Source organism: Streptomyces sp. NPDC058758 (assembly GCF_042746075.1).
In the GTDB taxonomy this organism is placed as follows: domain Bacteria; phylum Actinomycetota; class Actinomycetes; order Streptomycetales; family Streptomycetaceae; genus Streptomyces.
In genome coordinates, this window is the sequence record NZ_JBHYPS010000026.1 from 1 (window position 1) to 54,928 (window position 54,928).

Annotated in this window: 57 protein-coding genes and 1 riboswitch (1 of these 58 cut by a window edge); of the genes, 28 read left to right on the plus strand and 29 right to left on the minus strand. The window is 73.3% G+C overall.

All coding sequences use genetic code 11. The features are described 5' to 3' along the window. Window positions 1-306 precede the first annotated feature (306 nt). A complete protein-coding gene (locus ACFW6A_RS26090; protein ID WP_386487033.1) occupies window positions 307-1,047 on the plus strand; it encodes a GntR family transcriptional regulator in 741 nt (246 codons plus the stop codon). 220 nt (window positions 1,048-1,267) lie between these two features. On the opposite strand, the gene ACFW6A_RS26095 is transcribed toward ACFW6A_RS26090, so the two are convergent. The 4 genes from ACFW6A_RS26095 to ACFW6A_RS26110 form a co-directional block, all read right to left on the minus strand. Beyond that, window positions 1,268-2,425 (minus strand): ROK family transcriptional regulator, encoded by a 1,158-nt coding sequence (locus tag ACFW6A_RS26095; protein ID WP_351851784.1) that lies wholly within the window; start codon window positions 2,423-2,425, stop codon window positions 1,268-1,270. A gap of 128 nt (window positions 2,426-2,553) precedes the next feature. Continuing rightward, window positions 2,554-3,102 (minus strand): G/U mismatch-specific DNA glycosylase, encoded by a 549-nt coding sequence (gene mug, locus ACFW6A_RS26100; protein ID WP_386643327.1) that lies wholly within the window; start codon window positions 3,100-3,102, stop codon window positions 2,554-2,556. A 62-nt stretch (window positions 3,103-3,164) separates the two neighbouring features. After that, on the minus strand, window positions 3,165-4,607 hold the full coding sequence (gene purB, locus ACFW6A_RS26105) for an adenylosuccinate lyase (protein ID WP_351851780.1): 1,443 nt from the start codon (window positions 4,605-4,607) through the stop codon (window positions 3,165-3,167). Window positions 4,608-4,718: 111 nt separating this feature from the next. Then, window positions 4,719-5,501 (minus strand): SGNH/GDSL hydrolase family protein, encoded by a 783-nt coding sequence (locus ACFW6A_RS26110; RefSeq protein WP_386480913.1) that lies wholly within the window; start codon window positions 5,499-5,501, stop codon window positions 4,719-4,721. 64 nt (window positions 5,502-5,565) lie between these two features. Between ACFW6A_RS26110 and ACFW6A_RS26115 the strand changes: the two genes are divergently transcribed. Beyond that, a complete protein-coding gene (locus ACFW6A_RS26115; protein ID WP_386643331.1) occupies window positions 5,566-6,666 on the plus strand; it encodes a maleylpyruvate isomerase N-terminal domain-containing protein in 1,101 nt (366 codons plus the stop codon). A 199-nt stretch (window positions 6,667-6,865) separates the two neighbouring features. On the opposite strand, the gene ACFW6A_RS26120 is transcribed toward ACFW6A_RS26115, so the two are convergent. From ACFW6A_RS26120 to bioB, 7 genes are all read right to left on the minus strand, one after another. After that, window positions 6,866-7,885, minus strand: a complete 1,020-nt coding sequence (locus tag ACFW6A_RS26120; protein WP_351851774.1) for a hemolysin family protein — start codon at window positions 7,883-7,885, stop codon at window positions 6,866-6,868. After that, entirely contained in the window at window positions 7,882-9,222 is a 1,341-nt protein-coding gene (locus ACFW6A_RS26125) for a hemolysin family protein (RefSeq protein WP_351851772.1), read from the minus strand. Before ACFW6A_RS26125 ends, ACFW6A_RS26120 begins: the two co-directional genes overlap by 4 nt. Window positions 9,223-9,422: 200 nt before the next feature. Next, on the minus strand, window positions 9,423-9,848 hold the full coding sequence (locus ACFW6A_RS26130) for a GNAT family N-acetyltransferase (protein ID WP_351851770.1): 426 nt from the start codon (window positions 9,846-9,848) through the stop codon (window positions 9,423-9,425). A 233-nt stretch (window positions 9,849-10,081) separates the two neighbouring features. Further along, window positions 10,082-10,426, minus strand: coding sequence for a VOC family protein (locus ACFW6A_RS26135; RefSeq protein WP_386643335.1), 345 nt, complete (start codon window positions 10,424-10,426; stop codon window positions 10,082-10,084). Window positions 10,427-10,505: 79 nt separating this feature from the next. Further along, window positions 10,506-11,222, minus strand: coding sequence for a dethiobiotin synthase (gene bioD, locus ACFW6A_RS26140; protein ID WP_386643338.1), 717 nt, complete (start codon window positions 11,220-11,222; stop codon window positions 10,506-10,508). A 79-nt stretch (window positions 11,223-11,301) separates the two neighbouring features. Continuing rightward, complete coding sequence (locus ACFW6A_RS26145) at window positions 11,302-12,582, minus strand: adenosylmethionine--8-amino-7-oxononanoate transaminase (RefSeq protein WP_386643439.1); 1,281 nt, start codon at window positions 12,580-12,582, stop codon at window positions 11,302-11,304. A gap of 9 nt (window positions 12,583-12,591) precedes the next feature. Further along, window positions 12,592-13,845 (minus strand): biotin synthase BioB, encoded by a 1,254-nt coding sequence (gene bioB / locus ACFW6A_RS26150; protein ID WP_386643341.1) that lies wholly within the window; start codon window positions 13,843-13,845, stop codon window positions 12,592-12,594. 156 nt (window positions 13,846-14,001) lie between these two features. On the opposite strand from bioB, the gene ACFW6A_RS26155 reads away from it, so the two are divergent. Next, the gene (locus tag ACFW6A_RS26155) at window positions 14,002-15,180 is read left to right on the plus strand and encodes an 8-amino-7-oxononanoate synthase (protein ID WP_351851762.1); all 1,179 of its coding nucleotides are present in this window, start codon (window positions 14,002-14,004) and stop codon (window positions 15,178-15,180) included. 187 nt (window positions 15,181-15,367) lie between these two features. Further along, entirely contained in the window at window positions 15,368-15,814 is a 447-nt protein-coding gene (locus ACFW6A_RS26160) for an ATP-binding protein (RefSeq protein WP_351851760.1), read from the plus strand. Window positions 15,815-15,832: 18 nt separating this feature from the next. Here the strand turns inward: ACFW6A_RS26160 and ACFW6A_RS26165 are convergent, their stop codons facing one another. From ACFW6A_RS26165 to ACFW6A_RS26180, 4 genes are all read right to left on the minus strand, one after another. Beyond that, window positions 15,833-16,276, minus strand: coding sequence for a cytidine deaminase (locus ACFW6A_RS26165; protein ID WP_351851758.1), 444 nt, complete (start codon window positions 16,274-16,276; stop codon window positions 15,833-15,835). Between the two features lie 131 nt (window positions 16,277-16,407). Next, on the minus strand, window positions 16,408-16,884 hold the full coding sequence (locus ACFW6A_RS26170; protein WP_351851756.1) for a C40 family peptidase: 477 nt from the start codon (window positions 16,882-16,884) through the stop codon (window positions 16,408-16,410). 3 nt (window positions 16,885-16,887) lie between these two features. Then, window positions 16,888-17,094, minus strand: a riboswitch (cyclic di-AMP (ydaO/yuaA leader). Between the two features lie 314 nt (window positions 17,095-17,408). Next, complete coding sequence (locus ACFW6A_RS26175; RefSeq protein ID WP_351851754.1) at window positions 17,409-17,714, minus strand: hypothetical protein; 306 nt, start codon at window positions 17,712-17,714, stop codon at window positions 17,409-17,411. A 7-nt stretch (window positions 17,715-17,721) separates the two neighbouring features. Beyond that, window positions 17,722-18,345: an ATP-dependent Clp protease proteolytic subunit gene (locus tag ACFW6A_RS26180; RefSeq protein ID WP_386487053.1), complete on the minus strand. Its 624-nt coding sequence runs from the start codon at window positions 18,343-18,345 to the stop codon at window positions 17,722-17,724. A gap of 58 nt (window positions 18,346-18,403) precedes the next feature. Between ACFW6A_RS26180 and ACFW6A_RS26185 the strand changes: the two genes are divergently transcribed. Continuing rightward, on the plus strand, window positions 18,404-18,703 hold the full coding sequence (locus tag ACFW6A_RS26185) for a type II toxin-antitoxin system Phd/YefM family antitoxin (protein ID WP_386487056.1): 300 nt from the start codon (window positions 18,404-18,406) through the stop codon (window positions 18,701-18,703). 147 nt (window positions 18,704-18,850) lie between these two features. Here the strand turns inward: ACFW6A_RS26185 and ACFW6A_RS26190 are convergent, their stop codons facing one another. Then, window positions 18,851-19,885, minus strand: a complete 1,035-nt coding sequence (locus ACFW6A_RS26190) for an ABC transporter permease (protein ID WP_386643346.1) — start codon at window positions 19,883-19,885, stop codon at window positions 18,851-18,853. Between the two features lie 136 nt (window positions 19,886-20,021). On the opposite strand from ACFW6A_RS26190, the gene ACFW6A_RS26195 reads away from it, so the two are divergent. The 8 genes from ACFW6A_RS26195 (at window position 20,022) to ACFW6A_RS26230 (ending at window position 27,104) form a co-directional block, all read left to right on the plus strand. After that, complete coding sequence (locus ACFW6A_RS26195; RefSeq protein WP_386643349.1) at window positions 20,022-20,660, plus strand: TetR/AcrR family transcriptional regulator; 639 nt, start codon at window positions 20,022-20,024, stop codon at window positions 20,658-20,660. Between the two features lie 165 nt (window positions 20,661-20,825). Further along, the gene (locus ACFW6A_RS26200; RefSeq protein WP_030492293.1) at window positions 20,826-21,128 is read left to right on the plus strand and encodes an urease subunit gamma; all 303 of its coding nucleotides are present in this window, start codon (window positions 20,826-20,828) and stop codon (window positions 21,126-21,128) included. Window positions 21,129-21,143: 15 nt separating this feature from the next. Continuing rightward, on the plus strand, window positions 21,144-21,536 hold the full coding sequence (locus ACFW6A_RS26205) for an urease subunit beta (RefSeq protein WP_351851742.1): 393 nt from the start codon (window positions 21,144-21,146) through the stop codon (window positions 21,534-21,536). Next, a complete protein-coding gene (locus ACFW6A_RS26210; RefSeq protein WP_386643352.1) occupies window positions 21,529-23,250 on the plus strand; it encodes an urease subunit alpha in 1,722 nt (573 codons plus the stop codon). Before ACFW6A_RS26205 ends, ACFW6A_RS26210 begins: the two co-directional genes overlap by 8 nt. Next, the gene (locus tag ACFW6A_RS26215) at window positions 23,250-23,912 is read left to right on the plus strand and encodes an urease accessory protein UreF (protein ID WP_386480637.1); all 663 of its coding nucleotides are present in this window, start codon (window positions 23,250-23,252) and stop codon (window positions 23,910-23,912) included. Before ACFW6A_RS26210 ends, ACFW6A_RS26215 begins: the two co-directional genes overlap by 1 nt. Before the next feature lie 24 nt (window positions 23,913-23,936). Further along, entirely contained in the window at window positions 23,937-24,632 is a 696-nt protein-coding gene (gene ureG / locus ACFW6A_RS26220) for an urease accessory protein UreG (protein ID WP_386480635.1), read from the plus strand. Then, window positions 24,629-25,375 (plus strand): urease accessory protein UreD, encoded by a 747-nt coding sequence (locus ACFW6A_RS26225; protein ID WP_351851733.1) that lies wholly within the window; start codon window positions 24,629-24,631, stop codon window positions 25,373-25,375. Before ureG ends, ACFW6A_RS26225 begins: the two co-directional genes overlap by 4 nt. 139 nt (window positions 25,376-25,514) lie before the next feature. Next, the gene (locus ACFW6A_RS26230) at window positions 25,515-27,104 is read left to right on the plus strand and encodes an alpha/beta hydrolase (protein ID WP_351851730.1); all 1,590 of its coding nucleotides are present in this window, start codon (window positions 25,515-25,517) and stop codon (window positions 27,102-27,104) included. 74 nt (window positions 27,105-27,178) lie between these two features. Here ACFW6A_RS26230 and ACFW6A_RS26235 read toward each other — a convergent pair whose 3' ends face one another. After that, window positions 27,179-27,862 carry a lysophospholipid acyltransferase family protein gene (locus ACFW6A_RS26235; RefSeq protein ID WP_351851789.1) on the minus strand — a complete coding sequence of 228 codons (684 nt, stop codon included), beginning with the start codon at window positions 27,860-27,862 and terminating at the stop codon, window positions 27,179-27,181. Between the two features lie 97 nt (window positions 27,863-27,959). Here ACFW6A_RS26235 and ACFW6A_RS26240 point away from each other — a divergent pair, with 97 nt between their 5' ends. Both ACFW6A_RS26240 and ACFW6A_RS26245 read left to right on the plus strand, forming a co-directional pair. Next, a complete protein-coding gene (locus ACFW6A_RS26240; RefSeq protein WP_351851728.1) occupies window positions 27,960-28,952 on the plus strand; it encodes a DUF3048 domain-containing protein in 993 nt (330 codons plus the stop codon). Between the two features lie 83 nt (window positions 28,953-29,035). Beyond that, complete coding sequence (locus tag ACFW6A_RS26245) at window positions 29,036-29,386, plus strand: PRC-barrel domain containing protein (RefSeq protein ID WP_351851726.1); 351 nt, start codon at window positions 29,036-29,038, stop codon at window positions 29,384-29,386. A gap of 87 nt (window positions 29,387-29,473) precedes the next feature. On the opposite strand, the gene ACFW6A_RS26250 is transcribed toward ACFW6A_RS26245, so the two are convergent. The 5 genes from ACFW6A_RS26250 to ACFW6A_RS26270 form a co-directional block, all read right to left on the minus strand. Then, window positions 29,474-29,689 carry a hypothetical protein gene (locus tag ACFW6A_RS26250; RefSeq protein WP_351851794.1) on the minus strand — a complete coding sequence of 72 codons (216 nt, stop codon included), beginning with the start codon at window positions 29,687-29,689 and terminating at the stop codon, window positions 29,474-29,476. A 180-nt stretch (window positions 29,690-29,869) separates the two neighbouring features. Further along, window positions 29,870-30,820 carry a cytochrome c oxidase assembly protein gene (locus ACFW6A_RS26255; protein WP_351851723.1) on the minus strand — a complete coding sequence of 317 codons (951 nt, stop codon included), beginning with the start codon at window positions 30,818-30,820 and terminating at the stop codon, window positions 29,870-29,872. A 128-nt stretch (window positions 30,821-30,948) separates the two neighbouring features. After that, window positions 30,949-31,977: a 6-phosphofructokinase gene (locus tag ACFW6A_RS26260; protein WP_351851720.1), complete on the minus strand. Its 1,029-nt coding sequence runs from the start codon at window positions 31,975-31,977 to the stop codon at window positions 30,949-30,951. A gap of 188 nt (window positions 31,978-32,165) precedes the next feature. After that, the gene (locus ACFW6A_RS26265) at window positions 32,166-32,894 is read right to left on the minus strand and encodes a type 1 glutamine amidotransferase (RefSeq protein ID WP_200427004.1); all 729 of its coding nucleotides are present in this window, start codon (window positions 32,892-32,894) and stop codon (window positions 32,166-32,168) included. A 31-nt stretch (window positions 32,895-32,925) separates the two neighbouring features. Further along, window positions 32,926-34,173: a MurT ligase domain-containing protein gene (locus ACFW6A_RS26270; RefSeq protein ID WP_351851717.1), complete on the minus strand. Its 1,248-nt coding sequence runs from the start codon at window positions 34,171-34,173 to the stop codon at window positions 32,926-32,928. Between the two features lie 124 nt (window positions 34,174-34,297). Here ACFW6A_RS26270 and def point away from each other — a divergent pair, with 124 nt between their 5' ends. Beyond that, window positions 34,298-34,858 carry a peptide deformylase gene (gene def / locus ACFW6A_RS26275; protein ID WP_386480622.1) on the plus strand — a complete coding sequence of 187 codons (561 nt, stop codon included), beginning with the start codon at window positions 34,298-34,300 and terminating at the stop codon, window positions 34,856-34,858. A 126-nt stretch (window positions 34,859-34,984) separates the two neighbouring features. On the opposite strand, the gene ACFW6A_RS26280 is transcribed toward def, so the two are convergent. Beyond that, window positions 34,985-35,632, minus strand: coding sequence for a TetR family transcriptional regulator (locus tag ACFW6A_RS26280; protein ID WP_351851713.1), 648 nt, complete (start codon window positions 35,630-35,632; stop codon window positions 34,985-34,987). Between the two features lie 173 nt (window positions 35,633-35,805). On the opposite strand from ACFW6A_RS26280, the gene ACFW6A_RS26285 reads away from it, so the two are divergent. Next, window positions 35,806-37,023, plus strand: a complete 1,218-nt coding sequence (locus ACFW6A_RS26285; RefSeq protein ID WP_386643357.1) for an acyl-CoA dehydrogenase family protein — start codon at window positions 35,806-35,808, stop codon at window positions 37,021-37,023. 20 nt (window positions 37,024-37,043) lie between these two features. On the opposite strand, the gene ACFW6A_RS26290 is transcribed toward ACFW6A_RS26285, so the two are convergent. After that, complete coding sequence (locus ACFW6A_RS26290; RefSeq protein WP_386480618.1) at window positions 37,044-37,640, minus strand: hypothetical protein; 597 nt, start codon at window positions 37,638-37,640, stop codon at window positions 37,044-37,046. Between the two features lie 81 nt (window positions 37,641-37,721). Further along, window positions 37,722-38,216 carry a VOC family protein gene (locus ACFW6A_RS26295; RefSeq protein WP_386643360.1) on the minus strand — a complete coding sequence of 165 codons (495 nt, stop codon included), beginning with the start codon at window positions 38,214-38,216 and terminating at the stop codon, window positions 37,722-37,724. A 141-nt stretch (window positions 38,217-38,357) separates the two neighbouring features. On the opposite strand from ACFW6A_RS26295, the gene ACFW6A_RS26300 reads away from it, so the two are divergent. Next, a complete protein-coding gene (locus ACFW6A_RS26300) occupies window positions 38,358-39,731 on the plus strand; it encodes a cytochrome P450 (protein ID WP_386480612.1) in 1,374 nt (457 codons plus the stop codon). A gap of 28 nt (window positions 39,732-39,759) precedes the next feature. On the opposite strand, the gene ACFW6A_RS26305 is transcribed toward ACFW6A_RS26300, so the two are convergent. The 4 genes from ACFW6A_RS26305 to ACFW6A_RS26320 form a co-directional block, all read right to left on the minus strand. Continuing rightward, entirely contained in the window at window positions 39,760-40,971 is a 1,212-nt protein-coding gene (locus ACFW6A_RS26305; protein WP_351851701.1) for a helix-turn-helix domain-containing protein, read from the minus strand. Window positions 40,972-41,188: 217 nt separating this feature from the next. After that, window positions 41,189-42,133 (minus strand): hypothetical protein, encoded by a 945-nt coding sequence (locus ACFW6A_RS26310; RefSeq protein WP_351851699.1) that lies wholly within the window; start codon window positions 42,131-42,133, stop codon window positions 41,189-41,191. 97 nt (window positions 42,134-42,230) lie between these two features. After that, window positions 42,231-43,802: a DUF6801 domain-containing protein gene (locus tag ACFW6A_RS26315; protein WP_386643362.1), complete on the minus strand. Its 1,572-nt coding sequence runs from the start codon at window positions 43,800-43,802 to the stop codon at window positions 42,231-42,233. A gap of 161 nt (window positions 43,803-43,963) precedes the next feature. After that, window positions 43,964-44,599 carry a hypothetical protein gene (locus tag ACFW6A_RS26320; protein WP_351856558.1) on the minus strand — a complete coding sequence of 212 codons (636 nt, stop codon included), beginning with the start codon at window positions 44,597-44,599 and terminating at the stop codon, window positions 43,964-43,966. A 617-nt stretch (window positions 44,600-45,216) separates the two neighbouring features. On the opposite strand from ACFW6A_RS26320, the gene ACFW6A_RS26325 reads away from it, so the two are divergent. The 10 genes in view from ACFW6A_RS26325 to ACFW6A_RS26370 are tightly spaced (at most 4 nt apart) and all read left to right on the plus strand, a layout consistent with a single transcriptional unit that may run on beyond the window. Further along, on the plus strand, window positions 45,217-46,230 hold the full coding sequence (locus ACFW6A_RS26325) for an ATP-binding cassette domain-containing protein (RefSeq protein WP_351856560.1): 1,014 nt from the start codon (window positions 45,217-45,219) through the stop codon (window positions 46,228-46,230). Then, the gene (locus ACFW6A_RS26330) at window positions 46,227-46,991 is read left to right on the plus strand and encodes an ABC transporter permease (protein ID WP_351856562.1); all 765 of its coding nucleotides are present in this window, start codon (window positions 46,227-46,229) and stop codon (window positions 46,989-46,991) included. The genes ACFW6A_RS26325 and ACFW6A_RS26330 overlap by 4 nt, the downstream gene beginning before the upstream one ends. 4 nt (window positions 46,992-46,995) lie before the next feature. Then, complete coding sequence (locus ACFW6A_RS26335; RefSeq protein WP_351856564.1) at window positions 46,996-47,802, plus strand: ABC transporter permease; 807 nt, start codon at window positions 46,996-46,998, stop codon at window positions 47,800-47,802. 1 nt (window position 47,803) lies between these two features. Then, window positions 47,804-49,057, plus strand: a complete 1,254-nt coding sequence (locus ACFW6A_RS26340; RefSeq protein WP_351856566.1) for an MCE family protein — start codon at window positions 47,804-47,806, stop codon at window positions 49,055-49,057. Further along, complete coding sequence (locus ACFW6A_RS26345) at window positions 49,054-50,124, plus strand: MCE family protein (RefSeq protein ID WP_386643367.1); 1,071 nt, start codon at window positions 49,054-49,056, stop codon at window positions 50,122-50,124. Before ACFW6A_RS26340 ends, ACFW6A_RS26345 begins: the two co-directional genes overlap by 4 nt. After that, window positions 50,121-51,170 (plus strand): MCE family protein, encoded by a 1,050-nt coding sequence (locus tag ACFW6A_RS26350; RefSeq protein WP_351856570.1) that lies wholly within the window; start codon window positions 50,121-50,123, stop codon window positions 51,168-51,170. The genes ACFW6A_RS26345 and ACFW6A_RS26350 overlap by 4 nt, the downstream gene beginning before the upstream one ends. Further along, window positions 51,167-52,222 carry an MCE family protein gene (locus tag ACFW6A_RS26355; protein ID WP_386643370.1) on the plus strand — a complete coding sequence of 352 codons (1,056 nt, stop codon included), beginning with the start codon at window positions 51,167-51,169 and terminating at the stop codon, window positions 52,220-52,222. Before ACFW6A_RS26350 ends, ACFW6A_RS26355 begins: the two co-directional genes overlap by 4 nt. After that, window positions 52,219-53,508: an MCE family protein gene (locus ACFW6A_RS26360; protein ID WP_386643373.1), complete on the plus strand. Its 1,290-nt coding sequence runs from the start codon at window positions 52,219-52,221 to the stop codon at window positions 53,506-53,508. Before ACFW6A_RS26355 ends, ACFW6A_RS26360 begins: the two co-directional genes overlap by 4 nt. Beyond that, the gene (locus tag ACFW6A_RS26365) at window positions 53,505-54,779 is read left to right on the plus strand and encodes an MlaD family protein (RefSeq protein ID WP_351856575.1); all 1,275 of its coding nucleotides are present in this window, start codon (window positions 53,505-53,507) and stop codon (window positions 54,777-54,779) included. The genes ACFW6A_RS26360 and ACFW6A_RS26365 overlap by 4 nt, the downstream gene beginning before the upstream one ends. Beyond that, a protein-coding gene (locus ACFW6A_RS26370; protein ID WP_351856577.1) for a hypothetical protein crosses the window boundary here: on the plus strand, window positions 54,776-54,928 show its beginning. It continues 360 nt past the right edge of the window; the window shows 153 of its 513 coding nt (coding positions 1-153); its start codon is at window positions 54,776-54,778; the stop codon falls past the right edge of the window. Before ACFW6A_RS26365 ends, ACFW6A_RS26370 begins: the two co-directional genes overlap by 4 nt.

Below are 54,928 nucleotides of genomic sequence, written 5' to 3' on the forward strand. Positions count from 1 at the left end.
TTGTTTATAAGTCACTGGATCTGGTCCTTCCCATTTTGTGCCGCCGCCCCCTGGCCCCCCCCCCCGGCGACGCACCCCCCCCCCCCCCGCGGGGGGGGGGGGGGGCACCCCCCCCCCCCGCGCCTCACGGAGGTGCGAACGTCCTGTGAACGATCAAGGTCAGAGGGTCACATTTCCGGACGTTCGGCGGAGGATTGGTCTTGACCAAGGGGGTGGCTCGCCTTATGGTCGCAGAGTTAGTGCAGGAACCTTTAATAAACAAGGGCGCGGAAACGCCGCGGGACACGGCGAATTGCGGAGGACAGGGTGGGGACCACGCAGCTGGAATCGGTCCAGGAACCGAAGTACCAGCACCTCAAGACGGTGATCGGCGAGGCTCTCGACTCCGACTTCGCGGTCGGCGAGATCCTGCCCAACGAGCGCGAGCTCGCGGCCCGCTTCGGCGTCGCCCGGGCCACGCTCCGCCAGGCTCTGGAGCAGCTCGAACTCGAAGGCCGCCTCCAGCGGCGGCGCGGTGTCGGCACCACGGTCGCGCCCCCGCGCGTCGGCGTCGACGTCTCGACCACGCAGCAGGCGTGGCCCGGAGTCGGTGACGACGCCTGGCAGGCCCAGGACTCGGTCCTCGGTACGGCGCCCGTCGCCGTCACGCGACTGCTGGAGACCCCCGCCGGCGAGGACGTGCACATCGTGCGCCGCGTGCGCCTGAGCCAGGGGCAGGCCGTCGCCGCCGAACTCCTCTACGTGCCCGCCTCCTCGGTCGCCGGGCTCACCGCCGTCGACGCTTCCGCCGGTTCCGCCGGCGCCCGCGGCGTCCTGCGCGAGCTCCAGCACCTCGCCCTCGACGGCCAGGACCGTTCGGTGGAGCTGGGTTCCGCGCGCGCCGACGACGCCAAGGAGCTGGACCGACTGCCCGGCTCGCCGGTGCTGGTCGTCACGACCCGCTACCTCTCCGGCGGCCGTACCGCGGCCGTCTCCGTCGCGACGTACCGCGCCGACACCTGCCGCCTCACCTTCGGCGACACCGGCGTCCTGGCGATGGCCTCCTGACCGACTGACCGACTGACGGGCGGGCTGACCGACCGGCCGACTCGCTCGGCCCGGTTCCGGCCGGCGGGTGCCCCTCGGTGAACGCGATGCCCCGGCCTCTCAAGGCCGGGGCATCGCGTTCACCGTGTCCGTGTTCCAGAGGTCTCCGTCCGATGGCGGCGCTCGGTGAGATCACCGCCGTACTTCGGCGCTCGCCTCGGTTTCGCGCCGCCCCGGCGCCCTAGCGCCGGGGCGCCACGCTGCCCTCGACCGCGAACAGCTGCTCCTCGACGTGGTCGAGGGCGAGCCGGAGCGCGCCCGTTCCGACGGCGGCCTCGCCGAGCAGCGACAGTACGACCCGCGGGGGACGCAGGCAGAAGCGCGCCAGTTCCTCGCGGAGCGGCTGCAGTACGCCGTCCAGGCCGGCCGCCCAGCCGCCGACCACCACCAGCTCCGGATCGAGCGCGAGGACGAGCGCCCCGACGTCGTGCACCAGCCGCTGGATGAAGCGCTCCACGGCGGCCTCGGCCCGTGCGTCGCCCTTCTTCGCCAGCGCGAAGACCTCCGCCACCGCCTGCTCGTCCAGCGGGTGCAGCGGTTCGTCGGTCGTCGACAGCAGGTGCTCCGGCGTCACTCCGCGACCCAGGAGGTGCAGGGCGCCGATCTCGCCCGCCGCACCGCCGTAACCGCGGTGCAGGCGGCCGCCGATCATCGAGCCCGCGCCGGGGCTCAGCCCGGCGAGGACGAAGACGATGTCGTCCGAGTCGGTCGCGGCGCCCTTCCAGTGCTCGGCGACGGCCGCCGCGTTGGCGTCGTTCTCCACGATCACCGGGCAGCGGAAGGAGCGGCGCAGCCGCTCGCCGAGCGCCAGGCCCGTCCAGCCGGGCAGCGCGGTGCCGAGCCGTACCGTGCCGTCGGCCTCCACGATGCCGGGGGTGCCCACGCCGACCGCGCGCAGGTTCGACCGGGGCACGCCGGCGCGGCGCAGCACGTCGGCGACGACCGTGCGCACCTTGTCCAGGCGCTCGTCCTCGGCCGCGGTCTCCGACACCTCGCGCGCGCCGGCGCCGATGATCCGGCCGTCCAGGCCGGAGAGGAGGGCGGCGACGCGGTGCGGGCCGATCTCGATGCCGAGCAGATGGCCGGCCTCGGCGCGGAAGCGGAACCTCCGGGCCGGGCGGCCCTGGCGCCGGGCCTCGCCCTCCTCGGGCGCGGTCTCGACGACGAGGCCGCCTTCGATGAGTCCCTCGACGACGCCCTCGACGGTGGGCCGGGACAGGCCCGTGATCCGGGTCAGGTCCGTCAGCGTGCGCGCGTCGGAGCCCCGCAGCGCATGGAGTACCACGGCGGAATTGATCCGCCGCAGCAGAGACGGATCCCCGCCGGTCAGCCGCCCCACCGTGTGTCCTCCCAGCTCGTGCCCGTCTCAGGCGGATGGTACTCAATGGTTCCGGAAGCGGCGAGGGCCGCCCCCGCCCCGCCCCCGAGCCACATCCGCCCCGCTCCGGCCCGAGGCGGCGCCGGCGGTCAGCCTGTCGTCGGCGGGGTCGGAGGCGTCGTCGCGTCCGGCGCCGGTGCCGTCGCGGGCGGCAGGCCGGCGGCCCGGCGGAGGCGGGCGTACTCCTCCGCCATCGTCTGCGCCGTCCAGTGCGCGTTGAGCCCGCTCGGGTTGGGCAGCGCCCAGATCCGCGTCGTGCCGATGGTCCGCTCCTGCGGGCCGATCGCCGCCTTCGGTTCGCCGAACGCGGTGCGGTACGCGGTGACGCCGACGACCGCGAGCCAGCGGGGCTTCAGCCGCAGGACCTTCTCGGTGAGGACGCGGCCGCCCTCGACGTACTCCTCGCGGCTCAGCTCGTCGGCGCGCGCGGTCGGCCGGGCGGCGACGTTGGTGATGCCGAGGCCGTACGCGAGCAGCTCGTCCTGTTCGTCGGGGCGGAGCAGCCGCGGGGTGAAGCCGGAGAGGTGGAGCACCGGCCAGAAGCGGTTGCCCGGGCGGGCGAAGTGGTGGCCGGTCGCGGCGGTCATCAGCCCCGGGTTGATGCCGCAGAAGAGAACGGCGAGGCCGCCCGCGACCACGTCGGGGACGACGTGGTCGCGGGCGGCCTCCAGTTCCTCACGGGTGAACCGGCGGGTCCGGGTCAGAGGATCGCCCCGGGCGTGTACGCGGCGGCCTCGGGGTGCTGCTTGGCGAGCTCCTCGATCCGGGACACCACGGTCGCGACCTGGTCGGCGGCCGCACCGGTGAAGGAGAGCTTGTCCGCCATCAGCTCGTCGAGCTGGGCGCGGTCCAGCGGGATGCGGTCGTCGGCGGCGAGCTTGTCGAGCAGCTCGTTGCGCTCGACGCCCTGCTCGCGCATGGCGAGGGCGGAGGCCACCGCGTTCTCCTTGATCGCCTCGTGGGCGAGCTCGCGGCCCACGCCGGCACGGACCGAGGCCATGAGGACCTTGGTGGTGGCGAGGAACGGGAGGTAGCGGTCGAGCTCGCGGGCGACGACGGCCGGGAAGGCGCCGAACTCGTCGAGCACGGTGAGGAAGGTCTCCAGCAGGCCGTCGAGCGCGAAGAACGCGTCCGGCAGGGCCACGCGGCGGACCACGGAGCAGGACACGTCGCCCTCGTTCCACTGGTCGCCGGCCAGCTCGCCGGTCATCGAGGCGTAACCGCGCAGGATGACCATGAGGCCGTTGACGCGCTCGCAGGAGCGGGTGTTCATCTTGTGCGGCATCGCGGAGGAGCCTACCTGGCCGGGCTTGAAGCCCTCCGTGACCAGCTCGTGGCCGGCCATCAGGCGGATCGTCTTGGCGATCGACGACGGCCCGGCGGCGAGCTGCACCAGCGTGGTGACGACGTCGTAGTCGAGCGAGCGCGGGTAGACCTGGCCGACGGACGTGAAGGCGTGCGCGAAGCCGAGGTGACCGGCGATCCGCTGCTCCAGCTCGGCGAGCTTGCCGGCGTCGCCGCCGAGCAGGTCGAGCATGTCCTGGGCGGTGCCGACCGGGCCCTTGATGCCGCGCAGCGGGTAGCGGCCGAGCAGCTCCTCCAGGCGGGCGTACGCCACGAGCAGCTCGTCCGCGGTGGTCGCGAAGCGCTTGCCGAGCGTGGTGGCCTGCGCGGCGACGTTGTGCGAGCGCCCAGCCATGACCAGCTCGCCGTACTCGGCCGACAGCTTGCCCAGACGGGCCAGGACGGCGACCGTGCGGTCCCGGACCAGCTCCAGGGAGAGGCGGATCTGGAGCTGCTCGACGTTCTCCGTGAGGTCGCGCGAGGTCATGCCCTTGTGCACGTGCTCATGACCGGCGAGGGCGTTGAACTCCTCGATGCGCGCCTTCACGTCGTGCCGGGTGACCTTCTCGCGCTCCGCGATGGAACCGAGGTCGACCTGGTCGAGGACGCGCTCGTAGTCGGCGATCGCCGCGTCCGGAACCTCGATCCCGAGGTCCTTCTGGGCACGCAGCACGGCGAGCCACAGCTGGCGCTCCAGCTTCACCTTCTGCTCGGGGGACCAGAGGACGGCGAGCTCCGCGGAGGCGTAGCGGCCGGCCAGGACGTTGGGGATACGGGGCTTCACAGTCGCAGCAGTCACGTGTCCAGAGTTTACTGGTGATTTCTGCAGGCCAGCGCCGTGGTCCCGGCTGGAGCTTGCTACGAGACGCAGCTCACGCGCCGCGGCTCCGCGCCGGTGCCCGCGATCCGCTCAGACCTCCGACCGCGTCTCGTACGGCAACAGCTCGGGCCGCTTCGGCGGGCGGCCGTCCCCGGACGAGCGGCCGGTCAGCCGGCGGCCGATCCACGGGCCGAGGTGCTCCCGCGCGAACCGGGCGTCCGCGGCGCGGCGGGTGAGCCAGCCGGGGGGCGCGGTGGCCGGCAGCGGGGTGCGCCAGTCGAGCTCGGGCGCGAGCCCCAGCGTCTGCCACACCGCTTCGGCCACCCGCCGGTGGCCGTCGGCGGTGAGGTGCAGCCGGTCCACGTCCCACAGGCGGGGATCGCCCAGGGCGGGCACGCCGTACAGGTCGACGACGAGGGCGCCGTGCCGGGCGGCCAGCTCGTCGATGTGCGTGAAGAGCTCCTCCATCCGGGGCCGGAAGCGCTCCATGACCGGACCGTTCCGGCCGGGGCTGCGCATCAGGACGAGCTGCCCGCAGGAGGGTGTGAGGCGTTCCACGGCCTCGGTCAGAAGGCCCTTCACGCGGCCCATGTCGACCTTGGGGCGCAGGGTGTCGTTGAGGCCGCCGACGAGGGTCACCACATCGGCCTCCATCCCTGCGGCCAAGGGGACTTGCTCCTCGACGATCTGTCCGATGAGCTTCCCGCGGACGGCGAGGTTCGCGTACCGGAAGCCCGGCGCGCGGGCCGCGAGCCGGCCCGCGAGGACGTCCGCCCACCCCCGGTAGGAACCGTCGGGCCTCAGGTCCGACATACCCTCGGTGAAGCTGTCCCCGACGGCGACGAGACTGTTGTACGTGGCATTGATCTCCATGGCGGAGCCGATCATACCGCGCGGTATGCGCGGGTGCCGTGGAGAACCCGGGAGGGGAAACCCGATGAGCGACGCGCTCCTGAACGCGCTGGCCGAGGCACTGGCCGGGCTGGTGACGGCGGTCGAGACCAGCGACGAGGAGGTGCTCGACCCCGACGCGGCCACGGCCTGGCTGGAGGACACCGGCAAGGTCCTGGCAGGCCTCGGCACCGCCGACCGGCGCGCCCTGGACCGCCTCTTCCACGAGGCCGCGCTGCGCGAGCCGTCCGGCGCCCGGCGGCAGCGGCTGCTCGCGGTCTCCGAAGGCTTCGGGCTTCGGGCCGGCGGCGGGGGCGACGCCGGGGACGACGCCCACCTCGCGACCGTCGAAGCCGTCGCCGAGCAGGCGCGGCGGTACGCGGAGACCGTCCGCGGCACCGATCCGGCCACGCCCGTCCCGACCTGCCCCGGCTGGAACCTCGGGGACCTGACCCGTCACCTCGGCGCCCTCCACGGCTGGGCCGAGCACCTCGTGACCGCCCGCCCCGCCACCCGCGTCCGGGCCGGCGAGCTTCCGCTGGACCCGCCCGCCGACCCTGCCTCGTACCCCGGCTGGTTCGCCGCCCGTGCCGAGGGCTTCACCGCCGCGGCGCGCGCCGCCGACCCGGCCGCGCCCGTGTGGTCGCCGGGCGCCGACCCGTACGTCCGGCACTACCCGCGCCACGTCCTCGCCGAGACGGTCGTCCACCTCGCCGACGCCGAGATCGCGCTCGGCGGGGCGGCCGGACCGCTCGACCCGGGCACGGCCGCCGAGGCGCTCGACCACTACCTCACCACCGCCCCGTACATCCCGTGGATCGCCGAACCGCTCGCCCACCTCGACCGCGACGGCGCGGTCCTGCGCCTGGCCGCGCGCGACAGCGGCGCCGTCTGGACGCTGGTGCTCGGCGGGGGCGGCTTCACGTGGAGCCGGGGAGACGGCGGCGAGCCGGCGACGGCCCGGGCCACGGCGTCGACGGGGGCGACGGTGGCAACAGCGACGACGGCGGTGACGGCGACCGTGACGGCGGACGCGGGCGACCTGCTGCTCCTGCTCCACCGGCGGTACGACGCCGACGACGCGCGCTTCACCCTCACCGGCGACCGCGACCTCCTGGACGACTGGCTCGCGGCCGGCGCGCTCTGACGGTGCCTTCTGGCGGCGCGCTCTGACGGCGCGTTCCGACGGCGGACGAGGCGCCGCCGCCGGGCCGGTGCGGCGTCAACCGCCCGCGCGGCGTCACCCCTCGCCGGCACGCGGCCGTTCTCCCCGCGGGCGCGGGAAGGGCCCCGGGATCCGAGATCCCAGGGCCCTTCCCTGCGCGTGGCGTCACGGCGTCATGGGGTCACGGTGCCGTGGGGCGCCCCACCAGTTCGCGCAGCACGTCCTCCATCGTCACCAGGCCGGCGAGCTTGCCGTCCTCGTCGAGCACGGCGGCCAGGTGGGTACGGCTGCGGCGCATCGCCGTCAGGACGTCGTCCATCGGGGTCGCCGCCCGCACGCGGGCGATCGGCCGCAGCGCCGACACCGGGAACGGAAGGTCGCGCGGCGTGATGTCCAGGGCGTCCTTCACGTGGAGGTAGCCGAGGATCCGGCGGTCGGAGTCCACGACGGGGAAGCGGGAGAAGCCCGACTCGGCGGACAGCGCTTCCAGCTCCTCGGGTGTGGTGCCCACCTGCGCGTACATGACCTTCTCCACCGGCTTGACCACGTCCCGTACCGGACGGCGGCCCAGCTCCAGGGCGTCGTGCAGACGTTCCGTCGCGCGGTCGTCGAGCAGGCCGGCGTCACTCGCGTCGGTGACCATCCGGGCCAGCTCGTCGTCCGAGAACGTCGCCGACACCTCGTCCTTGGCCTCCACCCGCAGCAGCTTGAGCAGCGCGTTCGCGAAGGCGTTGATGGTGAAGATCACCGGCCGCAGGGCGCGCGCCAGGGCCACGAGCGGGGGGCCGAGGAGCAGCGCGGTCTTGGCCGGCTCGGCGAGCGCGATGTTCTTCGGCACCATCTCGCCGAGCAGCATGTGCAGGTAGGTGGCCACGGTCAGCGCGATCACGAACGAGATCGGGTGGACCAGGCCGTGCGGCACGCCGATGGCGTCGAAGACCGGCTCCAGCAGGTGCGCGATGGCCGGCTCGGCCACGATGCCGAGCACCAGGGTGCACAGCGTGATGCCGAGCTGCGCCGCCGCGAGCAGCGCGGAGACGTGCTCCAGGCCCCAGACGACGCTGCGGGCGCGCCGGTCGCCGGACTCGGCGAGCGGCTCGATCTGGCTGCGCCGGACCGAGATCAGGGCGAACTCCGCGCCGACGAAGAAGGCGTTCACGACCAGCGTGAGCAGGCCGATCAGCAGCTGGATCGCGGTCATCGGAGGGCCTCCCCGGTCTCGTCCTCTTCCCGGGGCAGCGGCGCGTGCAGCAGGACGCGCGCGGCGCGGCGCCCGGAGGCGTCGACGACGTCGAGGCGCCAGCCGCCCAGTTCCACGGTGTCGCCGACCGCCGGGATGCGGCCCAGGTCGGTCGCGAGGACGCCGGCGAGGGTCTCGTACGGCCCGTCGGGCACGCGCAGACCGATCCGTTCCAACTGGTCGGTACGAGCGGCTCCGTCGGCCGACCACAGCGCGCGGCCATCCTCGTCCTCGCCCGCGCGGGCCAGGTCGGGGGTCTCGTGCGGGTCGTGCTCGTCGCGCACCTCGCCGACGACCTCCTCGACGATGTCCTCCAGGGTCGCGACGCCGGCGGTGCCGCCGTACTCGTCGATGACGACGGCCATCGTCTGCTTGCCGGACAGCCGGTCGAGCAGCTTGTCCACGGTCAGCGTCTCCGGCACGAGCAGCGGCTCGCGCACGATGTCGCCGACGCGGCGCAGGCGCCGCTGGTCGGCGGGTATGGCCAGGACGTCCTTGATGTGGGCGATGCCCACGACGGTGTCGAGGTTGCCCCGGTAGACGGGGAAGCGGGAGAGGCCGGTGGCGCGCGTGGCGTTCGCGACGTCCTCGGCGGTGGCCTGGACCTCCAGGGCGGTCACCTGGACGCGCGGCGTCATCACGTTCTCGGCGGTCAGCTCCGCGAGGTTCAGTGTGCGGACGAACAACTCGGCCGTGTCCGCCTCCAGCGCGCCCTCCTTCGCCGAGTGGCGTGCGAGCGCCACCAGCTCCTGGGGGGAGCGGGCGGAGGCCAGCTCCTCGGCGGGCTCCATGCCGAGGCGGCGCAGGATCCGGTTGGCGGTGTTGTTGAGGTGGCTGATCAGCGGCTTGAACGCGGCCGTGAAGACGCGTTGTGGGGTTGCCACGACCTTGGCCACCGCGAGGGGCGAGGAGATCGCCCAGTTCTTGGGGACCAGCTCGCCGACCACCATGAGGACCACGGTGGACAGTGCCGTGCCGATGACCAGGGCGATCGAGGAGGCCACGGAGGCGGAGAAGCCGAGCGCCTCGACCGGGCCCTTGATGAGCGCGGCGATGGAGGGCTCGGAGAGCATGCCGACGACCAGGTTGGTCACGGTGATGCCCAGCTGGGCTCCGGAGAGCTGGAACGTGAGCGACCTGACGGCCTTGAGGGCTCCGGCCGCGCCGCGCTCGCCGCGCTCCGCGGCCGCTTCGAGCTCGCCCCGTTCGACGGTGGTCAGGGAGAACTCCGCCGCCACGAACGCGCCGCACGCGAGCGAGAGCAGCAGGGCCACCATGAGCAGAAGCACTTCGGTCATCGGTTCACCTCCGTCCCATGATCGGCCCGGGGGGCTCGGAGTGCGCGATGTCGGTCGCGGTGATCGCAACGTGTGCTCTGGGACAGGGAGGAACCAGTGCTACTGGGAGGCTCGCCCATGGGCGGACGTTCACACCTTTCGGTCGTCTTGGTCTTCTGAGGGAGACCCCATGGTAAAGGATCGGCAAAACGGCGGGCCGATCACCCCGTGAAGGGCTTCACCCAACGGCGCCAGGTGTCCTGGCGCTCGTATCCCGCCGCGGCCCACGCCTGGTGCGCGCGTTCGTTCGCCTCCAGGACCATGGCGTCCGCACGGCGGCCACCCAGCATGGCGAACCGTTCCTCCGCGGCCTGGAGCAGCGTCTTCGAGATGCCGCGCCTGCGGTACGAGGGGAGCACGGCGAGCCGGTAGAGCGAGGCGCGCCAGCCGTCCCAGCCGGCGATCACGGAGCCCACGATCCGGTCGCCGTCCAGGGCGAGGATCAGCGCCTCGGGGTCGCGGTCGAGGAGCCGCTTCACTCCGTCGAGGTCGTCGGAGATGGAGGTGCCCTCGGCGGACTCCCGCCAGAAGGAGAGCACGGCGTCGGCGTCGGTCGGTGCGGCGGCACGAATCTGTAGGTCGATCACGGCACGATCCCACCACGCGGGTACGGGCCTGGCCAGTACATTCCGCAGCGTGGACGGGCACGGACGGGGCGGGAGCCGGGCCCGGGCGGGGGCGGGAGCAGGGACCCGGCGGGGGCGTCATCTGTCCCGCTCCGTCATCCGTCCCGCTCCTGCCGGGCCCGCACGGGGCCGGGCCCGAGGCCGGCGGGGGCCGGCGTCCGCTCCGCTCCGGCCGGGGCCGGTTTCGCCGCCGTCTATCCCGTGACGAAGCAGAACTCGTTGCCCTCGGGGTCCCGCATCACCTGGAAGGAGCCCTGCGCGTCGGTGACGAGACCGCCGACGCGGACCGCGCCGAGCGGGGACACCGCGTCGGCGGCCTCCGCCGGATCGGCCACCTCGACGTCGAGGTGCAGCCGGTTCTTCCCGGCCTTGCCCTCGGGCACGCGCTGGAAGGCGATGCGTACGAAACCGGGCGGATCCACGTACGACCAGTCGGGACCGCGGTCGACGGGTTCGCCGCCGAGGAGCCCCGCCCAGAAGCGGACCAGGGCGGCCGGATCGCCGCAGTCGAGGACGAGCTCCTGTACGTGTGCGCGCATCCCCTCACTCTACGGAGGGAGGGGACGCGCGGGAGCGGAGTGCGGGGGAGTCGCCCGGGTCTCGGGCTCGGGCTGGGCCTCAGGCACCGGCCGCGCGACCGAACGCGTCCGCGTCCCACGTGCCGCCGAGCGCGGGGGCGAGCCAGCCGGTCGCCGCCGCGCGGAAGGCCGCCGGGTCCAGCGCGCCGGAGCCCTCCGGCACCGCGCCGAGCAGCGGCGCGCCGGCCGCCTCGGGCAGGTCGGCCAGATTGCACCGCGCGGCGAGGTCCGGCTCCGCCGGCCAGCTGCCCACCACGACGCCGAGCTGTTCGATGCCGCGCGCCCGCAACGCCTCCGCCGTGAGCGCGGTCGAGTTCAGGGTCCCGAGTCCGGCCGGCGCGACCACCAGGACGGGGGCGCCGAGCAGCCGGGCCGCGTCGGCGAGCGTCCCGCCGTCGTCGTCGAAGCGGACGAGCAGGCCGCCCGCCCCCTCGACGAGGACCAGGTCGTGCTCCGCGGCGAGCGCGCGTGCCGCCTCCGCCGCCCGCTCGGCGCCGACCTGGGGCATCCCCGCGCGCCGGGCGGCCGTGCCCGGGGCGAGCGGCTCCGGATAGCGCGCCAGCTCGGCGGCGGTCTTCGCGCCCGAGAGGCGCACCACCTCGTCCGCGTCGCCCCGCTCACCGGGCGCGAGGCCGGTCTGCGCGGGCTTGAGGACCGCGACGGTGCGTCCGGCGGCGACGGCCGCGGCGGCGACGGCCGCCGTGACGACCGTCTTGCCGATCTCCGTCCCCGTCCCGCTGACGACGACGATGCTCATGTTGTTCCTCTCTGTCCGTCTTTCCCCCTGGCGCCCGCGCCCGCCCCGCGTCGTGGGGACGGGCGCGGGCCCGGCGGGCTCAGCCCGCGGTCGCGGCGGCACGCACCGCCGCGCAGATCCGGGCCAGGTCGGCGTCCTCCGTCACGTACGGCGGCATCGTGTAGATCAGGTCCCGGAAGGGGCGCAGCCAGACGCCCTCCCGTACCGCCGCCCGCGTCGCGGCCGCCATGTCGACCTCGTGGTCGAGCTGGACGACGCCGATCGCGCCGAGCACCCGCACGTCCCGCACGCCCGGCAGGGACTCGGCGCCGGCGAGGCCGTCGCGCAGTCCGGTCTCGATCCGCTTGACCTCCCGCGCCCAGTCCCCGGACAGCAGCAGGTCGATGGAGGCGCAGGCGACCGCCGAGGCCAGCGGGTTGCCCATGAACGTCGGCCCGTGCGCGAGCACCGGCACCTCGCCCCGGGAGATGCCGTCGGCCACTGTGCGGGTGCACAACGTCGCCGCCATCGACAGGTAGCCGCCCGTCAACGCCTTGCCCAGGCACATCACGTCGGGCGAGACGCCGGCCTGGTCCGCGGCGAACAGCGTGCCCGTGCGGCCGAAGCCGGTCGCGATCTCGTCGAAGACGAGGAGCACGCCGTGGGCGTCGCAGGCCTCGCGCAGCACCCGCAGATAGGCCGGGTCGTGGAAGCGCATGCCGCCCGCTCCCTGCACCACCGGCTCCACGATCACCGCGGCCAGTTCGTCCGCGTGCCGCGCGATCGTGGTGCGGAGCAGTTCCGCGTACGTCTCCTCGTACGCGGCCGGCGGCTCGTCCACGAAGACCTGCCGCTGGAGCACGCCGGACCACAGCTGGTGCATCCCGCCCTCGGGATCGCACACCGACATCGGCTGCCAGGTGTCGCCGTGGTAGCCGCCGCGCCAGGTCAGCAGCCGCCGCTTGCCGGGGCGGCCGAGCGAACGCCAGTACTGGAGGCACATCTTGGCGGCGACCTCGACCGCGACGGAACCGGAGTCGCTGAGGAAGACGTGCCGCAGCGGCTCGGGCGTGATCTCGACCAGCCGGGCCGCGAGGCGGACCGCCGGCTCGTGGGTGAGCCCGCCGAACATGACGTGGCTCATCCGGCCGAGCTGTTCGCGCGCCGCCTCGTTGAGCACCGGGTGGTTGTAGCCGTGCACAGCCGACCACCACGAGGACATGCCGTCGACCAGTTCCGACCGTCCCTCGGACGGCTCCGCGAGGTGCAGACGCACACCGGACGCGGACGCGACCACGAGGGGCTCCGCACGGCCCGGCATGGGGCCGTACGGATGCCAGACGTGCGCCCGGTCCAGGGCGAGGAGTTCGTCGTTGCGCATCGTCACCCGTTACGCGTTCGGCGCGAGGTCCGTGCCGGCGCCGCGGCGGCGCACCGCCACCAGGTCGGTACGGGCGTCCGACGCGGCGGACGCCGGGGGCTCGGCGGGGGTCTCCGCGTGGCCGCCGCAGGGGCCGCAGCCGCCACCGGCCGCCGCGTCCGCGTGCGAGCCGCAGCCGGCCGGCGCCCCGGAACCGCAGCCGTCCGCCGCGGCGTCCGAACCGCAGCCGCCGCCGGTGCCCGCCGCCGCGAGGGCGTCGGCACGGTGGGCGGGCAGCGTGGTGGTGCCCGCGCCCTCCACCTCGAAGCCGGCGTCCGCGATCATGTCGAGGTCGGCCTTGCCGGCCTGGCCCTCACTGGTGAGGTAGTCGCCGAGGAAGATCGAGTTGGCGATGTTCAGCGCCAGCGGCTGCATCGACCGCAGGTGGACCTCGCGGCCGCCCGCGATCCGCACCTCCACGTCGGGGCAGACGAAGCGGACCATGGCGAGGATCCGCAGGCAGCGCTGCGGGCTGAGGTTCCACTCCTTCGCCAGCGGCGTGCCCTCGAAGGGGATCAGGAAGTTGACCGGCACCGAGTCGGAGTCCAGCTCGCGCAGCGCGAACACCACGTCGACCAGGTCCTCGTCGGTCTCGCCCATGCCCGCGATCAGGCCCGAGCAGGCCGAGAGGCCCGCGGCGTGCGCCTTCTGCACGGTGTCCACCCGGTCCGCGTAGGTGTGGGTGGTGGTGATCCCGCCGTACGTGCCCTCGGAGGTGTTGAGGTTGTGGTTGTACGCGTCGGCGCCGGCCGTCTTGAGCCGCTCGGCCTGGCCGTCGGAGAGCAGGCCGAGGCAGGCACACACCTCGACACCCTCGTTCTGCTCCTTGATGGCCTCGATGGTCCTGCCGACGCGGTCGACGTCACGGTCCGTCGGCCCGCGGCCGCTCGCCACCAGGCAGACCCGCTTGGCGCCGCCGGCGATGCCCGCGGCCGCCGCCTCGGACGCCTCGTCCGGCTTCAGCCACGTGTACTTGAGGATGTCGGCCTTGGAGCCGAGCCGCTGCGAGCAGTACGAGCAGTCCTCCGGGCACAGGCCGGACTTCAGGTTGACGAGGTAGTTCAGCTTCACCCGCCGCCCGAACCACTGACGGCGCACCTTGCCGGCCGCCGCCACCACATCGAGCAGTTCGTCGTCGGAGGTCGCCAGCACGGCGAGCGCTTCTTCACGGGTCGGCGACTCGCGCCGCAGCCCCTTCTCCACCAGCGTGTTCAGCAGGTCCATAAGGGCTGATCCTTGCCTACCGCACACCCCTCGGCCAAGGAGGATCTGAACAAACGGTCCCGATCGAGGTGTGTGTATGACCACATCCCGGCCCCGGCCTCCTGCCGTTAGGGTCTGTGCGCTGCCTACAAAAGGTGCCGACAAAAGGAACGCCGCATGTCCCAGGCCCAGCCGACCCCGCCCGCGCGCCGCAGCGCCTTCGACTGGACCGGTGCCGAAGCCCGCCGCCGGGCCGAGGCCGGGCTCGTCCGGACCCTGCGCCCGCGCCCGGCCGTGTCGGACCTGCTGGACCTGGCGGGCAACGACTACCTCGGTCTCACCCGGCACCCCGAGGTCACCGGCGCCGCGGCCGAGGCCGCCCGCCGCTGGGGGGCCGGCGCGACCGGTTCGCGCCTCGTCACCGGCACGACCGAGCTGCACGGCACGCTGGAACGCGAACTCGCCGCGTTCTGCGGCTTCGAGGCCGCCCTCGTCTTCTCCTCCGGCTACACCGCCAACCTCGCCGCGCTCACCGCGCTCGGCGGCCCCGGCGCGCTGATCGTGTCCGACGCTGCCAACCACGCCTCGATCGTCGACGGCTGCCGGCTGGCCCGCGCGGAGGCCGCGGTGGTCCCGCACGCCGACCCCGAAGCCGTACGCAAGACGCTGGAGGCGCATCCGGGGCGGCGGGCGCTCGCCGTGAGCGACTCCGTCTTCTCGGTCGACGGCGACCGGGCCCCGCTGGAGGAACTGGCCGCCGCCTGCCGTGACCACGGTGCCGGGCTCGTCGTCGACGACGCCCACGGGTTCGGCGTGCTGGGCGCGGGCGGCCGGGGGGCGCTCCACGGCGCCGGCCTCGCCGGCGACGAGGACGTGGTGGCCACCCTCACCCTCTCCAAGTCGCTGGGCAGCCAGGGCGGCGCGGTCCTCGGGCCCGCGCGGGTGATCGAGCACCTCGTCAACGCGGCGCGCACCTTCATCTTCGACACCGGCCTCGCCCCGGCCGCCACCGGTGCGGCGCTGGCGAGCCTGCGGCTGATCGCCGCCGACCCGGGCCTCGCCGAGCGGGCGCGCACGGTCGCCGTCACCGTGCACAGGATGCTCACCGAGGCCGGATTCACCTCGGCCCGGCCGGACGCGGCCGTGGTCTCGGTCCGCGCACCGGGGCCCGGGGAGGCGCTGCGGTGGGCCGCCGACTGCCGTGAACACGGCCTGTCGGTGGGCTGCTTCCGGCCTCCGTCCGTGCCGGACGGGATCTCGCGCCTGCGGCTGACGGCCCGCGCGGACCTCACGGACGCGGAGGTCGAGCGGGCGGTCGCGACGATCGTGCGGACCGCGCCGGCCGGGGCGCGCTGAGCCGGGGCCGCGCGGAGTGCCTTGGGCAGGTGCCCAAGGTCGGTTCGAGAGGCGAGAGTTCACCGCTTCGGGCGACAGAACGGGGCATATCTCGGGAGAACGGCCCACCGGGGCGCCCGATCGGTGGCAGTGTGTCGCGGAGCGCGGTCCGGGGCGACGGCCCCGGCGGGAAAGGGACGACGTCGCCATGGCAGATCACCAAGAAGCATCCGTCACTCTGCCGAGCGAACCCGCCTCGGTCGCCGCGGCGCGGAGGTTCGTGGCGGAGGTGCTCGGGCGCTGGGGTCTGGACGACGGCGCGGACGCGGCCGACGCGGTCCGGCTGATGGTGTCGGAGCTGGCGACCAACGCGGTGGTGCACACCTTCGGGCAGTCGCCCACCTTCACCGTCGAGTTGCGCCTCGATCGCGAGGAGGTCCTGCGGGTGGGCGTCACCGACAGCCATCCGCGTTTCCCGCGCCGGCTTCCGGCCGCCGTCCAGCAGGACAACGGCCGCGGCATGGTGATCATCCGGGTCCTCGCTGCGGAGGCGGGCGGGCGGCTCTCGTTCACGCCGACCGCGGAGGGCGGCAAGACCGTGTGGATCACGCTGCCGTGGGCCGCCGTCGCGGCCGCCGCCGTTCCCGCCTGCTGAATCCTCCGCCGCCCTCGTTCACTCGGAGTGCATCGCGGTCGAGGGCCATGCGCCGCCGGCGAAGTGACGCGCCCAGTAGTACGGGTTGACCTCGGCGAGCCTGCGGGAGAGCCAGCGGGTCGGGTCCTCGGGATCGGGGACGGCGACCTCGACGTCGGGACCCCAGAGCGCGAGTCGCTCCTGGCAGACCCCGCACGGCGGCAGGATGACGTACCGGCCGTCCTCGGGGTCGCGGAAGACGCAGACGGTGGCGGTCACCCTGCGGTCGAGGGTGTAGGCCTGGCAGTACGCGCCGGTCTCCTGGCACAGGGCGACGCTCGGGTGGATGTTGTCGAAGCCGACGCTCGTCAGGATCCGTCCGTCGTCGAGGCGGACGGCGGCGGCTCCGCCGGGCTCGTCGGCGGGCCAGCGGCGGTCCAGTTGCGCGACGGCGGCGTCGACGAGGGCCTGGTCGAGGGTCATCGCCGCATCCTAGGAAAGGGACAGGGCGATTGCACAGGGTCCCCGCCGGGTCGAGGGGGGGGTGCGCGGCGCCTGCGGGAGGGTGCGGCGGCGCCACCGCACCCGGGGACACGACCGCAGGCGCCGCGGGGTCAGCGCACGCGGCCGTAGTAGACCTTCGAGGACCAGATCCGGTCGAGCTTCACCCAGGAGCCGGTCTTGGGCGAATGCCAGATCTTGCCGCTACCGGCGTAGATCCCCACGTGGTAGACCCTGCCGCCCGAGTGGAAGAAGACCAGGTCGCCCTTCTGCCGGCTGGAGGCGGAGATGTGCCGGGTCTTGTTGTACTGCTGCTGCGCGGTGCGGGGCAGCGACTTTCCCGCCTTCTTGTACGCGTAGAGCGTGAGCCCGGAGCAGTCGAAGCGGGTGGGACCCGCCGCGCCGTACCGGTAGGGCGCGCCCTTCTTGGACGCGGCGACGCCCAGTGCCTTCGTCGCGTGGGAGGTGGCTGCCTGGGCTTCCGGGGCCGCTCCCGGGGCGAGGAGCGTGCCGCCGACGGCGGCGAGGGTGAGAGCCGAGACGGCTCCGGCCCGGGACAGCAGGGACGGGACATGCATCTGCGCAGTCATGCGCAACCCTTCGTCAGCCGCCTGTGAAGGATGACCTGTCGGGTTCGGGCAGGCGAAGATGCCCGGCCGCGGCTGCGGCTTCACCCCAAGGGACGGCCGCGCTGGGGATTCAACGCGGTCGACCCGTACTGCTCGGGTCCTCCACTCCTGCCGGTCCAATCCTGTCGACCAGACGTCCGGGACGGCGGCAGGACTCGGCGTCCGCCCGGACCGCCCCGCCTGGGTGGCGGGGGCTTGTCGTCGTCGAGGATCTTGACCCACGGGTCGGGCGAAAACCGAGCGGAAACGACGTTATGTGAGGCTCCTCACGACTGATCCATACGGGTGGACAAGAGGGTTTCGTGATCGTCCGGGGTTTGGGCGACGAGGCCCGTACCAGCGTCGGAATGTCTCATTCCGCCAAATGCGTACACCTGTTGCGCAACTCGCACGCTTGATTTGCCGATCCCCCGGCTACGCCGAACGGGGGAGGGTTTCTGCGTCTCGTGTCGGCCGTACGGGGCTCGACACGACACGTCGGAATGTCAACTGGCCCGCGTTCCGGGCACGGTGACGCGGGCCGCGCGCCGCTCGCCGTCCAACACCCGCAGCGCGCACGCCAATGTCTCGGCGTGGACCTCGCTCTCGCCCCGCATATGCATGAGCGTCAGGGCCTCGCGCAGCGCGTCCGCACGTCCGACCAGCGCTTGGGCGGCGCGCAGGGCCCCATAGGTATGCGAACCCCTGGATGGATTGATCTTCCCCAGAAGGTCGACGACTTCGAGGTACGCGTCGATGAACTGCCCCTCGGCGCGGGTCAGGGCGGGCAGCGGCGGAAGCTCCGGCACCATCGCGGCCTCACCGGGCCGACGGGGCGGAGGCGGCCCGCCGGTCGCTGACGATGTGGTCGACCAGACCGTACGCACGCGCGGCCGGCGCGTCGAGGACGGTCAGGCGGTCGGTGTCGGCGGAGACCTCCCCCGGCTCCCGGCCGGTGTGGGCGGAGAGGAGCTCCGTCATCACGGTGCGCATGCGCAGCAGTTCGCGCGCCTGGAGGTCCAGGTCGGAGGGGCTGCCGGTGAGGGGCTCGTCGAGCACCGGCTGGCGCAGGGTCACCCGGGCCCCGGGCAGCATCATGCGCTTGCCCGGCGCGCCCGCGGCGAGGAGGACCGCCGCCGTGGAGCCGGCCTGGCCGAGGCAGGTCGTCTCCACGTCGCTCGCCAGGCTGCGCATCGTGTCGTGGATCGCGGTCATGGCGGTGATCGAGCCGCCGGGGGAGTTGAGGTACAGCGCGATGTCCCGCCCCGGCTCCGCGTGGTCGAGGTACAAGAGCTGGGCGATCACGTCGCTCGCGGCGGTGTCGTCGACCGCGGTGCCGAGGAAGACGATCCGGTTCTCCAGGAGCTTGGCGTACGGGTCCAGGGTCCGGGCTCCGTACGGGGTCCGTTCCGAGAACTCCGGCAGAACGTGACGTGCGTCCATGACTGGCACCTCCTTCTGTAAAAAATGTACAGGACGTACAGACCGTAAGATGAGGAGCATGACCTACGAGATCCCGGTGACGCAAGCGCGGGCGGAGCTCGCCGACCTCATCAACCGCGTGGTGTACGGCGGCGAGCGCGTGGTCGTGACCCGCCACGGGAAGCCGCTCGTGGCCCTGGTCTCCGCCGCTGACCTGGAGCGACTGGAGAAACTGGAGGTCGAGGCGCCGGAGGAGGCCGAGGAGCTGGTGATCAGCTCCCTGTCGGGTATGTCCGGTCCGGGCGTTCTCGGTTCCGCCACCGGTGAACAGCGCCGGTTCGGCATCGCCGCCCGCCACCGCGAGCCCGGCGCCGACTGACCTCCGGCGCGTCCCCGTCCCGCACCCTCCGTCGCGGGCCCCCGCCTCGCGGTTTCCTTGGCGTGCCCCCTGTATACGGACATATGGAAGCCGCGTGCCCCCGTCCGCTACGGCGGGGGCACGCGGCCGTCTTCGTGGTGCGGCGGATCAGCCCGCCGAAGCCGGGGCGGAGGTCGAAGGGGAGGGGGTGGTGGGGGAGGCGGAAGCCTGTACCGGTGCGGGTGCCGCCTCCGTCCGGCGCCGTCGCCCGCCCAGGACCACCGCGGCGAGGCCCGCGACCGCCCAGAGGGAGAGGACCAGTACGGGACCGCCCGCCGCGGCGCCGTCGAAGTAGGCGACGGAGCGCAGCGCCTGGCCGCCCGCCCCCGGCGGCAGCCACTGGCCCAGGAGGCCGATGCCGCTCGGCAGGAGTTCCGGCGCGCTGCCCATGCCGGAGAAGGCGTTGCCGGCGAGCACGGTGAGCACCGCGGCGAGGCCGAGGCCGGGCTTGCCGAGCAGGGTGGCGAGACCCGCGAAGGTCGCGCCGACGGCCAGCACGGTGAGGGCGAAGACCCCGGCCTCCGCCCACCAGTCTCCGGCCAGGGCGCCGAGCCAGCTGTGGGTGAGCGCCGCGCCGGCGAGGCCCGCGAGCGCGGCGGCGCCGACGAGGGCGGTCGCGGCGCGCGCCCCGCGCAGTCCGAGGAACAGGGAGGCCGCGCCCGCCGCGGCGCCCGCGACGGCGAGCGGCAGCAGGCCGGCGCCGAGCACGGTGCCGCGCGGGTCCGCCGCGGGCGGGGCGACGACGTCGGTGACCGCTACGGTCCCGCCCCCGGCGGCGCCCGCCGTGACCGCCTCGCGCAGCAGCCCGGCGACGACCGGGCTGCCGGCGGACGCGGTCAGCAGTTCCGGGCCGGCCGGGGTGACGACCACCGCGCCGTAGACCTCGCGGGCCTCGACGGCGGAGCGCGCGGCGGCGGCGTCCTCGTACCGGTGGATCTCGAAGGCCCCCTCGTGCCGGCCGAGTTCGCGGGCCAGTCCGTCGGCCGCCGCCGCCGGGCCCGCGATCCCGACGGGGAGGTCGCGCGGCGCGGTGCGGGCGGCGGGCCAGGCGAAGGTCCACAGGAGCAGGGTGGCGAGCACGGGGACGAGCAGGAGCACCGCGAGGGTCGTGCGCCCCGCGGCGGGAGCGGTGGCGGAGGACATGACGGCCTCGATTCGCAGGTCGGGAGGGGTGCGGGCGGCTTCCCTCAAAGAGAAGGATCGTTCGTTTTTGGTAGGGCCCACTGTCCGCCCGGGCGGCGAAGTTGTCAAGAATGAATATTCGTTTTAGTTTCGGGGCATGGCCCGTGTCTCCCAGGAACACCTCGACGCCCGTCGCCGCCAGATCCTCGACGGCGCCGCCCGCTGCTTCGCCCGCAACGGCTTCCACGCCACCTCCATGCAGGACGTGCTCACCGAGGCCGGCCTCTCCGCCGGTGCGGTCTACCGCTACTTCCGGAGCAAGGACGAGCTCATCCAGGCCATCGCGGAGGAGACCTTCGCGAGCGTCCGCGGCGCCTTCGTCGAGGCGACCGCGTCGAACCCGCCGCCGACCCCCGACGTCCTCGTCGTCCGCGTGATGACGATCGTCCTGGAGGAGCGGATCACCGGCGCCGACCGGCAGGCCTTCGCCCGGCTGATCATCCAGGTGTGGGCGGAGACCCTCCGGGACGAGACCCTCGCGAAGGCCCTGGCGCAGGGCTTCGACGCGATGCGCGCGCTCTGGGCCGAACTCTTCGACGCCTACCGCGCGAGCGGCATGTTCACCGCGGACGTCTCCTCGGCGGACCTGGCCCGCACCCTCATCGCCGCGGTCCAGGGCTTCATCGCCCAGCAGGCGCTCTTCGGGGACGTCGAGACCGGGGTCCTCGGGGAGGGCCTGCGCGGCCTCATGTCGATGGGCGCCGGCGCCCGGGCGACCCCACCCCCCTCGGTGTGACGATCATGAAATCGCAAAGCCGGAGTTAACGCGCCGGAAAAACTTCCGCCCTAACGTGCAATGTCCGGCCGTCCACCGCATCTCCGCTGTTCAACAAGGTGTTGACGGTCGGTAGGGTCCGCAGCTGACCGGGTGCGGCCCGGTGGACGACTGTGAGGTGGAAGAGTGCAGCTGAGCCCGCACGAGCAGGAACGCCTGCTCATTCATGTGGCCGCCGACGTGGCGGAGAAGCGTCGCGCCCGCGGGGTGAGGCTCAACCACCCCGAGGCCGTCGCCCTCATCACGGCGCACGTCCTGGAGGGCGCGCGGGACGGGCGCACCGTCGCCGAACTCATGGCCTCCGGACGCAAGGTGCTCTCCCGCGACGACGTCATGGACGGCATCCCCGAGATGATCCACGACGTCCAGGTCGAGGCCACCTTCCCGGACGGCACCAAGCTCGTCACCGTCCACGACCCGATCGTCTGACGGGGGCCGGCGCCGATGATCCCCGGAGAGATCCTGTACGGCGACGGGCCCGTGCCCCTCAACGAGGGCCGCCCCGTCACCCGCCTCACCGTCCTTAACGCCGCCGACCGACCCGTCCAGGTCGGCTCCCACTACCACTTCGCCGAGGTCAACCCCGGCCTCGACTTCGACCGGGCGGCCGCCCGCGGGCTGCGGCTGCACATCGCCGCCGGCACCGCCGTCCGCTTCGAGCCCGGCATCCCCGTCGAGGTCGAGCTCGTGCCGATCGCCGGCCGCCGGATCGTCCCGGGCCTGCGCGGCGAGACCGCCGGCCCCCTGGACACCACGACCGCCCCCGGCCCGTCGGACGCCCCCGGCACGACCGGCCCCCTCGACGCCGCGGCCCCGAACGGAGACCCCCGTGCCTGACCTCCACCGCGCCGTGTACGCCGACCTGTTCGGCCCCACCACCGGCGACCGCGTCCGGCTCGCCGACACCGACCTCCTGGTGGAGATCGAGGAGGACCGCTCCGGCGGGCCCGGCCGGGCCGGCGAGGAGGCCGTCTTCGGCGGCGGCAAGGTCATCCGCGAGTCGATGGGCCAGGCCCGCACCACCCGTGCCGAAGGCGCCCCCGACACCGTGATCACCGGCGCGGTGGTCATCGACCACTGGGGGATCGTCAAGGCGGACATCGGCATCCGCGACGGCCGGATCACCGCACTCGGCAAGGCGGGCAACCCCGACACCATGGACGGGGTCCACCCCGCCCTCGTCATCGGGCCCGAGACCGAGGTGATCGTCGGCAACGGCCGGATCGTCACCGCCGGCGCCGTCGACACCCACATCCACTTCATCTCGCCGACCGTCGTCGAGCAGGCCCTCGCCACCGGCATCACCACCCTCGTCGGCGGCGGCACCGGCCCCGCCGAGGGCACCAAGGCCACCACCGTCACCCCGGGGCCCTGGCACATGGCCCGGATGTTCGAGGCCCTGGACACCTTCCCCGTCAACATCGGCCTCCTCGGCAAGGGCAACACCACGTCCCGCGAGGCCATGCACTCCCAGCTGCGCGGCGGCGCCCTCGGCTTCAAGATCCACGAGGACTGGGGGGCCACCCCCGCCGTCATCGACGCCTGCCTCGGCGTCTGCGAGGAGACCGGCGTCCAGCTGGCCATCCACACCGACACCCTCAACGAGGCCGGGTTCGTCGGCGACACCCTCGCCGCCATCGCGGGCCGGACCATCCACGCGTACCACACGGAGGGCGCGGGCGGCGGGCACGCGCCGGACATCATCACCGTGGTCTCCGAACCGCATGTGCTGCCCAGCTCGACCAACCCGACCCGGCCGCACACCGTCAACACCATCGAGGAACACCTCGACATGCTGATGGTCTGCCACCACCTCAACCCGGCCGTCCCCGAGGACCTGGCCTTCGCCGAATCCCGGATCCGGCCCTCCACCATCGCCGCAGAGGACGTCCTCCACGACCTCGGCGCGATCTCGATCATCTCCTCCGACTCCCAGGCCATGGGCCGCGTCGGCGAGGTGGTCCTGCGGACCTGGCAGACCGCCCACGTCATGAAGAAGCGGCGCGGCGCGCTCCCGGGCGACGGCCGCGCCGACAACCACCGGGTGCGCCGCTACGTCGCCAAGTACACGATCAACCCGGCCGTCGCCCAGGGCATGGACCACCTCGTCGGCTCCGTCGAGCCGGGCAAGCTCGCCGACCTCGTCCTCTGGGAGCCCGCCTTCTTCGGGGTGAAGCCCCTCGTGGTCCTCAAGGGCGGCCAGATCGCGTACGCCCAGATGGGCGACGCCAACGCCTCCATCCCCACGCCCCAACCGGTGCTGCCGAGGCCGATGTTCGGCGCCCTGGGCAGGGCGGCCGCCGCCGGCTCCGTCAACTTCACCGCCGAGGCGGCGATCGAGGCCGACCTGCCCCGCCGGCTCGGCCTGGCCAAGGATTTCACCCCGATCCGCTCCACCCGCCGGGTCACCAAGGCGGACATGCGGGAGAACGACGCCGTGCCGCGCGTCGAGGTCGACGCCGACACCTTCACCGTCACCATCGACGGCGAAGCGGTCGAGCCGGCCCCCGCCGCGGAACTGCCCATGGCCCAGCGTTACTTCCTCTTCTGATGACGCGCTCCGCACTGCTCGTGCTCGCCGACGGGCGCTTCCCCGCCGGTGGGCACGCGCACTCCGGCGGCGCCGAGGCCGCCGTCAAGGCGGGCCGGATCCGGGACGCCGCCGGACTGGAAGCCTTCTGCCTTGGGCGTCTGCACACCACCGGGCTCACCGCGGCCGGCCTCGCCGCCGCCGCGGCCCTCGGCCTCGACCCGCACGAACTCGACACGGCCGCCGACGCCCGCACCCCCTCGCCCGCCCTCCGCGCCGCCTCCCGGCGGCTCGGCCGCCAGCTGATGCGGGCCGCCCGCGCCGCCTGGCCGGACCCCGGACTCGACGCGCTCGCCGCCGCGTTCCCGCGCGGCGCGCACCAGCCCGTCGTCCTCGGCGCCACGGCCCGGGCCGCCGGCCTCGGCCCCGAGGACGCCGCCCACTGCGCCGCGTACGAGGCGGTCGGCGGGCCGGCGACGGCGACCGTACGCCTCCTGGGCCTCGACCCGTACCGGGCGACCGCCGTCCTCGCGCGGCTCGCCCCCGCGATGGACGAGGTCGCGGCCAGGGCGACCGCCGCCGCGCGCGAGGGCGTCGACGCGCTGCCCGCCGCCTCCGCGCCGCTCCTCGACGTCACCGCCGAACAGCACGCGGCCTGGCCCGTCCGCCTCTTCGCCTCGTAACACCCGCCACCCTGGAGTAGCCCCATGCACCTCGACCACGGCCACACCCACCACGGCGCCGTCTCCGCCGACGCGCACCGGCCCGACGGCACCCGGCGCGCCCTGCGCATCGGGCTCGGCGGACCCGTGGGCTCCGGGAAGACCGCCACCGTCGCCGCGCTCTGCCGCCGGCTCCGCGACACGCTCTCCCTCGCCGTCGTCACCAACGACATCTACACCCGCGAGGACGCCGAGTTCCTGCTCCGCGAGGCCGTGCTGCCGCCGGAGCGCATCCGGGCGGTCGAGACCGGAGCCTGCCCGCACACCGCCATCCGCGACGACATCTCCGCCAACCTCGAAGCGGTCGAGGAACTGGAGGACGCCGTCGGGCCGCTCGACCTGATCCTCGTCGAGTCCGGCGGCGACAACCTCACCGCCACCTTCTCCAAGGGCCTCGTCGACGCGCAGATCTTCGTCATCGACGTCGCCGGCGGCGACGACATCCCCCGCAAGGGCGGCCCCGGCGTCACCACCGCCGACCTCCTCGTCGTCAACAAGACCGACCTCGCCCCGCACGTCGGCTCCGACCTCGGCCGGATGGCCCGCGACGCGGCCGAGCAGCGCGGCGACCTGCCCGTCGCGTTCACCTCGCTGCGCTCGGCGGAGGGGGTCGGCCCGGTCGCCGACTGGGTGCGCGAGCGGCTCGCCGCCTGGACGGCCCTGCCCGCGCCCACCGCATGAGCCTGCGCGCCACCGCCCGGATCGTCGCCGCGGCCGACGGCTCCCTGCCGGTCCTGGAGAGCGACGGACCGCTCGCCCCGCGCCGTACCCGCGCCGCCGCGCCCGGCTGGTCGCGGGTGACGGTGGTCGGTGCGATGAGCGCGCCGCTCGGCGGCGACCGGCTCGCGATCGAGACCGAGGTACGGGACGGGGCCCGGCTGCGGGTCGACTCGGCCGCCGCCACGCTGGCCCTGCCCGGCCGCGTCCCGGACCCGGCCGCGTACGAACTCCGGCTCCGGGTCGGCGCGGACGCCGTGCTGCACTGGCTGCCCGAACAGCTCGTCAGCGCCCACGGTTCCGACCTCCGGATGCGCACGGCCGTCGACCTCGACCCCACCGCGCGGCTGGCGCTGCGCGAGGAGCAGGTCCTCGGCCGCCACGGCGAGCCGCCCGGCACGCTGCTCTCCCGGCTCACCGTCCGCCGCGCCGGCCGGCCGCTGCTCGACCAGGAGCTGGCGTACGGCCCCGGCGCCCCCGGCGGCTGGGACGGGGGCGCCGTCCTTGCCGGTCACCGCGCCACCGGCCAGCTCCTCGTGGTGGACCCGGCGTTCGAGAAGGAGCCGGTGGCGGCGCGCCCGCTCGGCGACCACGCGGTGCTCGCCCCGCTCGCCGGGCCGGCCGCCCTCGTCACCGCCGTCGCCCCCGACGCGCTCGCCCTGCGCCGGATCCTCGACGCGGCGCTGGCCGAACTCGCCCCCGTATGAGACGGATCCGGATGTACCGCTCACCGGACACCCGGCTCCGGTTATGGGTTCGGCAAAGAAACGTGTGTTCGCACTGACGGCGCGGCCTCCCGGACGAAAGGATCGCCCGAACAGACGACCACCTACAGGGGGAGGACCTGTGAGACGACGCACGGCAGTGCTCGGCTCCGCCGGCACGCTCATCGCCGGCACACTCGTCGCGGGCGCGCTCGCGGCTCCGATGGCCAGCGCCGACAGCGGCGCCGCGCGCCACGGACGCGACGCCGAGGCGAACGGCGTCGCGATCGCCGCGGACCGGGCCGCCCGCGCCGGCATCGACTGGCAGGACTGTCCCGCCGACTGGGGCCTGGAGAAGCCGATCCAGTGCGGCTGGGTCACCGTGCCGGTCGACTACGCCAAGCCGTACGGGAAGAAGATCAAGATCGCCGTCGACCGGATCGCCGCCACCGGCACCCCGGCCGAGCGCCAGGGCGCGCTCCTCTACAACCCCGGCGGCCCCGGCGGTTCCGGCCTGCGCTTCCCGCGCCGCGTGACCACGAACAACAAGATCTGGGCGAACGCCGCCAAGGCCTACGACTTCGTCGGCTTCGACCCGCGCGGCGTCGGCAAGTCCGCGCCGATCTCCTGCGTCGACCCGACCGAGTTCGTCAAGGGCCCCAAGCCCGACCCGGTCCCGGACAGCGAGGCCGACAAGCGGGCGCAGCGCAAGCTCGCCGCCGAGTACGCCGCGGGCTGCGCCGAGAAGAGCGGCGACATGCTCCCGCACATGACGACGCCGAACACCGCGCGCGACCTCGACGTCATCCGCGCCGCCCTCGGCGAGCGGAAGCTCAACTTCGTCGGCGTCTCGTACGGCACCTACCTCGGCGCCGTCTACGGCACCCTCTTCCCGACGCACGTCCGCCGCATGGTCCTGGACAGCGTCGTCAACCCGTCGACCCGGTCCATCTGGTACGAGGCCAACCTCGGCCAGGACATCGCCTTCGAGGGTCGGCTCACCGACTGGATGACCTGGGTCGCGCAGAACGACGCCGCCTACCACCTCGGGGACACTCTCGCGGAGGTCCGGCAGCAGTGGGAGACCCTGCGCGCCGCCGCCAAGAAGGAGCCCCTCGGCGGCAAGGTCGGACCGGCCGAGCTGATCGGCTTCTTCCAGAACGCCCCGTACTACGACTCCATGTGGGCCCCCGTGGCCGAGGCGTGGAGCGCGTACGCCGCCGGCGACCCGCAGCCGCTGATCGACAACGCCGCGGCCGACCTCACCGACACCGCCGGCAACATCGCCTCGGAGAACGGCAACGCCGTCTACACCGCGGTCGAGTGCGCGGACGCGCCGTGGCCGACCAGCTGGAAGAAGTGGGACCGGGACAACTCCCGCCTCCACGAGCAGTACCCGTTCATGACCTGGGCGAACGCCTGGATGAACCTGCCCTGCGCCACCTGGAAGGCGCCGAGCCGGAAGCCCGTGCAGGTGAAGACGGGCAAGGGCCTGCCGCCGGTGCTCATCACCCAGTCCGAGCGCGACGCCGCCACGCCGTACGAGGGCGCTGTGGAACTGCACAAGCGCTTCAAGGGCTCGCGCCTGATCACGGAGAAGGACGCCGGCTCGCACGGCATCACCAACCTGGTCAACCCGTGCCTCAACCCCAAGGTCGAGACGTACCTGCTGACCGGCGAGGTGGACGCCACGGACCAGGTGTGCGCCCCGCACGCCGCGCCGCAGCCGTAGCGCCGACGGCCCCGGCCGGGGCCTGACGCGAGGAGGGGCGGTCGCCCGGCGACCGCCCCTCCGCCGTCCCCCGCTCACCCGTCGGTCGCCGCCGCCTTCACCACGGCCGCGTACTCGTCCACGTACTCCTGGCCCGACAGCCGCATGATCGCGTACATGATCTCGTCCGTGACCGCCCGGACCACCGCCCGCTCGTCCGCCGAGCCCGCGAAGCGCGAGAAGTCCAGCGGCTCCCCGAAACGGATCGTCACCCGCCGGATCCGCGGCACCACCCGTCCCGGCGGCTGGATCTCGAAGGTGCCGACCATCGCGCACGGCACCACCTTCACCCCGGCCGTCAGCGCCATCACCGCCACCCCGACCTTGCCCTTGTACAGGCGCCCGTCGTGCGAGCGGGTGCCCTCCGGGTAGATCCCGAGCAGTTCGTCCTTCGCCAGCACCCCGAGGCCCTCGCGGATCGCCGCCCGCCCCGCCTCCTTGCCCGAGCGGTCCACCGGGATCTGCCCGGCCGCCCGGAAGAACGCCGCCGTCAGCCGCCCCTTCAGCCCCGGCCCGGTGAAGTACTCCTGCTTCGCCAGGAAGGTGATCCGCCGGTCGAGCACCACCGGCATCAGGAAGTGGTCGGAGAAGGAGAGGTGGTTGCCCGCGACGATCGCCGCGCCCTCCCCGGGGACGTGCTCGATCCCCTCCACCCTCGGCCGGAACAGCAGTTTCAGCAGCGGTCCGAGCAGTACGTACTTCAGCAGCCGGTAGAACACCACAACCCCCGTTCCTCGTCCGTCACGCCCGTTGTAACGCCCCGGCCGCCCGTGGTCCACTGGTGGAAGCGGCCCGACTCTCACCCGGGAGGCCGAGATGCCAGGCACGCACGGACCCCGGGCCCCCGGGCGGGCGCTCACCGCGCTGCTGTGCGCGGTGGCCGCGGCCGGACTGTACGGTTGCACAGGCTCGGGCCCGTCGGACCCGCCGCCGACGCGTACGCCCACGACCGCCCCGGCCGGCACCTCCCCGCTCACCGGACTGCCCGCCCGGACAGGCCCCGTCCTCGCCGTCAAGATCGACAACGTTGCGGCGGCCCGCCCCCACACCGGCCTCGGCGCCGCCGACCTCGTCTACGTCGAACAGGTCGAGGGCGGCGTCACCCGCCTCCTCGCCGTCTACTCCTCCCGGATCCCCGACAGCATCGGCCCCGTCCGCAGCGCCCGCGAGTCCGACCTCTCCCTGCTGCGCCCCTTCGGCCACCCCGCCCTCGCCTACTCCGGCGCCCAACGCGCCCTGAACCCGCTCCTCGACGCCGCGCCGCTCGACCTGGTCAGCGAGTCCACCGCGCCCGGCGCCTTCCGCCGCTCGCCGGACCGCCCCGCCCCGCACAACCTCTACCTGCGCCCCGCGCGCGCCCTCGCCGCCGCCCCCGACGCCTCGGACGCGCGGCCGATCGGACTGCGCTTCGGCGCCGCGCCCGCCGGCGGCACCGCGACCACCGCCGAAACGGTCCGCTTCCCGGCCGCCCGCTACGCCTTCACCTGGTCCGCCTCCGGGCACGGCTGGCGCGTCGCCATCGACGGACGCGCCGCGACCAGCACCGACAGCGGCCCGCTCGCCCCCGCCACCGTCGTCGTCCAGCGCGTGACGATACGGCCCTCCGCCTTCCACGACGTCAACGGCGCCGTCTCCCCGTACACCGAGACCACCGGCTCGGGCACCGCGACCGTGCTGCGCGACGGGCGGGCGTACGAGGCCCGCTGGTCCCGCCCCGACCCGGCCGGCGGCACCACCTTCACCACCCCCGACGGCGGCCCCCTCGCCTTCGCCCCCGGCCAGGTCTGGATCGTACTCGCGCCGCGCTGAGCGCCCCCCACCCCCGGCGGATGATCGCACCGGACCCGGGTAGGGGCCGGGAGACGGCAGTCGAGCCGGGGAGGAGGCGCGTCATGGGCGCCGACATGTGGGGCTACGCGGAGTCCTCCGGTCACGTGCCGGGCGACACGCTGATCGGGTACGCGGTGGAGGCCGCCGACGGAAGGATCGGCAAGGTCGACCGGCACACGGAGGACGTCGGCCGGTCCTACCTGGTCGTGGACACCGGACCGTGGATCCTCGGCCACAAGGTCGTCCTGCCCGCCGGCCTCGTCGGCCGGGTGGACAGGGAGAACGAGACCGTGCACGTGACCTGCACCAAGGAGCACGTCCGCGAGTCGCCGGACTTCGAGTCCGGCCAGAACGAGGACGACGTCGCGTTCATCCGGCTCATCGAGCAGTACTACGCGAACCGGCACATGTGAGGGAGCCCCGGCCGGTCACGGCCGGGGGAGCACGGGCCGGCCGCGGGCGGGGGAGCGCGGGCCGGCCGCGGGCCGGGGAGCGCGGGGTCAGCGCGGCGCCGGGCCCGCCCCGCCCGCGCGGGGCCGGCGGGGCGCGGTGACCGTCTCGGTGCTGTCCGCCGCCGCCATGCCGATCGTCGCCACCCCGAGCACGATCCAGCCGAACCAGAGCCAGCCGCTGCTGCCGAGCGCCACCGTGTACGCGGTGATCAGCACCAGGACGGCGCAGGTGACGATCGTCATCGCCTTCGTGGAACCGGACATCCGCCCGCCCTCCTCCGCGGCCCGCGCCGGGACCCCGGCCGGGCCCGGGCGGCCTCCCCCCATCGTGACTCCCCACCGGGGGCGCGCGCTACTCCCCGGACGCCCCCGGCGTGCGCCGGACAGCGCGGAGCCCCCGGGACCACGAGGTCCCGGGGGCTCCGCGCGCGGACCGCGCGACGCTCAGCGTCCGCGCGCCTGCAGCGAGGCGAGGTAGGCGTTGTACTCCGCCAGCTCCTTGTCGCCGTCCCGGTCGGCCTGCCGGTCCTTGCGGGCCGCCTGCCGCTGTTCGGAGTGGTACCACTGGTAGACCAGGGCGATCAGCACCAGCACCGAGGGGATCTCGCTGAACGCCCAGGCGATGCCGCCCGCGGCGTTCTGGTCGGCGAGCGCGTCGATGCCCAGCGAGGCCGGCGGGTTCTCGTACGCCTTCACCATCGGCTGGGTCGCCATCATCATCGCGATGCCGAAGAAGGCGTGGAACGGCATGCCCGCGAAGAGCTCCAGCATGCGCATCACGTAGCCCGGCCGGTGCGGGCCCGGGTCCACGCCCATGATCGGCCAGAAGAAGACCAGGCCCACCGCGAGGAAGTGGACCATCATCGCGATGTGTCCCGGCTTCGACGCCATCAGGGTGTCGAAGAGCGAGGTGAAGTAGAGGCCGTAGAGGCTGGCGATGAACATGCTGATGGTGAACGCCGGGTGCGTGATGATCCGCATGTACCGGCTGTGCAGCAGCTTGAGCAGCAGCTCGCGCGGGCCGAGGGAGCCGCGGCCGGCCACCGGCAGGGCCCGCAGCGCCAGCGTCACCGGCGCGCCGAGCAGCAGCAGGATCGGCGAGACCATGGAGATCACCATGTGCTGCACCATGTGCACGCTGAACATGACCATGCCGTAGTCGTTCAGCCTGGTGCACATCACGAGGGCGATGGTGAGCACGCCGACGGTGAAGAGCACGGTCCGGGCGACCGGCCAGGCGTCGCCGCGCCGCCGCAGCCGGGCGACCCCCCATCCGTACAGACCGAGCGCCGCGAGGCACCCGAAGAGGAAGAACAGGTCGGGAGAGAACTCCAGGCCCCGCCCCAGCGTGAACGGCGGCAGATCCGTGGTCATGCCGTGCCCGCTGTGATCCATCGCTTACTCCTGGAGCCCATTGCGCGCCGAGCCCGTTTCGCGCTTGTTGTCCGCACCAGACTAGAACCGCCCCCGGCCGCGTTCGCGACCGGGGGCGGGTGTCGTGCCGGGGCGGGCCGGCGGGGTGCTCAGAGCACGCACTCGGCCTCGGCGTAGCGGTCCGCGGGGACCGTCTTGAGGGTCTCCACGGCCCGGCCCAGCGGCACCATCACGATGTCGGTGCCGCGCAGCGAGGTCAGCATGCCGAACTCGCCGCGGTGCGCGGCCTCGACCGCGTGCCAGCCGAAGCGGGTGGCGAGGACGCGGTCGTACGCGGTGGGGGTGCCGCCGCGCTGGACGTGGCCGAGGATGACCGGGCGGGCCTCCTTGCCGAGCCGGCGCTCCAGCTCCACGGAGAGCTGGTTGGCGACGCCGGTGAAGCGCTCGTGGCCGTAGATGTCGGTGCCGGCGGTCTTGAAGTCCATGGAGGAGCCCTCCAGCGGCTTCGCGCCCTCGGCGACGACGACGATGGCGAAGCGCTTGCCGTCCTCGAAGCGGGCGCCGACGCGGGCGGTCAGCTCGTCGATGTCGAAGGGGCGCTCCGGGACGACGACGGCGTGGGCGCCGGCGGCCATGCCCGAGTGCAGCGCTATCCAGCCGGTGTGACGGCCCATGACCTCGACGACGAGGACGCGCTGGTGGGACTCGGCGGTGGTCTTGAGCCGGTCGAGGGCCTCGGTGGCGACGGTGACGGCGGTGTCGAAGCCGAAGGTGACGTCGGTCGACGCGATGTCGTTGTCGATGGTCTTCGGGACGCCGACGATGGGGAGGCCGGCCTCGGAGAGGAGGTGGGCGGCCTTGAGGGTGCCCTCGCCGCCGATCGGGATGATCGCGTCGAGGCCGAGGTCGGCGACGTGGCCGCGGGCGCGCTCGACGCCGTCCACGAGGTGGGCGGGCTGGACGCGGGAGGAGCCGAGGATGGTGCCGCCGCGGGCGAGGATGCCGCCCACCGCGTCGAGGTCGAGCTTCCGGTAGTCGCACTCCAGGAGGCCCTTCCACCCGTCGTGGAAGCCGATGACCTCGTCACCGTGGTCGACGACGGCCCGGTGCACGACGGAGCGGATGACGGCGTTCAGACCGGGGCAGTCTCCGCCGGAGGTGAGCACACCAATGCGCATAGCCCAAAAACCTTTGCAACGTGGGCCGACTCCCGGACCACGTCGTCCGGCTGGATCCCCGCCACCCTATCGTTGCCGGGTGGCGGGGCCGAACCTGATGTCCGCAGATTGGACACCGTATTTACATACGAATCCAATGTGCGGTAACCCGCTCAGACGTGCGCCGTCGTGGGGACCGTGAGGGTCCGTCAGGCGGGCTGGGAGGCGGCCGCGATGCGCTCGGCGCGCAGCGCCTCGTACCACCGGTCGTCGGTCGGCGGCAGCGCGTTCACGTCGAGGGCCAGCTTCAGCATCAGGTCCGCGATCTGCGGGTTGCGGGCCATCACGGGGCCGTGCATGTAGGTGCCGAAGACGGTGTCGTTGTACGCGCCCTCGGTGCCGTCGCCGGTGCCGTTGCCGTTGCCGAAGACGGTCCGCGCGAAGGGACGGGCCGTCGGGCCGAGGTGGGTGACGCCCTGGTGGTTCTCGAAGCCGGTCAGCTGGGGCAGGCCCAGGTGCGGGTCGATGTCGGCGAGCACGTCGCCGACGCAGCGGGCGCCCTCGCCGCGGACCGTGGTCACGTCGAGCAGGCCGAGGCCGGGCTCGCGCGCGCCGAGGTCGTTGACGAACTCGTGGCCCAGGATCTGGTAGCCGGCGCAGACCGAGAAGATGATCGCGCCGTTGGAGGCGGCCCGGGAGAGGCCGCCGTCGCGGCGCAGCCGCTCGGCCGCGAGCCGCTGCGGCCGGTCCTCGCCGCCGCCGACCAGGTAGATGTCGCCGGAGGTGGGGACGGGCTGGTCGCTGCGGACGTCGACGCGCTCGACGCTGAGGCCGCGCTGGCGGGCGCGGCGCTCGACGACGAGCACGTTGCCCTGGTCGCCGTAGGTGCTGAGCAGGTCCGGGTAGACCCAGACCACACGCAGGCTGCTGTCGGTCATGCTGCAAGTCCTTCTGCGAGTCGGGGCGGGGTCAGTTGCCCACGCGGCGGCGGACGTCCTGGAACGCGGTGTAGTTCGCGATCAGTTCGATCTGCCCGGGCGGGGCCATGGCGACGGCCTCGTCGAGCGTCTCGCAGACGCGGAAGTCGACGCCCGCGACCTCCAGGCGGACCGCGAGGTCCAGCCGGCGGTCGCCGATCACCATGATCGGGTGGCCGGCGAGCCGGCCGTAGTCGACGTCCCACAGCCAGGAGGTGTCGGTGCCGTCGGCTCCCCGCGCGTTGACGGAGAGGATGACCGGCGTCGGCGGCTGGTCGATGAGGGAGAAGGTCTCCAGCCAGCCCGCCGGGTTCTTGGCGAGCAGCAGCCGCAGCTGCCGGTCCTGGAAGGTGACCACGTCGTAGCGTCCGGCCACGGCCTGCACCTGGTACATGCGCTCCAGGGCGACCTGCGGCGGGACGCCGAAGACGGCGGCGACGGCGGCCGAGGTGGCGGCGTTCGCCTTGTTGGCGCGGCCGGGCAGCTGGAGCCGGATGGGCCAGGCCGAGCCGTGCGGGTCGAGCACGTGGTCGCCGCTGAGCGCCCAGCTCGGGGCGGGGCGGCGGAAGCCGCACTCGCCGCAGAACCAGTCGTCGCCGGGGCGCTGGAGGACGCCGCCGCAGGAGGGGCACGACCAGGCGTCGTCCTTCCACTCCTGGCCGACCGCGACCCACACCACGTTGGGGGAGGAGGAGGCGGCCCACACGATCAGCGGGTCGTCGGCGTTGGCGATGACGACGGCCTTGGAGCCGTTGAGGCCCTCGCGCCACTTCTCGGCGAGCATCCGCGTCTCGGCGGCGCGGTCGAGCTGGTCGCGGGAGAGGTTGAGCAGCGCGATCGCCTTGGGGGTGGTGTCGCGGGCGACGCCGGCGAGGTACTTCTCGTCGACCTCGATCACGCCGTACCGGGCGTCACTGCCGCCGGCGAGGGCGGAGGTGATGCCCGCGGGCATGTTGGCGCCGAGGGCGTTGGAGACCACCGGGCCGCTGGCCCGCAGCGCCTCGGCGATCAGCCGGGTCGTGGTGGTCTTGCCGTTGGTGGCGGACACGAGGACGACGTCCAGGTGCTGCGCGAGCCGTCCCAGCAGGTCGGGGTCGAGCTTGAGCGCCACCCGGCCGCCGATCACCGATCCACTGCCGCGACCGGCCGCCCGCGACACCGCGGCGGCTGCCTTGCCCGCGGTCACGGCCAGCTTGGCGCGCGGCGACAGCGGCTCTGGATTACCGGGGTGTCCTGACATCGTCCTTGATCCTCCTTGCGTCGGTCGGGGCTCAGCCTATCGAGAACCGGCCAGGAGCCCGAACCACGGCACCGTGCCGACCGTATGAAATGAGGAGGTCACGGCGGACCGTACCCTTACGGCCATGCGAAACCGCCCCATCCCCGGCAGCTCCGGCGTCGTCCGGACGATGACCCTGCTCGGCGACCCCGTGCTGCACGCGCCCTGCGCCCCCGTCACCGAGTTCGGGCCCGAACTCGACGCCCTGGTGGAGTCGATGTTCGCCACCATGTACGCGGCGCACGGCGTCGGCCTCGCCGCCAACCAGGTGGGCGTGGGGCTGCGGGTCTTCGTCTACGACTGCCCGGACGACGAGGAGGTGCGGCACCTGGGGCACGTGGTGAACCCGCGCCTGGTGGAGGCGGACGGCGAGGAGTACCGGGGGCCGGAGGGGTGCCTCTCGCTGCCGGGCCTGGAGGCGCCGGTCGCCCGCTTCGACCGCGCGGTGGTGGAGGGCGTCCGCACCGACGGCACGCCTGTCCGCGTCGAGGGCACCGGATTCTTCGCCCGCTGCCTCCTCCACGAGCTGGACCACCTGGAGGGCCGCGTCTACGCGGAGCGCGTCACGGGGTGGCGGAGATCACGTCTCCTGCGCGCCGTCCGCAAGCAGCCCTGGGGCGAGGGCGTCCTCGCCCTGGAGGCGTAGCGGCGCCCTCTTCCCGGTACGGCTCCGAGCCCGAGCGCCCGGAGTCGGCACGCCCGCCCCTCCCCGCCCCGCCCCCTCCGGGGACGCCCCCACCCGGGACCCCGGCCGGAGGCGGGTGGCGCGGGGTCAGAAGCCCGGGCCGTCGGGGCGGTCGTCGGCCTCGGCGAGGCGGCCCCAGAGGAGGTCCGCGAGGGAGCGGACGAGTTCGGCGCGGGAGCAGGGGCGCTCGCCGAGCCACCAGTCGCCGGCGGCGTGCATCATGCCGACGATGCCGTGGCCCCAGATCCGGGCCTGCGCCTCGGCGGCCGGGCCGAGGTCGACGCGCTCGGCGATGACCTGCCCCAGCTCCTCGCCCATGCGGCGGAGCAGCGGGGCGGAGTGGCGGCCGACGTCGAAGCCCTGCTCGGTCTGGTGGGACTCCTCGGCCGGGTGCATGAGGAAGCGGTAGACCTGCGGCATCGCCTCGATGGAGGCGAGGTAGGTGTCGAGGGTGGACTCGACCCGGCGGCGCCGGTCGGCGGGGGCGTCGAGCGCGGCCCGCAGCGAGGCGAGGAGGGCGTCGGTGTGGCGGGTGGCGAGGGCGCGGTAGAGGCCGCCCTTGTCGCCGAAGTGGCGGTAGAGGATGGGCTTGGTGATGCCCGCCTCGGCCGCGATCGCGTTCATGGAGGCCTTGGGTCCGTCGCGGAGCACCACCCGGTCCGCCGCCTCCAGCAGTTCGCGCCGCCGCTGCTCGGCGGGCTTCTGCTGGTCGGTGGTCCGGTGTGCGATGTCCATAAGCGTGTCTCCCCGCCCGTGCGATGACCTGAGGCTGTCGCAACGTAACACCCGACCGGCACGCCGTGCCGAACCGCCTGATCCGCTTCGCCCGGGAGGCCCCGCAGGTTGACAGCCGTACCCACCGGTAACAGACTGGTGTTACCGCAAGTAACGTACTGCTGGGAGGGAACATGGCCGAGTTCACGTTCGAGCTCAATGACGACCAGAGGGAAGTCCGTGACTGGCTTCACGGCTTCGCCGCGGACGTCATGCGGCCGGCCGCCGCCGAGTGGGACGAGCGTGAGGAGACCCCCTGGCCGATCATCCAGGAGGCGGCCAAGCTCGGAATCTACTCCCTCGACTTCTACGCCCAGCAGTTCTTCGACCCCACCGGCCTCGGCGTCCCGATGACCATGGAGGAGCTCTTCTGGGGCGACGCCGGCATCGCCCTCTCCATCGTCGGCACCGGCCTCGCCGCCGTCGGCGTCCTCGCCAACGGCACCGAGGAGCAGATCGGCACCTGGGTGCCCCAGATGTACGGCGACGCGAACGACGTGAAGGTCGCCGCCTTCTGCTCCTCCGAGCCCGACGCCGGCTCCGACGTCGCCTCCATGCGCACCCGGGCCGTCTACGACGAGGCCAAGGACGAGTGGGTGCTCAACGGCACCAAGACCTGGGCGACCAACGGCGGCATCGCCAACGTCCACGTCGTCGTCGCGGTCGTCGACCCGGAGCTCGGCTCCAAGGGCCACGCCTCCTTCATCGTGCCGCCGCACACCCCCGGCCTCTCCCAGGGGCAGAAGTTCCAGAAGCACGGCATCCGCGCCTCGCACACCGCCGAGGTCGTCCTGGAGGACGTGCGGGTCCCCGGCTCCTGCCTGCTCGGCGGCAAGGACAAGCTCGACGAGCGCCTGGCCCGGGCCCGCGAGAAGGCGAAGGCGGGCGGCGGCGAGCGGGTGAAGAACGCCGCCATGGCCACCTTCGAGGCCTCCCGTCCGGCGGTCGGCGCGATGGCCGTCGGCACCGCCCGCGCCGCGTACGAGGTCGCCCTCGACTACGCGAAGACCCGCGTGCAGTTCGGCCGCCCGATCATCGAGAACCAGGGCGTCGCCTTCCAGCTCGCCGACATGGCCACGCAGATCGACGCGGCCCGCCTGCTGGTCTGGCGGGCCTCCTGGATGGCCACCGCGGGGAAGCCCTTCACGAACGCCGAGGGCTCCATGTCGAAGCTGTACGCGAGCGAGGTCGCCAAGTCCGTCACGGCCCAGGCGATCCAGATCCTCGGCGGCAACGGCTACACCCGCGAGTACCCGGTCGAGCGCATGCACCGCGACGCCGCCATCTACACCATCTTCGAGGGCACCAGCGAGATCCAGCGCATGGTCATCAGCCGCGCCCTCGGCAAGTAGCCGCCCCGCCGGGGCCGGTCTCAGCCGAACCAGACGACCAGGCGGACGTTCTCGTCACCGTGGACGGCCGCCAGGTCGCGCATCGACGCCCAGACCGGGCCCCAGCGCTCGCCGTCCGGCGGGGCGAGCATCCGGGGCGTGTACACCACCGGCCGGTGGACCGCCTCGTCCAGCGGGACCTCGCCGCCGGGCGGCCACTCGTACGGCCACAGGTCCTCGCCGAACAGCTCCTCCGCCGCGTCCAGGACCGCGGGCGGCGTCCGGGCCACGTGGTCCAGGACGAGGTCGCCGTCCGGCCCCGGCAGCCACACCCCGACGTGGTTGCCGTCGGCGCGGTCGTTCAGCGGCGCGTCCCAGTCGACGGCCGCCACCTCGGCCCAGGTGGCGTACGAGTGGCTGTGGTTGACCTCGTCGTCGAGGACGTCCTCCGAGGCGCCGTCCGGGACGCCCCGGGCGTCGAACAGCGGCCGCTCCACCTGGAGGGCCCCGCCGTACCCGAACAGGCACTCCCGCGCGTCCCTGTCCCGCACCAGCGCGCCGTCGGGCAGCCGGCCGCCCGCCGTCCACCGGCCGTCGGCCCCGCGCACCTCGATCACGCCGTCGATGTCCGTCCCCATCCGCGCGATGCTAGCCGCACGTTCCGCACGGCCGATCCGTACTGCGCCGGCCGGCCCGCACGCGCCGGCCGGCGCCGGCCGTCACACCACGCAGAACTCGTTGCCCTCCGGGTCCTGGAGCACCACCGCGTAGTGGTCCATGCCGTCCGGCTCGTCCATCGCGTACAGCACGGTCGCGCCGAGCGCGGTCAGCCGGGACACCTCCCCGTCGACCCGCGCCCGGCGCACCGCGAGCGGCACCCCGCGTCCGCCGCCGACCTTCAGGTCCAGGTGGAGGCGGTTCTTCCCCGTCTTCGGCTCCGGGACCTGCTGGAACCAGACCCGCGGGCCGACGCCCGCCGGGTCGACCAGGGACTCCGGCAGGTCCCCGGCCCCCTCGCCCAGCTCCTCCTCCGGGACGCCGATCGCCTCCCAGTACGCCCGCCAGCTCGGGTGGCCCTCGGGCGGCGGCTCGGGGACGTACCGCAGGGCCTCCGCCCAGAAGGGCACCAGCCGGTGCGGTTCGGCACAGTCGATCGTCAGCTGGAGGGTCAGCGGCGGGCGCCCGCCCGCCCCGTCCTCGTGGTTCTCGTCCATGCCGCCGAGCCTCCCAGACGCCACTGACAGCTGTCCGGATCCGGCCAACGGGCCAGAACAGGACGGCCCGAGGGCGGAAGCTACCCTCCGGTCACTTCCTGCGGGACAATCGCCACGCCGTCGCGACCGAGGGGAAGACACATGACCACCGAAGCCCGCACCGAAGCGCCCGTGCTCACTGGACTTCCGCTCATCGGCTCGATGTTCGACCTCAAGAACGACTCGCTCGGCACCTTCCTGCGCGCCCGGCGCGAGCACGGCGACGTCGTCCGCATCTCCGCGGGCCCGCCCGGCCTCCGCGCCCACGTCTACGCCGTCTTCTCCGCCGAGGGCGCCCAGCAGGTCCTCGCCGGAGAGTCCGCCAACTTCCGCAAGGACAACTCCTTCTACCAGGAGATCCGCGAGTCCTTCGGCAACGGCCTGCTCACCAGCCAGGACGACGACTACCTGCGCCAGCGCCGGCTCGTCCAGCCCCTCTTCACCAAGCGGCGCGTCGACGGCTACGCCGACGCCGTCGCCACCGAGGTCGACACCCTCACGGCCGAGTGGGAGAAGGCGGAGGGCGCCACCGTCGACGTCCTCCACGAGTCCACCCGGCTGGCCCTGCGCGCGGTCGCCCGCATCCTCTTCGGCACCGACGTGGACTCCGCCGTCGAGGTCGTCGAGCGCTGCTTCCCCGGCGTCGGCTCGTACGTGCTCCGCCGCGGGTACTCCCCGGTGAACGTGCCCCGCGAGTGGCCCACGCCGGGAAACAGGCGGGCCGCCGCCCTGCACCGGGCGCTCTACGAGGAGTGCGACCGGATCATCGCAGAGCGGAGGGCCGCCGGGCGGGCCGAGGAGGACGGCGACGACCTGCTGTCCCTCCTCATGCGGGCCGAGAGCGCCGAGGACGGCGCCTTCGACGCCACCGAACTGCGCGAGCAGGTCCTCGTCTTCCTGCTCGCCGGCCACGAGACGACGGCCACCTCCCTCGGCTTCGCCCTCCACCTCCTCGCCCTCCACCCGGAGGCCCAGCGGCGCGCCCACGAGGAGGTCGACCGGGTCCTCGCGGGCCGCAGGCCCGGCGCCGCCGACCTCGACGCCCTGCCGTACACGACCCGGGTCCTCAAGGAGGCGATGCGGCTCTTCCCGGCCGCGCCCGTCATCGGCCGGCGGGCCGTCGCCGCCACCACGGTCGGCGGCGTCGCCGTCCCGGCCGGCGCCGACGTCATCGTCGCCCCCTGGGTCACCCACCGGCACCCCGCCTACTGGGACGACGCCGAGCGCTTCGACCCGGACCGCTTCACCCCCGAGGCGGAGGCCGCCCGGCCCCGCTACGCTTGGTTCCCCTTCGGCGGCGGCCCCCGGGCCTGCATCGGCCAGCACTTCTCGATGCTGGAGTCGGTGGTCGCGCTCGCGATGATCCTCCAGCGCCACGGCTTCGAGGCCGTCGACACCGAGGTGCCGGTCACCCCCGCGATCACGCTCCAGGCGGCGGGCCCCGCCCGCTGCCGGCTCGTCCCCAGGGAGGCGTGACCGGCGGGGGATGCCCGGCCGCCGGACCCTAGTCCGCGTGCTTCCGGCCGTGGAGGTGGAGCGAGCGCAGGGCCGCCTCCAGGGCGAAGCGGCGGTCCGGGTCGAGGAGCCGGTCGCCGAAGTGGTTGTCGAGGTTCCGCAGGCGGTAGCGGACCGTCTGGGCGTGCACGCCGAGCAGTTCGCCGACCTGCTCGGCGGGGGCCCGGGTGGAGACGTGCACGCGCAGGGTCTCGATCAGCCGCTCGCGCCGGGTGCCGGACAGCCCGTCGAGCGGGGCCAGTTCGCGCCGGGCGAGCTGCGCGGTGAGCGCCGGGTCGGAGAGCAGCCACAGCGTCGTGAGGTGGTCCTCGCAGGCCACCACGGGCGCGTCCGGCACGATGCCCTCGTCGACGAGCTGGAGGATCCGCCGGGACCAGCGCAGGGAGTGCGCGGCCTGCGCGGTCGGCACGGTCAGCCCGAGGACGGCGGGCGTGCCGGCCAGCGCGGCGTCCAGCATCGCGCGGCGCTCGCCGGTCAGCGGACCGGGGACGAGCAGGTGCGGGTGGGGGAGGCCGAGGTCGGCGAGGACGTCGCGGTCGAGCCTGCTCTGGGCGACGCCCCCGGCGGGCGCCCTGAGGGCGACGACGGTGCACTCGGCGGGGAGCTCCCAGGACGCCTCCCGGCACAGCTCGGCGATGGTCGCCCGGGGCAGCGGCGGTCCGGCGACGACCAGGTGGAGCAGCTTCCTGCGCAGCGCGGTCAGGTCGGAGACCGCGCGGTTCTGGACGGTGGCGTACCCCTCGCGGGAGAGCGACTCCAGCTCGTCCACGTAGGCGAAGAGGGCGTCCGCGAAGGCCAGGATGAGGGTGGGGGAGAGGTTGTAGGTGCGGCCGATGCTCTTGGCGCGGCGCAGGGCGATGCGGGCGCCGAGCCGGTAGGCCCCGAGTAAGGTGTCGAGGTCCCGCCCCTCGTAGGCCTCCACCCGGCCGAACTGGCGCAGCAGTTCGTCGCGGAGCGTGGAGGTCGTCCCGGGGGTGTCGACCCGGTCCACGAAGGCGGCCAGGGCCTGCTCCACGCCCTGCCGGATGGCGTCGCAGTGCGGGCCGTTGAAGAGGTGGGCGTAGACGGGGTAGGCGCGCTCGATCTCGACGCCGATCTCCTTGATGAGGCCCGGGATCTCCGGTCGCATCAGGGCGGCGAACTCCCTGGGCAGCGGATCGAGCGGCTCACCGAGCTCCGGTGACTGTGCGATTGAGGGCATGAACCGATCCCTTGCTCTGCTACGTGACCGGTGGGGGAGCGGCACGGCGGCGCCCGACCTGGAGTGGTGGGCGCCGCCGTGGCCGTCAGGTACGTACCGATGTGGACTGCTGAAAGCTAGGACAACTGTTGTGTGCTGTACACAACTTGAGCAAGACTCAGCTCTTCTGTGAGGGGGTATGCGGCCGAGTCGGCCGGTAATCACCCCTGGGTGGCCGTTAGTTGACGGCGGAGTGCCAGTTCTGCGAGAAGACCCTGCCGGCGTCGGGGGCGCTGATGCCGGGGGCGTAGAGCCCGGTCAGGTGGGTCTGGGTGTCGTTCAGCGTGAGCTTGTTCTTTCCGGAGGCGGCGGGCAGGCCGGTCTTGAGGTTGACCGCCGCGTCGATGATGCCGAACCAGCCGAGGCCGCAGCCGCTGGCGCCGGGGACGGCGAAGGTGTCGTCGTACTGGGTGGAGCCGAGGAGGTTGAGGCGGCTCATGTCGCCCTCCTCGTTCGCCGAGCCGTCGCCGTTGAACCGCTCGACGCCGAACTCGGGGGCGTCGAGGTTGCGCGGGCGCAGCAGGATCGGGTCGGACTTCGTCCCGATGTAGCAGTTGTCGCCGAGGAAGGGGTTCTGCAGGCGGATGCGGACCGGGATGGTCACGATCGGCTGGTCGGTGAGGACGCCCGCGATCTGGTCGAAGGCGGAGGGGGTGCCGACCGACTCCATGGTGGCGGTGATCTTGTTGAGGCGGGCGTCCGACAGCTGCCGGCAGATGTCGGTGACGAAGGGGATGTCGCTCGGGCACATCAGCCCCATCAGTCCGCCGGGGACGGTGGCCGAGTCGGCGACGAGCGCCCCGCCGGCGGGTGCGACGACCGAGTTGGTGCCGTCGGCGTTCTGCACGACGCCGATCTGGAGGTTGGTCTTCCCGGTGGGGACGGTGGTGTTGCCCAGCTTGATGGAGCCGCTGAAGGAGTACGAGACGACGCACTGCGGCGAGGTGTCGAGGCCGTCCGAGGAGATCATCGCGGCGGCGTCGACGGGACAGCGGGTGGACGGCCCCCAGCCGCCGTTCAGCACCGGGGTGGCCGCGGTCGCCGTGCCCATGGAGGCGAAGGCGCCGAGCGCGGTGAGCGCGGAGACGGTGGCGAGCTTGGTGCGGGCGGAGACGAGGGGCATGGCGGGTGCCTTCCTGGGAGACGGGGGTGCGGGGCGTGACGGGGCGGTGCGTGGCGTGACGGGCCGGGGCGTGACGGGGCGGTGCGGGCGGTGCGGGTCAGCGTTCGGGCTTGGGGATCTGGCGGGGCTGGCCGTCCTCGGTGCACAGCTCGGCCGGGGGCTCGGGGACGCCCACGGAGCAGACGGGGCTCTGGATCTGCTTGATGTGGTTGCCGGGGCCGGAGATGGCGGCGGTGAGGAGCGGGTCGAGGTCCTCGCCGCCGGCGCCGCAGCCCGTGAAGGCCGGGATGAACGCCTCGCCGGTGAGCGGGCCGCCGTCGAGGACGAGGTAGCCCTTGGAGTCCTTGCCGTACTCGTACTCTCCCCGGCCCACCAGCACCAGGTGGTCCCCTGGGTACTTCTCGGGCTCGGGTTCGTGGGACTTGAGGGGCGTCTTCGTGCGGCAGGAGGGGCCGACGTCCAGCCGGGTGCCGTTCACCTCGGCGTCGAGGACGCGCAGGACGACGGGGACGCGGACGTGAGCCAGCGCGGTGTTGACCGGGAAGGTGAGGGCCATGTCGCCCCGCATGGTCAGGGGTCCCACCTGCTCCAGGACCACGGTCGCCGTGGTCGGGACGAAGCCGAAGGTCAGGAAGGTCGCCTCGAAGGGCGGGGTCTGCCTGCGCCCCTGGTAGGAGAGGCCGCCCTCCGCGGGGGTGATGATGTGGAAGGCGTCGGGTTTCTCCACGAACTCGATGAGGCCCTGCTCGACCTGGATGCAGCTGAGCGGGATGAGGTTGGCGCCGTTCAGCTTGCGCACGTTGGAGTAGCCGACGATGTACGCGGACAGCGAGGAGGGGGTCGGCTTCTCGGTGATGCAGGGCGGGGCGTCCGGGCGGGGCTCCTGGGTGGCGGGCGGCTCCTCGCCCTCCGGGGTCCCGTCGTCCGCCTGCTTCCCGGCCCGCGGGCCCTGCGGCGTCCCGCTCGCCGTCCCCGGCGTCGCCGGCGTCCCCGGCGTCGCCGGTGCCGTCCGGTCCGCCGGGAGCGGGGGCCGGGGCAGGCCGGTGCCGGGGGCGGACGGCGGGGGAGCGGACGGGGTGGAGGGCGGCGTGCCGGGCTCCCCGGTCGGGACCTCGGCGCCGACCGGGACCGCGGCCAGTCTCGTACGGTCCCCCGCGTCCTCGCCGGGGGCGCAGGAGAGGGAGAGGGACGGCGGGTCGGTGGCCGTGCCGTCGGCGGTGCCCGGGGCGAGGTCGACGGCGAACTTCCCGGCGGTGAGCGTCAGTTCGCCGGTGGTGTCCGTCGTCAGGGAGGGCACGTCGCCGGTCGTGGTGAGGACGAGGGGGCCTTCGGCGGGCACCGCGACGGGCTGCGCCGTGCCGCTCCAGACGGCCTCCGCGCGCTGCTCGCCCTGGGCCACGCCGACCGTGAGCCGGCTCTCGGCCCGTACGGTGGCGGCCTTGAGCGCGACGAGGTCGGCCACGGCCGCCGGGGGGAGCTCCACCGTCGTGGTGACGTCGGCGGGCCGGATCTCCTCGCCCACGGCTGCCCGTTCGGGGAAGGCCGCCGTGATCCGTACCGTCGCGGGCTGCTGTCCCGAGGGCAGGGCGCAGACGTAGGGCAGTGCGGCGTCGACCTTCAGCGACCCGGCGGCGACGGCCGCGGCCGGCAGCAGGGGGGCGAGCGCCACGAACGCGGCGATCGTCGCCCCGCGCGCCCGGGTGCGGGGGGATCGAGGGGTGGGCCCTGGGCCTCTCATGCGGTGCTCCGCTCGGGTCGTTCGCGAACGCGGACAGGCCCGCGTCCGCCGGGCGGGGGGCGCCGGCCGGACGGACGCGGGGTGCTGCTGCCTTACGGGTTGGAGCCGACGATCGTCGGGATGGTGGTGGTGCCGGCCACCTTGACGAGGTAGTCGCCCTTGAAGGTCGGCTTGGCGCCGACCGGGACGGCACCGCCGCAGTTGGTGGCCGAGACGACGGTGAGCTCGCCGGCCAGGCTGCTGACGGCGAGCTTGCCCGTCGAGTTGGTGTAGGTGCCGGAGGCCTTGCCCGTGACGCGGAAGGTGCAGGCACCCGCGGTCACCGTGGCGTTGACGTTGTCGATGTAGCCCTTCGAGACGCCGGTCGAGGCGGTGTAGTCGAAGACCTTCACGGCCCACGGCAGGGTCGGGGTGGCGACCACGGTGCCCAGCACGCTGGTGCAGGGCACGCCGGAGGCGCCGAAGACCATGGTGCTGATGGAGCCGACGGTGGCCGGGTTGCCGGTGGCGCTCTGCATCGTGCCGCCGGCGTTCGACTTCGTACACGTCATGGCGATGCCGTTGACGCTGAGCACGATGTTCCCGCTGTTGATCGCGGTGAAGTTGGCCGGGGACGGGGTGACGGTCCAGACCGTGGAGGCCACCGCGGAGGCGGGGCTCACGGCGAGGGCGAACGCGGAGGCGGCGGCTCCCGCGACGACGGCCAGGTTTCTGATCGGCTTCTTCATGGCTCTGGGGTTCTCCTTGGGGATTGACCGGCAGAGGGTGCTTCGGTGGGGGTGCTGCGGCGGGTGCGGACGTGGTCGGCGACCCGGCCGTCCTCCCGCCGCGAAACCAGACGTTACTTGCGGGAAACTTAGCCGAACAATGGCGCGAACCATGATTCTTTGAAGACGGCTTATTGCCTGTCAAGAGGGTGAGCGGTGGCGGGAATCCGCTTGGTTCCGGAGTGCGCAATGTCGACAATTATGATCGATCGTCCGAGGTCGGGCGAGGGGTCGGGCGGGCGTCGGCCGGCATTTCTCCGGGCGGTGACAATCCGGCTCCGCGAATTGTCTCCGCCCTGATAAGGAGACCGTCACCCGGTGCTGTTCCGTGAAAACTCCGGATCCGGTATTGCCCCGCGAGGTTACTCAGCCGTAGCGTTCCCGGGAGTCGACGCTCAGTCGCAGGTCGGCGCCCCATTCTGTCGCGACGGAGACAAGAGCGGACCCCCGCTTTGTCTGCGCGGTGACAAACGCGGAAGCGGATCAATGATTTTGCGCCACAGGTATTGTCCGGGTGATCCAGAACGGCCTACCGTGCGCCCGCGGCGCACGCGCCACGCACGCTTGCTGGAGGTGGGATGGGAATCGAAGTAGTCGTTGAGGGGCTGACCATGTCCTTCGGCAAGCAGAACATCTGGCAGGACGTGTCGCTGACGTTGCCGGCCGGAGAGGTCAGCGTCATGCTCGGCCCCTCCGGAACCGGAAAGACCGTTTTCCTGAAATCGCTCATCGGACTGCTGAAACCCCAGCGGGGTCGGGTGCTCATCAACGGCGTCGACATGGTCGGCGGGCGCGAACGGGACATCTACGAGACCCGGAAGCTCTTCGGTCTGATGTTCCAGGACGGCGCCCTCTTCGGCTCCATGACCCTCTTCGACAACATCGCCTTCCCGCTGCGCGAGCACACCCGCAAGCGCGAGTCCGAGATCCGGCGCATCGTCATGGAACGCATCGAACTCGTCGGCCTGCTGGGCGCCGAGGGCAAGCTGCCGGGCGAGATCAGCGGCGGCATGCGCAAGCGCGCCGGCCTGGCCCGCGCCCTGGTGCTCGACCCGCAGATCGTCCTGTGCGACGAACCGGACTCCGGCCTGGACCCCGTCCGCACCGCGTACCTCTCCCAGCTGCTGATCGACCTCAACGCGCGGATCGACGCGACGATGCTGATCGTCACCCACAACCTCGACATCGCCGCCACCGTCCCCGACAACATGGGGATGTTCTTCCGGCGCGAACTCGTCACCTTCGGCCCCCGCGAGGTGCTCCTCACCAGCGACGAACCGGTCGTCACCCAGTTCCTCGCCGGCCGCCGCGAAGGCCCCATCGGCATGTCCGAGGAGAAGGACGCCGCCACCCTCGCCGCCGAGGCCGACCTCGCCCCCGCCGGGCCGGCGGACGCCCCCCGCGTCATCGTCCCGCAGCTGGAGCCCTCGCCCGGGCTGCCCCCGCGCGCGGCCGTGATCCGCCGCCGCGAGCGCGTCCTCGGCATGCTGGACACCCTGCCGCCCGCCGCCCGCGCCGCCATCGAGTCCACCTACGCGCGCCACGCCGCCGCGCCGACCGTCCCGCTGCCGTCCGCCGGGGGCGGCGCGTGATCGGCGGGGCGCTGCGGCAGACCGGCCGCCTCTTCGCGCTCGCCGCCGAGGTGAGCCGGGCGGTCTTCCGCAGGCCCTTCCAGTTCCGGGAGTTCGTCGAGCAGTTCTGGTTCGTCGCCAGTGTCACCATCCTGCCGGCCGCCCTCGTCTCCATCCCGTTCGGCGCCGTGATCGCCCTCCAGGTCGGCTCGCTCACCCAGCAGCTGGGCGCCCAGTCCTTCACCGGCGGCGCCTCCGTCCTCGCCGTGATCCAGCAGGCCAGCCCGCTCATCGTCGCCCTGCTCATCTCCGGCGCCGCGGGCTCCGCGATCTGCGCCGACCTCGGCTCCCGCAAGATCCGCGAGGAGCTGGACGCCATGGAGGTCATGGGCGTCTCGCCCGTCCAGCGCCTCGTCGTCCCGCGCGTCCTCGCCACGATGGCCGTCGCCGTGCTCCTCAACGGCATGGTCTCCGTCGTCGGCACCCTCGGCGGCTACTTCTTCAACATCGTGCTCCAGGGCGGCACGCCCGGCGCGTACCTCTCCAGCTTCTCCGCCCTCGCCCAGCTGCCCGACCTCTACGTCAGCGAACTCAAGGCCCTGGTCTTCGGGTTCATCGCGGGCATCGTCGCCGCCTACCGGGGCCTCAACCCGCGCGGCGGCCCCAAGGGCGTCGGCGACGCCGTCAACCAGGCCGTCGTCATCACCTTCATGCTGCTGTTCTTCGTGAACATGGTGCTGACGGGCCTCTACCTCCAGATCGTCCCGCCGAAGGGAGGCTGAGACGATGGCCTCCCCGCTCGCCTGGCTCGACCGCTCCGGCGACCAGCTGCTGTTCTACGTGAGGGCCCTCCTCTGGGTCCCGAGGACCCTGCGCCGCTACCTCAAGGAGGTGCAGCGGCTGCTCGCCGAGGTCGCCTTCGGCTCCGGCGGCCTCGGCGTCGTCGGCGGCACCGTCGGCGTCATGATCGCGATGACGCTCTTCACCGGGACCGTCGTCGGACTCCAGGGCCACGCCGCCCTCGAACAGATCGGCACCGCCGCCTTCACCGGCTTCGTCTCCGCCTACTTCAACACCCGCGAGATCGCCCCGCTCGTCGCCGGCCTCGCCCTCTCCGCGACCGTCGGCGCCGGCTTCACCGCCCAGCTCGGCGCGATGCGGATCAACGAGGAGGTCGACGCCCTCGAAGGCATGGGCATCCGCTCCATGCCCTACCTGGTCACCACCCGCATCATCGCGGGCGTCGTCGCCATCGTCCCGCTCTACGCGATCGGCCTGCTCTCCTCCTACCTGGCCTCCCGCACGGTGACCGTCCTCTTCAACGGACAGTCCCGGGGGACGTACGACCACTACTTCAACCTGTTCCTGTCCCCGACGGACGTCCTGCTGTCGATGCTGAAGGTGCTGATCTTCAGCGTGATGGTGATCGTCGCCCACTGCTACTACGGCTTCCGCGCCTCCGGCGGCCCCGCCGGCGTCGGCATCGCGGTCGGCCGGTCCGTGCGCAACGCCATCGTGCTGATCAGCGTCACCGACTTCTTCCTGTCGCTCGCCATCTGGGGCGCGACCACGACCGTGAAGGTGGCGGGGTGAGATGAACGCTCCACGAGGCCAGACCCTGCGCCGCCGCTCCGCCGGCGTCGTCTTCCTGCTGGTCCCCGCCCTGCTGGCCTGGCTGGCGGTGGCCGTCTACGAAAAGAAGTTCACCGACTCCGACCCGATCACCGTCGAGACCGGCAGCGTCGGCAACGAGATGCACCTCGGCGCCGAGGTGAAGCTCCGCGGCGTCGTCGTCGGCGAGGTCCGCGCCATCGACGCCACCGAGACCGGCGCCCGGCTCACCCTCGCCATGCGGCCCGGCACCCTGGAGCACGTCCCCTCCGACGTCCGCGCGCAGATGCTGCCGACCACGCTCTTCGGCGAGCGGTTCGTGGCCCTCGTGCCGCCAGGGAACCCGTCGACCCGGCCCCTGGGACCCGGCGCCGTCATCCCCGAGGACCGCTCCGGCAACGCCGTCGAACTCCAGCAGGTCCTCGACAACCTGCTGCCGATGCTCACCGCCGTCCAGCCGCAGAAGCTGTCCGCCACCCTGTCGGCCGTCTCCCAGGCCCTCGAAGGCCGCGGCGAGAAGCTCGGCGACACCCTCGCCCGGCTCGACGGCCACCTCAAGAAGTTCAACCCCCACCTGCCCGCCCTCACCCGGGACCTCAAGGAACTCGTGAAGGTCAGCCACCTCTACGCGGACGCCGCCCCGGACATCCTGACGGCGCTCACCGACTTCACCACCACCAGCGGCACCCTCGCCGAGAAGGAGGCGGCGCTCTCCGGCACCCTCGGCGCCACCACCCGCACCGCCCAGGACCTGACCGCCTTCCTGCGGAAGAACAAGGACACCGTCATCCGGCTCGGCGCCACGAGCCGGCCCACCCTGGAACTGCTCTCCGCGCACTCCTCCTCCTTCCCCTGCACCCTGCGCACCCTCGCCCAGTTCGTGCCCGCCATGGACAAGGCGCTCGGCAAGGGCACCAAGCGGCCGGGACTGCACGTGAACGTCACCACCGCGCCCTCCCGCGGCGCGTACCTCCCCGGCCGGGACACCCCGCGGTACGGCTCCGGCGGCGGCCCCCGCTGCTACCCCGTGCCCTACCTCGGCGTCCCCGCCGCCCCCGCCGCCCGCGCGTCCGCCGCCGCCGACCAGGACCTCGGCCCGGCCAACTCCCCGCAGGAGAACGACCTCGTCACCGAACTCCTCGCCCCCGCCGCCGAGAAGAGCCCCGGGGACCTGCCCGACTGGAGCAGCCTGCTCGCGGGCCCGGCCTTCCGCGGAGCGGAGGTGACCCTCCGATGACGACGCAGACGAAGACCGCGAAGCGGAGCCACACCCGGCGCCGCGGACTCACCGGCACCGTCCTCAAGTCCCTCGCGTTCGTCCTGGTCACGGCCCTGGCCACCACCGTGCTCGGGTTCAGCATCGCCAACACCGGCGTCGGCGCCCCCACCCGCTCCTACAAGGCGCTCTTCACCGACGTCACCGGCCTCGTCGCCGGCGACTCGGTGCGCATCGCGGGCGTGAAGGTCGGCGAGGTGACCGACGTGCGGGTCGTCGAGCGGCGCACCGCCCAGGTCACCTTCTCGGTCCGCGAGGACCGCACCCTGCCCCGCTCCGCCACCGCCGCCGTGAAGTACCTCAACATGGTCGGCCAGCGGTACGTCTCCCTCGGCCGCGGCAGCGGCGAACTGACCGGCACCCTGGCGGACGGCGACACCATCCCGCTCGACCGCACCACCCCCGCCCTCGACCTGACCCTGCTGTTCAACGGCTTCAAGCCGCTCTTCGAGGGCCTCTCGCCCGCCGACGTCAACGACCTCGCCGGCTCGCTCGTCCAGGTCCTCCAGGGCGAGAGCGGCACCGTCGACAGCCTGCTGCGCCACATCGGCTCCCTCACCAGCACCGTGGCCGCCAAGGACAAGGTCGTCGGGGAGGTCGTCACCCACCTCAACACCGTCCTCACCACCCTCAACGACCGCGAGGCCGGCTTCGAGGACCTCGTCGTCACCCTCCAGAAGCTCGTCACCGGCTTCAACACCGACCGCAAGCCCCTCGGCGAGGCGGTCCGGGCCATGGGCGACCTCACCACCACCACCGCCGGACTCCTCCAGGACGGGCGGGCCCCCCTGAAGAAGGACATCCGCGAACTCGGCAGGCTCTCCGGCACCCTCGGCGACCACACCCCGCAGATCGAGGACTTCCTGGCCCGCACGCCCGGCAAGCTGACCGCCCTGGCCCGCCTCTCGTCGTACGGCTCGTGGTTCAACCTCTACCTCTGCGAGGCGCGCGTGAGCGGAGTGAAGTCCTCCGACGGCTCCGAGCCGCCGACCGGCATCGCCGTGACGGAACCGAGGTGCCGCGGATGAGCCCCCTCGGCCGGATCAAGCCGGTGAAGGAACGCAACCCCCTCGCGGTCGCCGTCGTCGGACTCGTCCTCCTCGGCCTTCTCGCCACCCTCGCCTACAACGTCGACCGGCTCCCCCTCGTCGGCGGCGACACCTCCTACAGCGCCGACTTCTCCGAGGCCGCCGGGCTCGACTCCGGCGACGAGGTGCGGATCGCCGGCGTCAAGGTCGGCGAGGTCACCGGCGTCACCCTCGACGGCCCCAAGGTCAAGGTGACCTTCGAGGTCGGCGACGCCTGGGTCGGGGACCGGTCCACCGCCGCCATCGCCATCAAGACCCTCCTCGGCGAGAAGTACCTCGCCCTCGACCCGCTGGGCTCCGCCCGCCAGGACCCCGGGACCCGCATCCCGCTCTCCCGCACCACGTCCCCGTACGACGTGACGCAGGCCTTCCAGGACCTCAGCGGCACCATCGACGACATCGACACCGCCCAGCTCGCCGAGAGCTTCCGGACCATCTCCGACACCTTCAAGGACTCGCCGCCGCACGTGCGCAGCGCCGCCGACGGCCTGTCCGAACTGTCGAAGACCGTCTCCAAGCGGGACACCGAACTCGCCCGCCTCCTCGAGAACAGCGACCGCTTCACCAAGACCCTCAAGAACAAGAAGTCCAGCTTCGAGGTGCTCCTGGAGGACGGCGGCTCCCTGCTCGGCGAACTGCAGAAGCGCCGCGACGCCATCCGCGCCCTGCTCAAGGGCAGCCGGGCGCTCGGCACCGAACTCAGCGGCCTCGTCGACGACAACGACCGGCAGCTCGGCCCGACCCTCAAGGCCCTCGGCCGGGTCACCGGCGTCCTGGAGAAGAACAGCGGGCAGCTCGACAAGACGCTCGCGCTCGTCGGCCCGTACTACCGGCTCGTCGGCAACACCCTCGGCACCGGCCGCTGGTTCGACAGCTACCTGTGCGGCGTGGTGCCCCGCGAGTACCTGCCCGCAGGCTCCCTGCCCGCCACCGGCTGCATGCCGCCGAAGCAGAAGACCACGGCGAAGGGGAGCGGTGCCCGATGACCAGGACCAGAAGACCCCTCGTCGCCGGCCTCGCGCTCGCGGTGCTCGCCGCCTGCGGCCTCGTCGCCGTGCGCGTCCTCGACGGGGACGGCATCCGCGTCACCGCCTACTTCGACCGGGCCGTCGGCATCTACGCCGGATCCGACCTGCGGGTCCTCGGCGTCCGCGTCGGAGAGGTCGAGTCGGTGGAGCCCCAGGGCACCCGCGTCCGCGTCGCGCTCCGCCTCGACGAGGGCGTCCGGGTCCCCGCCGACGCCCGCGCCCTCGTCGTCGCCCCCAGCGTCGTCGCCGACCGGTACGTCCAGCTCAGCCCCGCCTACAGCGAGGGCCCCGCCCTCGGCGACGGCGCCGAACTCCCCGCCTCCCGCAACCGCGTCCCCGTCGAGATCGACCAGCTGTACGCCTCCATCACCGACCTGAGCGAGGCGCTCGGCCCGAACGGCGCCAACTCCGCCGGAGCGCTCTCCGCCCTCCTCGACACCGGAGCGAAGAACCTCAAGGGCAACGGCGCCGCCATCGGCACCTCCATCGACCGCTTCGGCAAGGCCGCCAAGACCCTCGACGGCAGCAGCGAGAACCTCTTCGCCACCCTCGCCCAGCTCCAGAGCTTCACCACCATGCTCAAGGAGAAGGACAGCTCCGTCCGCACCGCCCAGGAACGCCTCGACGACGTCGTCGGATTCTTCGCCGAGAACAAGGACGACCTCGCCGGCGCCCTCCAGGAACTCGGCAGGGCCCTCGCCCAGGTGAAGACCTTCATCAAGGACAACCGCGGCGAACTGAAGAAGAACGTCGACCGGCTCGTCCCCCTCACCCAGACCCTCGTCGATCAGCGCGCCTCGCTCGCCGAGGCCCTCGACGTCGCCCCCCTCGCCGCCGGCAACCTCGTCAACGCCTACAACCCGTCCACCCGGACCATCGACGGCCGCGCCAACCTCAACGAGATCAGCATGGGCGGCCCGCTGCTCCCGCTGCCCGTCACCGGAGCCGCCGCCGGCGGAGCCGCCCCCACCGCCGGACCCCCGGCCCCCACCGCACAGGAGGACTGGTGAGACGCCCCCGCCTGCCCTCGGCCAGGGCCGCGGGCGCCGGAGCCGTCGGCGCGGTCGCGCTCGGCCTCGGCCTGGCCGTCGCCCTCGGCGCCGTGCCCTCGGTCCCCGTCCGCTTCGACGGCATCGAGGACCTGCCGCTGCCCGGCGGCGCCGACCTCGGCGCCCACCCCTACACCGTCACCGCCGAGATCGCCGACGTCCTCAGCCTGGTGCCGCAGTCCGCGGTCAAGGTCAACGACGTCGCCGTCGGCCGCGTCACCGCCATCGAACTGGACCCGGCCACCTGGTCCGCCCGCGTCACCCTCAAGATCAACGGCGAGGTCCGGCTCCCCGCCGACACCGGCGCCCGGGTGGAGCAGTCCAGCCTCCTCGGCGAGAAGTACGTCCAGCTGGTCGCCCCGCCCCAGGCAGCCGCCACCGCCCCCCGGGGCACGGTGCAGGCCGCCGCCCGCCGGGACGCCGGCGCCCGCCTCACCGACGGCAGCGTCATCCCGCTGACCCGCACCAACCGCAACACGGAGGTCGAGGAGGTGTTCGGCGCCCTCTCCCTCCTGCTCAACGGCGGCGGCGTCAACCAGCTCAAGACCATCACCCGTGAACTCGACGCGGCGCTCGGCGGACGCGAACCCGAGGTCCGCTCCATGCTCAGGCGGGTGAACACCCTGGTGACGAACCTGGACGCGCACCGCGGCGACATCACCCGCGCCCTCGACGGCCTCAACCGGCTCTCCACCACCCTCGCCGGCCGCAAGAAGGACGTGGACACCATCCTCACCGACCTCTCGCCCGGCCTGAAGACGCTGGAACAGCAGCGGGGTTCGCTGCTCACCATGCTCCGCGCCCTCGACACCCTCTCCGGCGTCGCCGTCTCCACCGTCGAGGCGAGCAAGAAGGACATGATCGCCGACCTCAAGGCCCTCGCCCCGACCCTCACCGCCCTCGCCGACGCCGGCGCCGACCTCCCGGACTCGCTCCAGGTGCTGCTCACGTACCCCTTCACCGACGAGGTCATGAAGGGCATCAAGGGCGACTACCTCAACACCTACCTGTACCTGGCGGCCGAACCCGGCACCGAGGTGATCCCGCCGCTCGTCCCACAGGCGGACCCCACCCCGACGCCCACCCCCACGCCGGCCCCGACGGACCCGGAGGCCCCCGCCGCCCAGCGGCGGGGCGCCGACGGCACCGCCCCGGGCACGCGGTCGCCCCTGCCCCTGCCCCCGGTCCGGACGGCGCCCCCGTCCGGACCGGTCACCACCCCGAAGGACGGAGGCGCGCAGCGGTGATCACCCGTACCGTACGGCTGAAGAACCTCGCGTTCCTCGTCATCGCCGTCACCGTCCTCGCCTTCGTCGGCATCCGCTACGCCGACCTCGGCCGCTACGCCGGAGTGGCCGACCACTACACGGTGCGGGTCCACCTCGCCCGTACCGGCGGCCTGTTCACCCACTCCGACGTCACCTACCGGGGCGTCTCGGTCGGCCGGGTCGGAGCCATCGACCTGACCGCCGACGGGGTCGTCGCCGAACTGCGCATCAAGAAGTCGGCCCCGCGGATCCCCGCCGACGCGCAGGCCGTCGTCGCCGGACTCTCCGCCGTCGGCGAGCAGTACATCGACCTGCGCCCGGACAGCGACGGCGCCCCCTTCCTCGCGGACGGCGCCCGCATCGAGCAGGCCGACACCCAGGTCCCGGCTCCGGTCACCGACGTGCTCAGCAGCATGGACGACCTGACCCGCTCCGTCCCCCTGGACTCGCTGCGCACGGTCGTCGACGAACTCGGCAAGGCCTTCGAGGGCCACGGCGACGACCTCCAGGTCCTCCTGGACAGCGGCAGCGCCTTCGTCCAGGCCGCCGACCGGTCCCTCCCGGCCACCACCCGCCTCATCGAGGACGGCGAGGTCGTCCTGCGCACCCAGGCCGAGGAGAGCCGCGCCATCCGGGACTTCGCCACCGGCGCCCGCGAACTCTCCGCCACCCTCAAGGACTCCGACGCCGACCTGCGCCGGCTCCTCACCGTCACGCCCGACGCCGCCGGCCAGGTCAGCGGCCTCCTCGACGACCTCGACCCCAGCCTGAGCGTCGTCCTCGCCAACCTCCTCACCACCTCCGAGATCGCCCTCACCCGGCAGCGCGGCATCGAGGAACTCCTCGTGAAGTACCCGGCGGCCGTCTCGGCCGGAGCCACCGCCGTGGACGGCGGACGCTTCCACATCGGTCTTGCCGTCACCTTCTTCAAGCCGCTGCCCTGCACCTCCGGCTACGGCGGTACGCGCTACCGCAACGGCCTGGACCTCGGCACCGCGCCCGCCCTCAACACCGGCGCCGCCTGCACCGCCCCCGCGGGCTCCGGCGTCAACGTCCGCGGCTCCGCGCACGCCCCGAAGGGCGACGCCGCGCCCGCCCCGGCCCGTTCCGCCCCGCTGCTGCCGGACGCGCCGCCCCGCAAGGGCGGGGCGAAGCCGGTGCTGCCCGGCGCGCTCGCCCTGCCGGGCGGGTCCGACGGACCGACGGACATGGCCGGGCTCCTCGGTCTGAGGACCGGGAGCGCCCGATGAGGCGGGCCGGGCTCCTCTCCGCCGCCGCCCTCGCCGTCGCCGCCGGCTTCTGCGCCACCGGCGCCTGGACCTACGTCCAGGCCCGCACCGACCAGGAGCTGGCCTTCGGCCGCGAGCGGGACACGGCCCTCGCCGAGGGCCGGCAGCGC

Coding starts and splice junctions, on each gene's coding strand:
- ACFW6A_RS26110 (WP_386480913.1), bottom strand. CDS start 5,501: ATGGAGATCAATGCCACGTACAACAGTCTCGTCGCCGTCGGGGACAGC.
- ACFW6A_RS26115 (WP_386643331.1), top strand. CDS start 5,566: ATGAGCGACGCGCTCCTGAACGCGCTGGCCGAGGCACTGGCCGGGCTG.
- ACFW6A_RS26120 (WP_351851774.1), bottom strand. CDS start 7,885: ATGACCGCGATCCAGCTGCTGATCGGCCTGCTCACGCTGGTCGTGAAC.
- ACFW6A_RS26125 (WP_351851772.1), bottom strand. CDS start 9,222: ATGACCGAAGTGCTTCTGCTCATGGTGGCCCTGCTGCTCTCGCTCGCG.
- ACFW6A_RS26135 (WP_386643335.1), bottom strand. CDS start 10,426: ATGCGCGCACACGTACAGGAGCTCGTCCTCGACTGCGGCGATCCGGCC.
- bioD (WP_386643338.1), bottom strand. CDS start 11,222: ATGAGCATCGTCGTCGTCAGCGGGACGGGGACGGAGATCGGCAAGACG.
- ACFW6A_RS26145 (WP_386643439.1), bottom strand. CDS start 12,582: ATGCGCAACGACGAACTCCTCGCCCTGGACCGGGCGCACGTCTGGCAT.
- bioB (WP_386643341.1), bottom strand. CDS start 13,845: ATGGACCTGCTGAACACGCTGGTGGAGAAGGGGCTGCGGCGCGAGTCG.
- ACFW6A_RS26155 (WP_351851762.1), top strand. CDS start 14,002: ATGTCCCAGGCCCAGCCGACCCCGCCCGCGCGCCGCAGCGCCTTCGAC.
- ACFW6A_RS26160 (WP_351851760.1), top strand. CDS start 15,368: ATGGCAGATCACCAAGAAGCATCCGTCACTCTGCCGAGCGAACCCGCC.
- ACFW6A_RS26165 (WP_351851758.1), bottom strand. CDS start 16,276: ATGACCCTCGACCAGGCCCTCGTCGACGCCGCCGTCGCGCAACTGGAC.
- ACFW6A_RS26170 (WP_351851756.1), bottom strand. CDS start 16,884: ATGACTGCGCAGATGCATGTCCCGTCCCTGCTGTCCCGGGCCGGAGCC.
- ACFW6A_RS26175 (WP_351851754.1), bottom strand. CDS start 17,714: ATGGTGCCGGAGCTTCCGCCGCTGCCCGCCCTGACCCGCGCCGAGGGG.
- ACFW6A_RS26180 (WP_386487053.1), bottom strand. CDS start 18,345: ATGGACGCACGTCACGTTCTGCCGGAGTTCTCGGAACGGACCCCGTAC.
- ACFW6A_RS26185 (WP_386487056.1), top strand. CDS start 18,404: ATGACCTACGAGATCCCGGTGACGCAAGCGCGGGCGGAGCTCGCCGAC.
- ACFW6A_RS26190 (WP_386643346.1), bottom strand. CDS start 19,885: ATGTCCTCCGCCACCGCTCCCGCCGCGGGGCGCACGACCCTCGCGGTG.
- ACFW6A_RS26195 (WP_386643349.1), top strand. CDS start 20,022: ATGGCCCGTGTCTCCCAGGAACACCTCGACGCCCGTCGCCGCCAGATC.
- ACFW6A_RS26205 (WP_351851742.1), top strand. CDS start 21,144: ATGATCCCCGGAGAGATCCTGTACGGCGACGGGCCCGTGCCCCTCAAC.
- ACFW6A_RS26215 (WP_386480637.1), top strand. CDS start 23,250: ATGACGCGCTCCGCACTGCTCGTGCTCGCCGACGGGCGCTTCCCCGCC.
- ureG (WP_386480635.1), top strand. CDS start 23,937: ATGCACCTCGACCACGGCCACACCCACCACGGCGCCGTCTCCGCCGAC.
- ACFW6A_RS26225 (WP_351851733.1), top strand. CDS start 24,629: ATGAGCCTGCGCGCCACCGCCCGGATCGTCGCCGCGGCCGACGGCTCC.
- ACFW6A_RS26240 (WP_351851728.1), top strand. CDS start 27,960: ATGCCAGGCACGCACGGACCCCGGGCCCCCGGGCGGGCGCTCACCGCG.
- ACFW6A_RS26245 (WP_351851726.1), top strand. CDS start 29,036: ATGGGCGCCGACATGTGGGGCTACGCGGAGTCCTCCGGTCACGTGCCG.
- ACFW6A_RS26250 (WP_351851794.1), bottom strand. CDS start 29,689: ATGTCCGGTTCCACGAAGGCGATGACGATCGTCACCTGCGCCGTCCTG.
- ACFW6A_RS26255 (WP_351851723.1), bottom strand. CDS start 30,820: ATGGATCACAGCGGGCACGGCATGACCACGGATCTGCCGCCGTTCACG.
- ACFW6A_RS26260 (WP_351851720.1), bottom strand. CDS start 31,977: ATGCGCATTGGTGTGCTCACCTCCGGCGGAGACTGCCCCGGTCTGAAC.
- ACFW6A_RS26265 (WP_200427004.1), bottom strand. CDS start 32,894: ATGACCGACAGCAGCCTGCGTGTGGTCTGGGTCTACCCGGACCTGCTC.
- ACFW6A_RS26270 (WP_351851717.1), bottom strand. CDS start 34,173: ATGTCAGGACACCCCGGTAATCCAGAGCCGCTGTCGCCGCGCGCCAAG.
- def (WP_386480622.1), top strand. CDS start 34,298: ATGCGAAACCGCCCCATCCCCGGCAGCTCCGGCGTCGTCCGGACGATG.
- ACFW6A_RS26280 (WP_351851713.1), bottom strand. CDS start 35,632: ATGGACATCGCACACCGGACCACCGACCAGCAGAAGCCCGCCGAGCAG.
- ACFW6A_RS26285 (WP_386643357.1), top strand. CDS start 35,806: ATGGCCGAGTTCACGTTCGAGCTCAATGACGACCAGAGGGAAGTCCGT.
- ACFW6A_RS26290 (WP_386480618.1), bottom strand. CDS start 37,640: ATGGGGACGGACATCGACGGCGTGATCGAGGTGCGCGGGGCCGACGGC.
- ACFW6A_RS26295 (WP_386643360.1), bottom strand. CDS start 38,216: ATGGACGAGAACCACGAGGACGGGGCGGGCGGGCGCCCGCCGCTGACC.
- ACFW6A_RS26300 (WP_386480612.1), top strand. CDS start 38,358: ATGACCACCGAAGCCCGCACCGAAGCGCCCGTGCTCACTGGACTTCCG.
- ACFW6A_RS26305 (WP_351851701.1), bottom strand. CDS start 40,971: ATGCCCTCAATCGCACAGTCACCGGAGCTCGGTGAGCCGCTCGATCCG.
- ACFW6A_RS26310 (WP_351851699.1), bottom strand. CDS start 42,133: ATGCCCCTCGTCTCCGCCCGCACCAAGCTCGCCACCGTCTCCGCGCTC.
- ACFW6A_RS26320 (WP_351856558.1), bottom strand. CDS start 44,599: ATGAAGAAGCCGATCAGAAACCTGGCCGTCGTCGCGGGAGCCGCCGCC.
- ACFW6A_RS26325 (WP_351856560.1), top strand. CDS start 45,217: ATGGGAATCGAAGTAGTCGTTGAGGGGCTGACCATGTCCTTCGGCAAG.
- ACFW6A_RS26335 (WP_351856564.1), top strand. CDS start 46,996: ATGGCCTCCCCGCTCGCCTGGCTCGACCGCTCCGGCGACCAGCTGCTG.
- ACFW6A_RS26340 (WP_351856566.1), top strand. CDS start 47,804: ATGAACGCTCCACGAGGCCAGACCCTGCGCCGCCGCTCCGCCGGCGTC.
- ACFW6A_RS26345 (WP_386643367.1), top strand. CDS start 49,054: ATGACGACGCAGACGAAGACCGCGAAGCGGAGCCACACCCGGCGCCGC.
- ACFW6A_RS26350 (WP_351856570.1), top strand. CDS start 50,121: ATGAGCCCCCTCGGCCGGATCAAGCCGGTGAAGGAACGCAACCCCCTC.
- ACFW6A_RS26355 (WP_386643370.1), top strand. CDS start 51,167: ATGACCAGGACCAGAAGACCCCTCGTCGCCGGCCTCGCGCTCGCGGTG.